General features: G+C 71.4%; 56 protein-coding genes and 1 tRNA gene (1 of these 57 only partly in view). 41 read left to right on the top strand and 16 right to left on the bottom strand.

From position 1 onward, the window contains the following. The 15 genes from mfd to Q0D57_RS04420 form a co-directional block, all read left to right on the top strand. On the top strand, window positions 1-875 hold the final stretch of the coding sequence (mfd, locus tag Q0D57_RS04490; protein ID WP_291038818.1) for a transcription-repair coupling factor. The gene continues 2,752 nt to the left of window position 1, outside the view; the window shows 875 of its 3,627 coding nt (coding positions 2,753-3,627); the start codon falls outside the window, past its left edge; its stop codon occupies window positions 873-875. Between the two features lie 109 nt (window positions 876-984). Further along, entirely contained in the window at window positions 985-2,799 is a 1,815-nt protein-coding gene (locus Q0D57_RS04485) for a cell wall-binding repeat-containing protein (RefSeq protein ID WP_291038815.1), read from the top strand. Window positions 2,800-2,832: 33 nt separating this feature from the next. Continuing rightward, the gene (locus Q0D57_RS04480; protein WP_291038812.1) at window positions 2,833-3,498 is read left to right on the top strand and encodes a MazG family protein; all 666 of its coding nucleotides are present in this window, start codon (window positions 2,833-2,835) and stop codon (window positions 3,496-3,498) included. Between the two features lie 117 nt (window positions 3,499-3,615). Further along, on the top strand, window positions 3,616-4,887 hold the full coding sequence (gene hisS / locus Q0D57_RS04475) for a histidine--tRNA ligase (protein WP_291038808.1): 1,272 nt from the start codon (window positions 3,616-3,618) through the stop codon (window positions 4,885-4,887). A 35-nt stretch (window positions 4,888-4,922) separates the two neighbouring features. After that, window positions 4,923-5,420, top strand: coding sequence for a MarR family transcriptional regulator (locus Q0D57_RS04470; RefSeq protein ID WP_291038805.1), 498 nt, complete (start codon window positions 4,923-4,925; stop codon window positions 5,418-5,420). Further along, on the top strand, window positions 5,420-6,643 hold the full coding sequence (locus Q0D57_RS04465) for an MFS transporter (RefSeq protein ID WP_291038802.1): 1,224 nt from the start codon (window positions 5,420-5,422) through the stop codon (window positions 6,641-6,643). Before Q0D57_RS04470 ends, Q0D57_RS04465 begins: the two co-directional genes overlap by 1 nt. Window positions 6,644-6,733: 90 nt before the next feature. Beyond that, window positions 6,734-8,449 carry an MFS transporter gene (locus Q0D57_RS04460; RefSeq protein WP_291038799.1) on the top strand — a complete coding sequence of 572 codons (1,716 nt, stop codon included), beginning with the start codon at window positions 6,734-6,736 and terminating at the stop codon, window positions 8,447-8,449. A 10-nt stretch (window positions 8,450-8,459) separates the two neighbouring features. Further along, entirely contained in the window at window positions 8,460-8,909 is a 450-nt protein-coding gene (locus Q0D57_RS04455; RefSeq protein WP_291038796.1) for a MarR family winged helix-turn-helix transcriptional regulator, read from the top strand. After that, on the top strand, window positions 8,906-9,505 hold the full coding sequence (locus Q0D57_RS04450) for a TetR/AcrR family transcriptional regulator (protein WP_291038793.1): 600 nt from the start codon (window positions 8,906-8,908) through the stop codon (window positions 9,503-9,505). The genes Q0D57_RS04455 and Q0D57_RS04450 overlap by 4 nt, the downstream gene beginning before the upstream one ends. A gap of 95 nt (window positions 9,506-9,600) precedes the next feature. Then, window positions 9,601-10,881, top strand: a complete 1,281-nt coding sequence (eno, locus tag Q0D57_RS04445; protein ID WP_259530568.1) for a phosphopyruvate hydratase — start codon at window positions 9,601-9,603, stop codon at window positions 10,879-10,881. Between the two features lie 23 nt (window positions 10,882-10,904). Further along, the gene (locus Q0D57_RS04440; protein ID WP_291038775.1) at window positions 10,905-11,465 is read left to right on the top strand and encodes a septum formation initiator family protein; all 561 of its coding nucleotides are present in this window, start codon (window positions 10,905-10,907) and stop codon (window positions 11,463-11,465) included. Further along, a complete protein-coding gene (locus Q0D57_RS04435) occupies window positions 11,462-11,977 on the top strand; it encodes a DUF501 domain-containing protein (protein ID WP_291038771.1) in 516 nt (171 codons plus the stop codon). The genes Q0D57_RS04440 and Q0D57_RS04435 overlap by 4 nt, the downstream gene beginning before the upstream one ends. Then, window positions 11,977-13,269: a S8 family serine peptidase gene (locus tag Q0D57_RS04430; protein ID WP_291038768.1), complete on the top strand. Its 1,293-nt coding sequence runs from the start codon at window positions 11,977-11,979 to the stop codon at window positions 13,267-13,269. The genes Q0D57_RS04435 and Q0D57_RS04430 overlap by 1 nt, the downstream gene beginning before the upstream one ends. Window positions 13,270-13,310: 41 nt before the next feature. Then, window positions 13,311-14,942, top strand: coding sequence for an FAD-dependent oxidoreductase (locus Q0D57_RS04425; protein ID WP_291038765.1), 1,632 nt, complete (start codon window positions 13,311-13,313; stop codon window positions 14,940-14,942). Window positions 14,943-15,031: 89 nt separating this feature from the next. Next, a tRNA-Leu gene (locus Q0D57_RS04420) sits at window positions 15,032-15,105 on the top strand. A gap of 127 nt (window positions 15,106-15,232) precedes the next feature. On the opposite strand, the gene Q0D57_RS04415 is transcribed toward Q0D57_RS04420, so the two are convergent. Continuing rightward, a complete protein-coding gene (locus Q0D57_RS04415) occupies window positions 15,233-15,517 on the bottom strand; it encodes a hypothetical protein (RefSeq protein ID WP_291038762.1) in 285 nt (94 codons plus the stop codon). 350 nt (window positions 15,518-15,867) lie between these two features. Then, window positions 15,868-16,137: a hypothetical protein gene (locus Q0D57_RS04410; protein ID WP_291038759.1), complete on the bottom strand. Its 270-nt coding sequence runs from the start codon at window positions 16,135-16,137 to the stop codon at window positions 15,868-15,870. A 189-nt stretch (window positions 16,138-16,326) separates the two neighbouring features. Here Q0D57_RS04410 and Q0D57_RS04405 point away from each other — a divergent pair, with 189 nt between their 5' ends. After that, entirely contained in the window at window positions 16,327-16,701 is a 375-nt protein-coding gene (locus Q0D57_RS04405) for a hypothetical protein (protein ID WP_291038755.1), read from the top strand. A 68-nt stretch (window positions 16,702-16,769) separates the two neighbouring features. Continuing rightward, window positions 16,770-17,780 (top strand): glucose-6-phosphate dehydrogenase (coenzyme-F420), encoded by a 1,011-nt coding sequence (gene fgd / locus Q0D57_RS04400; RefSeq protein WP_291038752.1) that lies wholly within the window; start codon window positions 16,770-16,772, stop codon window positions 17,778-17,780. 201 nt (window positions 17,781-17,981) lie between these two features. Here fgd and Q0D57_RS04395 read toward each other — a convergent pair whose 3' ends face one another. Continuing rightward, entirely contained in the window at window positions 17,982-18,608 is a 627-nt protein-coding gene (locus Q0D57_RS04395) for a flavin reductase family protein (protein WP_291038749.1), read from the bottom strand. A 131-nt stretch (window positions 18,609-18,739) separates the two neighbouring features. Continuing rightward, the gene (locus tag Q0D57_RS04390) at window positions 18,740-21,262 is read right to left on the bottom strand and encodes an Ig-like domain-containing protein (protein ID WP_291038747.1); all 2,523 of its coding nucleotides are present in this window, start codon (window positions 21,260-21,262) and stop codon (window positions 18,740-18,742) included. A gap of 257 nt (window positions 21,263-21,519) precedes the next feature. Here Q0D57_RS04390 and Q0D57_RS04385 point away from each other — a divergent pair, with 257 nt between their 5' ends. Genes Q0D57_RS04385 through Q0D57_RS04355 form a run of 7 tightly spaced genes read left to right on the top strand, consistent with a single transcriptional unit; the run spans window position 21,520 to window position 29,225 of the window. Further along, window positions 21,520-22,296, top strand: coding sequence for a TetR family transcriptional regulator C-terminal domain-containing protein (locus Q0D57_RS04385; RefSeq protein WP_291038745.1), 777 nt, complete (start codon window positions 21,520-21,522; stop codon window positions 22,294-22,296). Continuing rightward, window positions 22,293-23,633 (top strand): MFS transporter, encoded by a 1,341-nt coding sequence (locus Q0D57_RS04380; RefSeq protein WP_291038743.1) that lies wholly within the window; start codon window positions 22,293-22,295, stop codon window positions 23,631-23,633. Before Q0D57_RS04385 ends, Q0D57_RS04380 begins: the two co-directional genes overlap by 4 nt. Next, window positions 23,630-24,970 carry an alanine racemase gene (locus Q0D57_RS04375; RefSeq protein WP_291038742.1) on the top strand — a complete coding sequence of 447 codons (1,341 nt, stop codon included), beginning with the start codon at window positions 23,630-23,632 and terminating at the stop codon, window positions 24,968-24,970. Before Q0D57_RS04380 ends, Q0D57_RS04375 begins: the two co-directional genes overlap by 4 nt. Next, entirely contained in the window at window positions 24,967-26,280 is a 1,314-nt protein-coding gene (locus Q0D57_RS04370) for a D-arabinono-1,4-lactone oxidase (protein WP_291038740.1), read from the top strand. Before Q0D57_RS04375 ends, Q0D57_RS04370 begins: the two co-directional genes overlap by 4 nt. A 2-nt stretch (window positions 26,281-26,282) precedes the next feature. Continuing rightward, window positions 26,283-27,719, top strand: a complete 1,437-nt coding sequence (locus Q0D57_RS04365) for a GH1 family beta-glucosidase (protein ID WP_291038739.1) — start codon at window positions 26,283-26,285, stop codon at window positions 27,717-27,719. Between the two features lie 57 nt (window positions 27,720-27,776). Then, entirely contained in the window at window positions 27,777-28,343 is a 567-nt protein-coding gene (locus tag Q0D57_RS04360) for a LemA family protein (protein ID WP_291038738.1), read from the top strand. A 9-nt stretch (window positions 28,344-28,352) separates the two neighbouring features. Next, on the top strand, window positions 28,353-29,225 hold the full coding sequence (locus tag Q0D57_RS04355) for a M48 family metallopeptidase (RefSeq protein WP_291038737.1): 873 nt from the start codon (window positions 28,353-28,355) through the stop codon (window positions 29,223-29,225). Here the strand turns inward: Q0D57_RS04355 and Q0D57_RS04350 are convergent. Then, complete coding sequence (locus tag Q0D57_RS04350; protein ID WP_291038726.1) at window positions 29,222-30,424, bottom strand: crosslink repair DNA glycosylase YcaQ family protein; 1,203 nt, start codon at window positions 30,422-30,424, stop codon at window positions 29,222-29,224. The two genes, Q0D57_RS04355 and Q0D57_RS04350, sit on opposite strands and share 4 nt — an antisense overlap. Window positions 30,425-30,601: 177 nt before the next feature. On the opposite strand from Q0D57_RS04350, the gene Q0D57_RS04345 reads away from it, so the two are divergent. From Q0D57_RS04345 to Q0D57_RS04305, 9 genes are all read left to right on the top strand, one after another. After that, complete coding sequence (locus tag Q0D57_RS04345; RefSeq protein ID WP_291038723.1) at window positions 30,602-31,744, top strand: ABC transporter substrate-binding protein; 1,143 nt, start codon at window positions 30,602-30,604, stop codon at window positions 31,742-31,744. A 77-nt stretch (window positions 31,745-31,821) separates the two neighbouring features. Continuing rightward, entirely contained in the window at window positions 31,822-32,664 is an 843-nt protein-coding gene (locus Q0D57_RS04340; RefSeq protein WP_291038881.1) for an ABC transporter permease, read from the top strand. Next, window positions 32,661-33,485: an ABC transporter permease subunit gene (locus Q0D57_RS04335; protein ID WP_291038720.1), complete on the top strand. Its 825-nt coding sequence runs from the start codon at window positions 32,661-32,663 to the stop codon at window positions 33,483-33,485. The genes Q0D57_RS04340 and Q0D57_RS04335 overlap by 4 nt, the downstream gene beginning before the upstream one ends. Then, a complete protein-coding gene (locus Q0D57_RS04330) occupies window positions 33,482-34,564 on the top strand; it encodes an ABC transporter ATP-binding protein (RefSeq protein ID WP_291038716.1) in 1,083 nt (360 codons plus the stop codon). Before Q0D57_RS04335 ends, Q0D57_RS04330 begins: the two co-directional genes overlap by 4 nt. Before the next feature lie 44 nt (window positions 34,565-34,608). Continuing rightward, window positions 34,609-35,817: an AI-2E family transporter gene (locus Q0D57_RS04325; RefSeq protein WP_291038713.1), complete on the top strand. Its 1,209-nt coding sequence runs from the start codon at window positions 34,609-34,611 to the stop codon at window positions 35,815-35,817. Further along, on the top strand, window positions 35,810-37,111 hold the full coding sequence (gene ilvA / locus Q0D57_RS04320) for a threonine ammonia-lyase (protein ID WP_291038710.1): 1,302 nt from the start codon (window positions 35,810-35,812) through the stop codon (window positions 37,109-37,111). The genes Q0D57_RS04325 and ilvA overlap by 8 nt, the downstream gene beginning before the upstream one ends. Beyond that, entirely contained in the window at window positions 37,108-38,202 is a 1,095-nt protein-coding gene (locus Q0D57_RS04315; RefSeq protein ID WP_291038707.1) for an NAD-dependent epimerase/dehydratase family protein, read from the top strand. Before ilvA ends, Q0D57_RS04315 begins: the two co-directional genes overlap by 4 nt. Then, window positions 38,199-38,924 carry a glycosyltransferase family 2 protein gene (locus Q0D57_RS04310; protein ID WP_291038703.1) on the top strand — a complete coding sequence of 242 codons (726 nt, stop codon included), beginning with the start codon at window positions 38,199-38,201 and terminating at the stop codon, window positions 38,922-38,924. The genes Q0D57_RS04315 and Q0D57_RS04310 overlap by 4 nt, the downstream gene beginning before the upstream one ends. Before the next feature lie 38 nt (window positions 38,925-38,962). After that, entirely contained in the window at window positions 38,963-39,610 is a 648-nt protein-coding gene (locus Q0D57_RS04305; RefSeq protein WP_291038700.1) for a DUF2064 domain-containing protein, read from the top strand. A 94-nt stretch (window positions 39,611-39,704) separates the two neighbouring features. On the opposite strand, the gene Q0D57_RS04300 is transcribed toward Q0D57_RS04305, so the two are convergent. Then, window positions 39,705-40,145, bottom strand: a complete 441-nt coding sequence (locus Q0D57_RS04300) for a hypothetical protein (RefSeq protein WP_291038696.1) — start codon at window positions 40,143-40,145, stop codon at window positions 39,705-39,707. After that, window positions 40,142-41,353, bottom strand: coding sequence for a molybdopterin-dependent oxidoreductase (locus Q0D57_RS04295; RefSeq protein WP_291038692.1), 1,212 nt, complete (start codon window positions 41,351-41,353; stop codon window positions 40,142-40,144). Before Q0D57_RS04295 ends, Q0D57_RS04300 begins: the two co-directional genes overlap by 4 nt. A 205-nt stretch (window positions 41,354-41,558) precedes the next feature. Here Q0D57_RS04295 and Q0D57_RS04290 point away from each other — a divergent pair, with 205 nt between their 5' ends. Both Q0D57_RS04290 and Q0D57_RS04285 read left to right on the top strand, forming a co-directional pair. After that, entirely contained in the window at window positions 41,559-42,980 is a 1,422-nt protein-coding gene (locus Q0D57_RS04290; protein ID WP_291038689.1) for a glycosyltransferase family 87 protein, read from the top strand. After that, window positions 42,964-44,445, top strand: a complete 1,482-nt coding sequence (locus Q0D57_RS04285; protein ID WP_291038686.1) for a hypothetical protein — start codon at window positions 42,964-42,966, stop codon at window positions 44,443-44,445. The genes Q0D57_RS04290 and Q0D57_RS04285 overlap by 17 nt, the downstream gene beginning before the upstream one ends. 7 nt (window positions 44,446-44,452) lie before the next feature. On the opposite strand, the gene greA is transcribed toward Q0D57_RS04285, so the two are convergent. Both greA and Q0D57_RS04275 read right to left on the bottom strand, forming a co-directional pair. Beyond that, window positions 44,453-44,941 carry a transcription elongation factor GreA gene (greA, locus tag Q0D57_RS04280; protein WP_291038683.1) on the bottom strand — a complete coding sequence of 163 codons (489 nt, stop codon included), beginning with the start codon at window positions 44,939-44,941 and terminating at the stop codon, window positions 44,453-44,455. Window positions 44,942-44,950: 9 nt separating this feature from the next. Beyond that, window positions 44,951-45,352, bottom strand: coding sequence for a DUF4307 domain-containing protein (locus tag Q0D57_RS04275; RefSeq protein ID WP_291038679.1), 402 nt, complete (start codon window positions 45,350-45,352; stop codon window positions 44,951-44,953). A 75-nt stretch (window positions 45,353-45,427) separates the two neighbouring features. On the opposite strand from Q0D57_RS04275, the gene mca reads away from it, so the two are divergent. Both mca and Q0D57_RS04265 read left to right on the top strand, forming a co-directional pair. Then, complete coding sequence (mca, locus tag Q0D57_RS04270; RefSeq protein WP_366518581.1) at window positions 45,428-46,315, top strand: mycothiol conjugate amidase Mca; 888 nt, start codon at window positions 45,428-45,430, stop codon at window positions 46,313-46,315. Then, window positions 46,312-46,632 (top strand): hypothetical protein, encoded by a 321-nt coding sequence (locus Q0D57_RS04265; protein WP_291038676.1) that lies wholly within the window; start codon window positions 46,312-46,314, stop codon window positions 46,630-46,632. The genes mca and Q0D57_RS04265 overlap by 4 nt, the downstream gene beginning before the upstream one ends. On the opposite strand, the gene Q0D57_RS04260 is transcribed toward Q0D57_RS04265, so the two are convergent. After that, complete coding sequence (locus tag Q0D57_RS04260) at window positions 46,558-47,307, bottom strand: hemolysin III family protein (RefSeq protein WP_291038674.1); 750 nt, start codon at window positions 47,305-47,307, stop codon at window positions 46,558-46,560. The genes Q0D57_RS04265 and Q0D57_RS04260 overlap by 75 nt on opposite strands. A gap of 32 nt (window positions 47,308-47,339) precedes the next feature. Between Q0D57_RS04260 and Q0D57_RS04255 the strand changes: the two genes are divergently transcribed. From Q0D57_RS04255 to Q0D57_RS04245, 3 genes are all read left to right on the top strand, one after another. Beyond that, window positions 47,340-48,125: an isoprenyl transferase gene (locus Q0D57_RS04255; RefSeq protein ID WP_291038671.1), complete on the top strand. Its 786-nt coding sequence runs from the start codon at window positions 47,340-47,342 to the stop codon at window positions 48,123-48,125. Between the two features lie 355 nt (window positions 48,126-48,480). Beyond that, on the top strand, window positions 48,481-49,851 hold the full coding sequence (locus tag Q0D57_RS04250) for a PhoH family protein (RefSeq protein ID WP_291038668.1): 1,371 nt from the start codon (window positions 48,481-48,483) through the stop codon (window positions 49,849-49,851). Window positions 49,852-49,942: 91 nt separating this feature from the next. Beyond that, window positions 49,943-50,485 carry a prepilin peptidase gene (locus tag Q0D57_RS04245; protein ID WP_291038665.1) on the top strand — a complete coding sequence of 181 codons (543 nt, stop codon included), beginning with the start codon at window positions 49,943-49,945 and terminating at the stop codon, window positions 50,483-50,485. Between the two features lie 91 nt (window positions 50,486-50,576). Here the strand turns inward: Q0D57_RS04245 and Q0D57_RS04240 are convergent, their stop codons facing one another. From Q0D57_RS04240 to xseA, 5 genes are all read right to left on the bottom strand, one after another. Then, entirely contained in the window at window positions 50,577-51,992 is a 1,416-nt protein-coding gene (locus Q0D57_RS04240; protein ID WP_291038662.1) for a class II fumarate hydratase, read from the bottom strand. A gap of 85 nt (window positions 51,993-52,077) precedes the next feature. Continuing rightward, complete coding sequence (locus Q0D57_RS04235) at window positions 52,078-52,740, bottom strand: carbonic anhydrase (protein ID WP_291038659.1); 663 nt, start codon at window positions 52,738-52,740, stop codon at window positions 52,078-52,080. Continuing rightward, a complete protein-coding gene (locus Q0D57_RS04230; protein ID WP_291038656.1) occupies window positions 52,737-53,408 on the bottom strand; it encodes a DUF4245 domain-containing protein in 672 nt (223 codons plus the stop codon). Before Q0D57_RS04230 ends, Q0D57_RS04235 begins: the two co-directional genes overlap by 4 nt. Window positions 53,409-53,412: 4 nt before the next feature. Beyond that, entirely contained in the window at window positions 53,413-53,652 is a 240-nt protein-coding gene (locus Q0D57_RS04225; RefSeq protein ID WP_291038653.1) for an exodeoxyribonuclease VII small subunit, read from the bottom strand. A 9-nt stretch (window positions 53,653-53,661) separates the two neighbouring features. Further along, window positions 53,662-54,999, bottom strand: coding sequence for an exodeoxyribonuclease VII large subunit (gene xseA / locus Q0D57_RS04220; RefSeq protein WP_291038650.1), 1,338 nt, complete (start codon window positions 54,997-54,999; stop codon window positions 53,662-53,664). Between the two features lie 87 nt (window positions 55,000-55,086). Here xseA and Q0D57_RS04215 point away from each other — a divergent pair, with 87 nt between their 5' ends. Beyond that, window positions 55,087-56,121, top strand: a complete 1,035-nt coding sequence (locus Q0D57_RS04215) for a 4-hydroxy-3-methylbut-2-enyl diphosphate reductase (protein WP_291038876.1) — start codon at window positions 55,087-55,089, stop codon at window positions 56,119-56,121. A 59-nt stretch (window positions 56,122-56,180) separates the two neighbouring features. On the opposite strand, the gene Q0D57_RS04210 is transcribed toward Q0D57_RS04215, so the two are convergent. Continuing rightward, a partial coding sequence (locus Q0D57_RS04210) for a DUF6264 family protein (protein ID WP_291038646.1) occupies window positions 56,181-56,610 on the bottom strand: 430 nt, incomplete at its 5' end.

Genomic DNA, 56,610 nt, shown 5'->3' with positions numbered 1-56,610 from the left:
TGCTCGTCTCGACGACGATCATCGAGACGGGCATCGACATCGCCAATGCGAACACCTTGATCGTGGATCGGGCCGACAAGTACGGCCTCTCGCAGCTGCACCAGCTGCGCGGCCGGGTGGGTCGTGGGCGCGAGCGGGCCTACGCCTACCTGCTCTTCGACGAGCACAAGCCGCTGTCGGAGACGGCGAACGACCGGCTCTCGACGCTCGCGGCCAACAACGAGCTCGGCTCGGGCATCCAGGTGGCGCTGAAGGACCTCGAGATCCGGGGTGCGGGAAACCTGCTCGGCGGCGAGCAGGCCGGGCACATCGCGGGGGTGGGCTTCGACCTCTACCTCCGGATGATCGGCGAGGCCGTGTCGACGTTCCGCGGCGACGTGGCGGAGGGCCAGACCGAGCTGCGGCTCGAGCTGCCGGTCGACGCGCACATCCCTGAGGACTACGTCGACAGCGAGCGCCTGCGCCTCGAGGCCTACCAGAAGCTCTCGGCCGCAGCCGCGCCGAACGCCTCGGACGACTCGATCGACCGCGTGATCGAAGAGCTCACCGACCGCTACGGCGAGCCGCCGGCCGAGGTCTCGAACCTCATCGCGGTGTCGCGCCTTCGCCGCCGCGCCCAGAAGTCGTCGCTCGGCGAGGTCGTCACGATGGGCTCGAACCTGCGCGTGGCCCCGGTCGACCTGCCCGACTCCATCCAGGTGCGCCTGAAGCGCCTGTACCCCACGGCCAAGTACTTCCAGGCCGCCTCCGCCCTCTCGGTCCCCATGCCCGTGGTCGACGGCGTCCCCCTGGCCGACGCCGACCTCATCGCGTGGGTGGCGTCCTTCCTCGACGCCATCGTCCCCCTCCCGACCCCCGCCCCGGCGACCACCTAGCGCGGTCAGGCGCCGCCCGCTCAGGCGCTACGCTGATGCACACGTGTCGATGGGCGGCACAGGGGCGAACTGGGGGAGACGGATGCGACGACGCATGCGCTGGAGCACGATGGCGGCAGCGACAGTGGCGGCGGTGCTCCTTGGGAGCCTGACCGCCGTGCCGGCGATGGCCGACGTCGATCCTGTGGTCGAGCCCTCCACCTCGATGGCTGATCCGGCCGCCCGCGTCACCCAGAACCCCACGCCGATGCTCGATTCCATCAGCGGATCGTGGGGCTCCTTCATGGAGCCGGGCGTCGGCGGGTTCGTGGTGGCTGACGACGTCGTCGAGCTTCGGGTGGCGCTCCCCGCCGAGCTCTCGAGCCGGTTCGGTGAGCCGTGGGAGTTCGCTGTGCGCACGCGGGACAACGGACAGACGTTGTCGTCGGGTCAGGTGGATGCGAGCACCGGACGCTTCAGCGCCTCCGTGCCGCAGTCGCTGCGCGGGTTCTCCGAGGTCGAGCTCGTCGTGACCGACTACTACCAGAGCGGCACCTCCGTGCCGGTGCCCGTGACGTTCAGCGCGATCCTGCGTGTCCGTGCCGATCAGAACGCCACGTCTGCGAACATCGCGCTCACGAAGGCCACCGCGAGCAGCTACGGCCGTTCGACCATGTACGGCTCGTCGCCGCAGGATGCGCGCGTCGCCCCGGGCAGCACGGTGACCATCACGTCGAAGCCGGGCACCTGGACCCGTGGTCCCGACGGCGACTGGGCGAATCCCGCCCCGATCCGCGCGATGCTGTTCGCCCCGGGTGGAGCGGCGTCGTTCGGCTTCCTCCCCGGCACCGCTTCGGCCGACGGCTCCACGGTCACCGTCCGCATCCCACGCGCATCCCTCACGCCGTACTTCCCGAACGGCGAGACGAGCCGCCCGCTGACGATGCAGGTCGATCTCTCGCCGGCAGGATCCGGCCTCCCGAACGGCACCTTCTCGGTGCAGGCCTATCTGGAGCTCGTGCCGTCGATCCAGCCCGCCGTCGACCGCGTCGAGGGCCCCGATCGTTACTCCGTTGCCGCTGCCGTCGCCTACCGCGCCTTCCCCGACGGAGCGGACACCGCGTTCGTCGTGACCGGAGCGAACTACCCTGACGCCCTCTCGGCGGGGCCGGCAGCCGTGCACCGTGACGCACCCCTTCTCCTGACGAAGCGGGACTCTCTTCCCCCGGCGGCGGCCGAGGTGCTGGCGCACCTGGCCGCCCGGGACGTGTACGTGGTGGGCGGGCCGGACTCGGTCTCGGCCGAGGTCGTCGCTCAGATCGAATCGACCGGTGCGACGGTGCATCGCATCGGAGGGGCTGACCGCTACGCCGCCTCCCGCGCTCTCGCAGCCGATGCGTTCACGGGAGCCGGTGCAGGATCCGGACTCGTGTACATCGCGACCGGGGCTAACTTCCCCGACGCCCTCGCGGCCGGAGGTGCTGCGGGCAACGCGGGTGCGCCCGTGCTGCTCGTGCGCGGCGCTGCTCCGACGCTCGACGCGGAGACCGAGGCCCAGCTGCGGGATCTCGGCGTCACCCGGATCAAGATCGCAGGCGGACCGGCATCGGTCTCGACGGGAATCGAGAAGGCGCTTGCGGCGATCGCCCCGACCACCCGCCTGGCGGGGCCCGACCGCATCAGCGCGGCCGCGGCCATCAACCTCGACGCCTACGGCACGAGCGAACGCGCCTTCGTGGTGACGGGCTACAAGTTCCCCGACGCCCTGGCCGGGTCGGCGTGGGCGGGCAAGCTCGGCGCGCCACTCTACGTGTCGCGCGCCGAGTGCCTCCCTCCCGTGGTCAGTGCGGCGTTCTTCCAGCAGAAGGTGAAGCAGGTCACCCTGATCGGTGGTCCGGCCTCGCTCGCGCCTGCCGTGCCCGATCTCGATCTCTGCACGGGCTGAGCAGGCCGCCCCGGCGAGAAATACACTGCTGGCATGGTTGAGATCCCGGATGCTGCGACCGAGCTCGAGCGACTGGTGGCGGTGACCGCGCTGCTGCGGGCGCCGGGTGGTTGCCCGTGGGATGCGGAGCAGACGCACGCGAGCCTCGTGCAGTACCTCACCGAGGAGACGCACGAGCTGATCGAGGCGATCGAGTCGGGCTCGCGTGAGGAGATGATCGAGGAGCTCGGCGACGTGCTCTACCAGGTCGTCTTCCACGCCGACATCGCCGCGCACACCCCCGGCGAGGACTTCACGATCGAGGACGTCGCGGCGCACATGACCGCGAAGATGGTGGGCCGGCATCCGCATGTGTTCGCCGACCTCGACCTGGCCACCGCGGGCGACGTCGAGAACGCCTGGGACTCCTTCAAGGCGGCCGAGAAGCCCTCCCGCACGAGCGTGCTCGACGGCATCCCCCTAGGCATGCCCTCCCTGGCCCTGGCCGACAAACTCCTCGGCAAAGCCAAGAAACTAGGCGTCGAGGTCGCCCAAGCGGCAGAGCCAACACTCACCGACGAGGCGGCCCTCGGATCCCACCTGCTCGCCATCGTCGCGGCAGCGAAGGCCGAGGGCCTAGACGCCGAACGAGCCCTCCGCACCACCCTCCGCACCCTCCGCACAGACATCCAGACGGCCGAACAGACCCCCGCACAATGAGCGCAACCCAGCAGGCCTTACTCGACGACCCAGAGTGAGCGCGCGGCCGCGTGAGCGACCGCACGCGAACATGTCGCCCGCGCCGGGCAGGGACCGGCGCGGCTATAACCTAGATCCATGCAGGTCTCCCCCCCGCGCGGCATGCGCGACTTCCTTCCCGGCGACAAGGGCAAGCGCGAGCGCGTGCTCGGGCTCATCCGGAGCGCGTACGCGGCGCACGGGTTCGACGAGATCGAGACGCCCGTGGTGGAGGACTTCGGCCGGCTGCACGCCGGCCTCGGCGGCGACAACGAGAAGCTCGCCTTCAACGTCATGAAGCGCGGCCTCGATGCGGCGGCCCTGCAGGCCGCCGCCGACGCCGACGACCCCGACGCCCTCGCCGACCTCGGCCTGCGCTTCGACCTCACGGTGCCGCTCGCCCGCTTCTACGCCACCCACCGCGCCGCCCTCCCGCAGGTGTTCCGCGCCGTGCAGATCGCCCCCGTCTGGCGCGCCGAGCGACCGCAGAAGGGCCGCTACCGCCAGTTCGTGCAGTGCGACATCGACATCATCGGCGAGGCCGGCATCCTGGCCGAGATCGAACTCCTCACCGCCACCCTCGCCACGCTCGACGCCCTCGGCCTCGAGCGCTGCCGCATCCGGATCAACGACCGCCGCGTGCTGTTCGGCCTGCTCGAGAGCTTCGGCTTCGACGACGCCGAGCACGACTCGGTGCTCGTCACCATCGACAAGCTCGACAAGGTGGGCCCGTCCGGGGTCATCGACGAGCTCACGGCGAAGGGCGCCACGGAGGGCGCCGTCGCGGCGCTCTCCGAGTGGCTGCACGCGCCGGAGAGGGCCCTTCCGAGCGGCCGGGCCGAGGAGGCCCGCTCCGACATCGCGCGCATCGAAGACGCCCTGCGCGCCTCGGGCGTTGAGGGCGAGCTCGTCTTCGACCCGTTCCTCGTGCGCGGCATGGGCTACTACACCGGCACGATCTTCGAGATCGAGCACCCCGACTTCAGCTTCTCGCTCGGCGGGGGAGGGCGCTACGACGGCATGATCGGCCGCTTCCTCGGCGAGGACGTGCCGGCCTGCGGCTTCTCGATCGGCTTCGAGCGCATCATCGACCTCATCGCCGACCCGGCCGCCGACGCCGCCACGAGCCTCGTGCTCGTGCACGACAAGGCCGACGACCCCGAGCGCCTGCTGCGCTTCAAGCGCGACCTCATCGCCCGCGGCCACCGCGTGCGCCTCGAGCGCCGCACCAAGAACCTCGCCCCTCTGCTCCAGCGGGCTCAGGATGCCGGGTTCCGCGCGTTCGCCCTGCTCAACCGCGGCGCCCAGGGCGTCGACGACCTCGAGATCAGGCCGTTCGAGCAGGGGGACGGTCAATCCGCTCGAGAGTGACCACTACATAGTTTATGCATGTAAACTAGATCCTCGTGAACACACAGATCAGCAGCTCTCCCGAACTCCCCGCTCTGCTCTCCGACCTCATGTCGGTCACGCACCGCCTCACCCGGATCGCCGCCGAGGCGACCCACGACCCCACCCGCCAGAGCGTCTCGCCGGCGACCTGGCGCACGCTCAGCGTGCTCAGCACCTTCGGCCCGATGCGCCTCGGCGAACTCGCCAAGCAGGCGCGCGTGAGCCAGCCCGCCATGTCGAAGATCGTCGCCAACCTCAACGAGGTCGAGTGGATCCGCCGGATCGCCGACGTCGACGACGCCCGTGCCTGGCAGATCGCCCTCGCCCCCAAGGGCATCCGGGCCCTCGCCGACTGGCGTGAGAGGCTCGGCGGCGCCCTCGCCCCGCTCTTCGACGACCTCGCCCCCGCCGACCTCGACGTCATCACCCGCGCGCTCGACCTCCTGCACGAGTGCACCGAGCAGAGCGCCACGGCAGGGTCCGTGCGCGGCGGATCGCTGATGGCCGCGTGATGAGCGGAAAGACCGGCAGCAACAGCATCCTCCACCGGCCCAAGGCCGTCTGGGCAGTCGCCTTCGCCTGCGTCATCGCCTTCATGGGCATCGGTCTCGTCGACCCCATCCTCCCGGCCATCGCCGACAGCCTCGAGGCCACCCAGACCCAGACGAGCCTGCTCTTCACGAGCTACCTCCTCATCACGGGCGCGGCGATGCTCTTCACGAGCTGGCTCTCGACCCGCATCGGCGCCCGCACGACCCTCCTCATCGGCCTCGCGCTCATCGTGGCCTTCGCCCTCGCGGCGGGCCTCTCGGGCACGGTCGAGGAGGTCATCGGGTTCCGCGCCGGCTGGGGCCTCGGCAACGCGCTCTTCATCTCCACGGCGCTCGCCACCATCGTGGGCGCGGCCAGCGGGGGAGCGAGCTCGGCGATCATCCTCTACGAGGCCGCCCTCGGTCTCGGCATCGCGATCGGACCGCTGCTCGGCGGGCTCCTCGGCTCCATCAGCTGGCGCGGGCCGTTCTTCGGCACCTCCGTGCTCATGGCCGTGGGCTTCATCGCCATCGCCACCCTCATGAATAAGCCCACCGAGAAGCCCGTGCCGAGCCCGGTCTCGGCCCCCTTCAAGGCGCTCACCCGGCCGGCGCTTGCCATCCTCGCCGTCGCCGCCCTGTTCTACAACATCGGCTTCTTCATCCTCCTGGCCTACACGCCCTTCCCGCTCGGGCTCGACGAGATGGGGCTCGGTCTCACCTTCTTCGGCTGGGGGCTCGCCGTCGCGGTCACCTCGGTCTGGGCAGCGCCGCTGCTCACCCGGCGGCTCCCGCGCACGCGCGTGCTCTGGACGGTGCTCCTCCTGCTCGGCGCCGACCTCGTGGCCGCCGGCCTCCTCGTGCAGAGCACGGGTGGGCTCATCACCTGCGTCATCGTCGGCGGTGCGCTGCTCGGCGTGATGAACACCGTGCTCACCGAGTCGGTCATGGCGGCGACGGATCTGCCGAGGCCCGTGGCATCCTCCGCCTACTCGGCCGTGCGGTTCCTCGGTGGGGCCGCCGCCCCGCCGCTCGCCTCGGTCATCGCGGGCGCCTTCACCGCGGCGACCCCCTTCTACGTGGCAGCCGGATCCGTCGTGATCGCCTCGCTCATCATCGTCGTCGGCCACCGCGCCATCGCGCACGTCGACCACGAGGAGGAGAGCGAGCTGGTCGAGGCGGAGGCCATCTCCATCGGCGAGTAGAAAAGTTGCAGTCTCTGCAGTAATTAGTTGATCGACGTCAACCAAAGGGGTATAGTTGACGTCGATCAACTTTCTACTGTTTGGAGAACGGTGTCCCTGAAAACCTCTGAAGCGCCGGCGCAGACCGCCGACGCCGCGTCGCGCCGCCGGGTGCTGGTGCCGCTGTCGGGCCTCCTGCTCGGCATGTTCGTGGCGATGCTCGCGAGCACCGTCGTGTCGAGCTCGCTGCCGAAGATCATCGGCGACCTGGGCGGCACCCAGGCCGGCTTCACCTGGGTGGTCACCTCGACCCTCCTGGCCACGACCGTGTCGACGCCCATCTGGGGCAAGCTCGCCGACCTCACCAACCGCAAGCTGCTCATCCAGCTCTCGCTGCTCATCTTCATCGTCGGCTCCGGCCTCGCCGGGCTCGCGCAGAACACCGAGATGCTCATCTTCTTCCGCGTGCTGCAGGGTCTCGGCGCCGGTGGCCTCACCGCCCTCGTGCAGGTCGTGATGGCCGACATCATCCCGCCACGCGAGCGCGGCCGCTACATGGGCCTGCTCGGTGCCGTCATGGCCGTGGCCACGGTCGGCGGCCCCCTGCTCGGCGGCGTCATCACCGACTCGATCGGCTGGCGATGGAACTTCTACATCGCCGTGCCGTTCGCCATCGCGGCCATCGTCGTGCTGCAGCGCACCCTCCACATCCCCACGCACAAGCGCAAGGTGCGCATCGACTACCTCGGCGCCGCCCTCATCGCGGCCGGCGTCTCGCTGCTGCTGATCTGGGTGACCCTCGCCGGCAGCGACTTCGAGTGGCTCTCCGCCACGAGCATCCTCATGGTCGTCGGTGCCGTCGTGCTGCTCGGTCTCGCGGTGCTCACCGAGCTCAAGGTCAAGGAGCCCATCATCCCGATGGGGCTGTTCAAGAACCGCACCTTCTGGCTCGCCGTCGTAGCGAGCATCTCGGTGGGCGTGGCGATGTTCGGCACGAGCGTGTTCCTCAGCCAGTACATGCAGCTCGCCCGCGGCAAGACCCCCACCGAGTCCGGCATCTACACGATCCCGATGATCGCCGGCGTGCTGGTCTCCTCGATCGTCATCGGTCAGGTCATCAGCCGCACCGGCAAGTGGAAGCGCTACATGGTGACCGGATCGGTGCTGCTCACCATCGGCCTCGCCCTCATGGGCACCATCCGCTACGACACGAGCTTCGCACTCGTCTTCGTCTACATGTTCGTGATGGGCGCGGGCGTCGGCATGGTCATGCAGAACCTCGTGCTGATCGTGCAGAACGCCGTCGACCCGCGGCAGATCGGCACCGCGAGCGCCTCGGTGGCGTTCTTCCGGAGCCTCGGTGGAACCATCGGCGTGAGCGTCATGGGCGCCGTGCTCGGCAGCCGCATCACCTCCCTCGTGGCCGACGGCCTCGCGAAGCTCGGCATCGACCCCTCGCAGACCGGGGGGCTCTCGAGCGGTGCGATCCCGGATCTCAGCACGCTGCCGGAGCCCGTCCGCATCCTCGTGGAGTCGGCCTACGGCGAGGCGGTGGCCGACGTGTTCCTCATCGCCGTGCCGCTCGCCGTGATCTCGATCATCGCGATCGCGCTGCTGCCGAACCGCGCCCTCGGCACGAAGACCTCGGCCGAGCAGATCGCCGAGCAGGAGAAGGCGGCGTCGATCATGGTGGCCGTCTCGGGGGCCGAGGTCGCCGCCGACACCGAGGGCATCCCGCTGGAGGACGCCGAGTCGGAGGCCGGGGCCGCGAACGAGGAGGCCGGGCCCGCGAACGAGGAGGCCGAGACCGCTGACCGCTCCCGCTAGCCTTGTGGGTGTGAGCTCCGAGGACCGAACCGAGGCCATTCTCGCCGTGGAGGGCGAGATGGCCCGGATCGTGCGTGCGACGCGGGCGTTCCTGCTCGAGAACGCCGCCCGCTTCTCCCCGGAGCTCCCGCCCTCCGGCTTCTGGGTGCTGCGCCACATCGTGAAGAACGCGCCCGTGGCGCCGGGTGCGATCGTGGCGCACATCGGCATGGACAAGAGCGTCGTGAGCCGCCACCTCAGACTGCTGAAAGACCTCGGTTTCGTCACGAGCGTGCCGGATCCGGCCGACGGCCGCGCGAGCCTCTACGAGCCCACGGCCGCCACCCTCCAGCGCATGGCCGACATCCGGCACGAGGTGCAGTCCGCCTACGCCGGCGTGCTCGACGACTGGAGCGACGACGACGTGCGCCGGTTCGTGCAGCTGCTCGGTGCCTTCAACGACAGTCTCGAGTCGCGATGAGCTCGCTCCGCGAACGCAAGAAGACCGAGACCCGCGCCGCCATCCACGAGGCGGCCCTGCGACTCGTGGCGGCCCACGGCGCCGCCCACGCCTCGGTGGGCGCCATCTGCTCCGAGGCCGGCGTCTCGACCCGCACGTTCTTCAACTACTTCCCCTCGAAGGTCGCGGCCATCGTGGGCCTGTCGACCTTCGAGATCACGGATGCGCAGCGCGAGTCGTTCCTGGCGGGAACGGGGGAGCGGGGTCTCGTCCGCGACCTCTGCACCCTCGTGGGCGACATCATGGACTCGACGTCCCGTGCGGGGAGAGGCCGGGCGGGAGCCGACCGGCAGGCCATCCGGGAGCTCCTCGCCGACCAGCCCGAGCTGGCGCCGGACGTCATCAAGCTGGCCGCCCTGCTGCGCCGTGACATCGTGGCCCTCGCCGAGCAGCGCACCTCGCCCGAGCGCGCGCAGCTCGCGGTCACCCTCGTCATGAGCGCCGTCGACTGCGCCCTGCACCGGCCGCTCGAGGCACCCGAGCAGGCAGAATTCACCGGATGGCTGTTCGACGCCGTCATGACCATGCAGGCCATCGCGCGCGAATCGTTAGACTAGCCACCGGTGGCTGCACGCTCTGGTGCACGCCGCTGCCCGACCGCGACGCACGCCGTCCGCCGGGTTCTGCCGTACGTATGAGGAGAAAATCACCCGTGGCACTTATCGAAGCCGTTGGCGCTCGCGAAATCCTGGACTCACGAGGAAACCCGACCGTCGAGGTCGAGGTCCTTCTCGATGACGGCGTGGTCTCCCGCGCCGCTGTTCCCTCCGGCGCCTCCACCGGCGCCTTCGAGGCCTACGAGCTCCGCGACGGCGACAAGGGCCGCTACCTCGGCAAGGGCGTGGAGAAGGCCGTCGACGCCGTCATCGACGAGATCGGCCCGGCACTCGAGGGCTTCGACGCCACCGACCAGCGCCTCGTCGACGCCGCGATGATCGCGCTCGACGGCACCGACAACAAGAAGCGCCTCGGCGCCAACGCCATCCTCGGCGTCTCGCTCGCCGTGGCCCGCGCGGCCGCCGACTCCTCCGACCTGCCGCTGTTCCGCTACGTCGGCGGCCCCAACGCGCACACCCTCCCCGTGCCGCTCATGAACATCGTCAACGGTGGCGCGCACGCCGACACCGGCGTCGACATCCAGGAGTTCATGGCCGTGCCGCTCGGCGCCGAGACCTTCTCCGAGGCGCTCCGCTGGGGCGTCGAGACCTACCACTCGCTGAAGTCGCTGCTGAAGTCGAAGGGCCTCTCCACCGGCCTCGGCGACGAGGGCGGCTTCGCCCCCGAGCTCCCGAACAACCGCGAGGCTCTCGACTTCATCCTCGAGGCCATCACCCAGGCCGGCTTCACGCCCGGCAAGGACATCGCGCTCGCGCTCGACGTCGCCGCGTCCGAGTTCTACGACAACGGCTCGTACACCTTCGAGGGCACCCAGCGCTCCGCCGAGGAGATGTCGGCCTACTTCGCCGACCTCGTGGCGAACTACCCGCTCGTCTCGATCGAGGACCCGCTGAACGAGGACGACTGGGCCGGCTGGGCGCACCTCACCTCCGAGATTGGCTCCAAGGTGCAGCTCGTCGGCGACGACCTGTTCGTCACCAACCCCACGCGCCTCGCCGAGGGCATCGCCAAGGGCACGGGCAACTCGATCCTCGTCAAGGTCAACCAGATCGGCACGCTCACCGAGACGCTCGACGCGGTCTCGCTGGCGCAGCGCTCGGGCATGACCGCGATCCTCTCGCACCGCTCGGGCGAGACCGAGGACACCACGATCGCCGACCTCGCCGTGGCCGTCGACGCCGGCCAGATCAAGACCGGTGCGCCTGCCCGCAGCGAGCGCGTGGCGAAGTACAATCAGCTGCTGAGGATCGAAGAAGAGCTCGCCGAGGCCGCGGTGTACGCCGGCCGCGGCGCGTTCCCCCGCTTCTCCGCCTAGGAGATCCGATCGAAGGCAGTTTCATGCGGCAGCGACCACCGGCAGCGGGCTCCCCTCGGGCAGCCCGGGTGCCGGTGGCGCTGCCGCAGTCCGTCTCGGGCTCAGGCGGTGCCGGATCAGGCGGTGCTGGCTCAGGCGGCGCGGCGGGTGCGGGCTGGCTCCGCAGCATCCGTTTCTCCGGCTTCACGGTGCTGATGTTCGTGGTCATCGTGATGTTCGTCGTCATCATCGCTCCCGGCCTCCGCGTCTACGTGGAGCAGCGGCAGGAGCTCGCGGCCCTGCAGGCGGCGGTGGATGCGCGGGTCGAGGAGAACGACGACCTCACGAGCGAGATCGCCCGCTGGAGCGACCCGGCCTACATCAAGGCCGAGGCGCGCGACCGGCTCTACTACGTCATGCCCGGCGAGACGAGCTTCCTCGTGATCGACGACCAGCAGCAGCCGGAGCAGACCACGAGCGGCGTCAGCGACACCATCAGCACCACCGAGGTCGACTGGCTCTCATCGCTCTTCGCCTCCGGCATGACCGCGGGGCTCTCGGATGCCACGCCCGCCGAACTCGACGCGAACGGACTCACCCCATGACCACCCCGCCCTTCGAGCCGGCGACGGAGCACGACATCGCCGTGGCCTCCGCCCAGCTCGGGCGACCGGTGCGGAACGTGCTCGGCATCGCCGCGCGCTGCGTGTGCGGCAACCCCACCGTCGTGGCAACGGCGCCGAGGCTCGCCGACGGCACCCCGTTCCCCACCCTCTACTACCTGTCGCATCCGGCTGCCACGGCGGCCATGAGCGACCTCGAGGCCGACCACATCATGGTCGAGCTCCAGGATGCGCTGGGCGACGAGGAGCTGTCGGCCGCCTACCACGCGGCCCACGCCGCCTACCTCGCCGACCGCGCGGAGTTCGGCGAGGTGCCCGAGATCGCCGGCATCTCGGCCGGCGGCATGCCCGTGCGGGTCAAGTGCCTGCACGCCCTCGCCGCGCACGCGCTCGCGGCCGGCCCCGGGGTGAACCCGATCGGCGACCTCGCGCTCGAGCGCGGCGACTGGTCGCCGACCGTGTGCGAGTGCGTCGACTACGCGATCGAGCCCTGATGGGCATCCGCCGGCTCGGCCGTGTGAGGGTCACCGCGTTCGCCGCGGCGGCTGCCTCCACGATGGTGCTCGTGGGCGTCGTCGCGCCCGTGGGCGGTCTCGACGCGGCGCGCGCCGACTCGATCCGCGACCTGGAGTACTGGCTCGCCGACTACGGCTTCCGTCAGGCCTGGGACACCACCGAGGGCGAGGGCGCCACGGTCGCGGTGATCGACACCGGCATCGACGGCAGCGTGCGCGAACTCCAGGGCGCCGTGGTCGACGGCGCCGACTTCTCGGGTGCGGGCTCGCCCGACGGGCAGACGCCGGTGGGGGAGAGCCCCGAGCACGGCACCATGGTGGCCTCGCTCATCGCGGGCCGTGGCACGTCCTTCGGCAGCGGAGTGATCGGCGTCGCACCGGAGGCGTCGCTGCTGTCGATCTCGGTCGACCTCGGTGAGGGCTCCGTGGGCTCGGACGAGCAGATCGCCGAAGCCGTGCGCTGGGCCGTCGACCACGGCGCCGACGTCATCAACATGTCGCTCACCCGCAACAGCCTCGACTGGCCCGAGAGCTGGGACGACGCGTTCTCCTACGCCTTCGACAACGACGTCGTGGTCGTCGCGGCCGCCGGCAATCGGGGGAGCGGCACCACCGAGGTCGGTGCTCCCGCCACCATCCCGGGCGTCGTGACCGTGGCGGGTGTCGACGAGGCGGGGAACGCGAGCCTCGACTCCTCCTCGCAGGGCATCACGATCGCCGTGGCGGCCCCGAGCGAGCAGCTCGTGGGAGTCGTGCCCGGCGGGGGTCACGTGCTCTGGGGCGGCACCTCGGGGGCGGCGCCGATCGTGAGCGGGCTCGCGGCGCTCGTGCGCTCGGCCTACCCGGAGCTCGACGCGGCCAATGTCATCAACCGCATCATCGCGACCGCGACGCCGAAGGGCGATCCGGTGCCGGGGCCTATCTACGGGTACGGACTCATCGATGCGGCGTCGGCGATGACGACCGCGGTCGAGCCCGTGGCCGCGAATCCCATCGGCGACCTCGCGGCGTGGATCGCGACCTACCGGCCCTCCTCGAGCACGACGTCGCTCGAGACCCTCGTCATCCCGGCGCCGTCGGCCGACCCGAGTTCGGGATCGCCCGGCACGGGCGGCCCAGGGGCGGCGGGCCCCACGGGCTCGTCCGGCGCCGGGGTGTACAATTTGATCCACTGGGCGGTGCCGCTGGGGCTCCTGCTCGGGTTCCTCATCTTGATGGCGACGTTCGCTCTGGGGGCCGTCTCGCATTTCAGGGGGCTGCTCCGCAAGTAGTAGCCTGTACGCAGGCCCTGTACTGAGGAGATCGTTTCATCGTGCCCAAAATTCTGATCGTCGGCGGCGGCTACGCCGGTTTCTACACCGCGTGGAAGCTCGAGAAATGGCTCCGTTCCGGCGAGGCCGAGGTCACGGTCGTCGACCCGCTGCCGTACATGACGTACCAGCCCTTCCTCCCCGAGGTGGCCGCCGGGTCGATCGAGCCGCGTCACGCCGTGGTCGGTCTCCGCCGTCACCTCAAGAAGACGCGCGTCGTCGCCGCGAAGGTCACCGCTGTCGACCACGCCGCGAAGACCGCCACGATCACCCCCGAGCTCGGTGAGCCGTGGGAGGAGTCGTACGACCAGATCGTCGTCACGGCCGGTGCCGTGTCGCGCACGTTCCCGATCCCGGGTGTCGCCGACAACGCGATCGGGCTGAAGACGATCGAGGAGGCGACCGCCATCCGCGACCGCATCCTCACGAACTTCGACAAGGCCGCCACGATGCCTCCCGGGCCGGAGCGCACGCGCCTGCTCACGGTCGTCGTGGTCGGTGGCGGCTTCGCCGGCATCGAGGTCTTCGCCGAGCTCCGCTCGTTCGTCTCGGCGCTCATCAAGAGCTACCCCGAGATCGCGTTCGAAGACACCCACTTCCACCTGATCGAGGCCATGGGCCGGATCATGCCGGAGGTGAGCCTGCCCACCTCGCTCTGGGTCATCAACAACCTCGCGGAGCGCGGGGCCCAGGTGCACCTCGACACGCAGCTCAAGTCGGCCGTCGACGGCGTGGTGGAGCTCTCCACCGGCGAGTCGTTCGAGAGCGACGTCATCATCTGGACCGCCGGTGTCATGGCGACCCCCGACATCAAGCACTACGGCCTCCCGATCGAGGAGCGCGGGCGCCTGCGCGTGCGCGCCGACCTGCGGGTCGAGGGCGACGACGGGATCGTCGAGGGCGCCTGGGGCGCCGGCGACGTGGCGGCCGTGCCCGACCTCACCGGTGGCGGAGTGGGCGGCTTCTGCGTGCCCAACGCCCAGCACGCGGTGCGCCAGGGCAAGCTGCTCTCGAAGAACATCGTGGCGTCGCTCCGCGGCGAGGGCGTCAAGGACTACGTCCACAAGAACATGGGAGCGGTCGCGGGCCTCGGTCTCGGCATCGGCGTGTTCCAGTCGGGCAAGATCGCGCTCAAGGGTCTCCTGGCCTGGTTCGCGCACCGCGGCTACCACGGTCTCGCGATGCCGTCGTGGGAGCGCAAGATCCGCGTCATCTGGGGCTGGATCCACAACTTCTTCCTCGGCCGCGACAACGTGTCGCTCGAGGCCCGCGTGAAGCCGCGTGCGGCGTTCGAGGAGTTCGCGGCGCGACCGAAGGTCTCCACGGCCACCGCGTCGACGCCTGCGGTGAAGGCGGCCGGCACTCCGGTCCCTGCTGGAGCCGCGGCGCCCACGACCGCGAAGTCGAGCGCGGCGCCCGGCAACCCCGAGCTCCCCGGCTCGCACTCGTCGGAGCCCGCCGCCACGGCTGCGGTCAACGGTGTGGCCGCCACCGACTCGGCACCCGAGTCGCCGGACAACGCTCCTGCCCCGTCGCCCGCCGCATCGGGCGGGTCCGCTGCCCCGGCCAAGGCGAAGGCCGCTTCGAAGCCGCGCGCCAAGGCCGCCGCGAAGTCGTCGCCCGCCGGCGAGTAGCCGCTCCACCACCTGCGCCGCGCATCCGCCCCCCCCCGGGGCCCGAATGCGCGGCGCAGTCGTGTGCGCCCGGGTACCATGAAGCACCCGCCCCCATAGCCCAACCGGCAGAGGCAGACGACTTAAAATCGTTTCAGTGAGGGTTCGAATCCCTCTGGGGGTACCGCGTGCCCAGCGAGGCAGCCGGAGGCCCTACCCCCAGACGCCGAAGCGGGACGCGAGGGCCAGGCCCGCCACCAGGACGAACAGAAGAGCCGCGATCCATCCGAGGGCGGCCTTCGACCCGTTCTTCATCGCGTGTACTTCCGCGTGCGGCGCAGCAGGTTCGCTCCCAGGAGGGCGAACCAGACGCCGATGACGATCCCCAGGATGCCCAGGATCCCGGCGGGGATCGGGAGCCGCCAGCTCAGTTCCCAGAAGGGCTGCGTGGCGAGCATCCACACGCTGACCCCAATCGAGACCACGGCCAGCAGGAACAGGCCGCCCGCGGCCTCACGGATCGCGCCCTTCTTCACGGGCGCGACGACGTCGAGCCAGTCCTTCGCGCCGCGCTCCGGCACGTTCTGATCCCCCATGAGCACGAACCTACGCCGGACGGACGTACACTGGCACCCTCGCGTCCCGGACCTCGGGTCGACCCTCAGACGGGGCAGTGGCGCGCGTCGATTCCCCCACATCGATGAGCGTCACTGCCCTCTCGGTTCCACCTCGTCGACCCGGCCGCTGGACGACGAGTGGATGGGGGCCCTTACCCCACGCGGAACCCCCATCCGCTCGCAAAAGTACTCCCCGGTGAGCCGAGCGGCACGTCTCGAACGGAACGACCAATCCGATCGGATGCCGGCTCCGAACACCCAGCATCCTCGTCGGGTCGCTGCGTGGGGGTAGCGGCCCGACGGGGGGTATTCCCATTGCTGCCCCGGGCTCACCGCCGCTGCACGTCGAGCACGGCGGGCACGGTGGAGGTGATGGCGAGGCGGTGGCAGGCCGTGGCCGCGTCGTCGAGCTCCTGGTAGTAGCCGTCGCCGATGAGGCGGCGCGGCTCCTGGTAGGTGACCGCGCGCCAGCGCGACACCGGTTCGCCCTCGAGCCGCAGGTCGACCCAGCGGATGATGGCGAACGGCTCCTTCGTGCCGGGCCGGGGGTAGTAGAACTCGATCGGCAGGATGCTCTGCACAGGGCGCCAGTCGGGCAACGGGTGTTCCTCTCGGGTGGTGGACTTCCTCCTCGCGCCGGCCCGCGCAAGCCGACCCTAACGGCACCCCCGGACACTCGAACGGGGAGCGGGCAGGCCCTCCGTAGGGTCTCGGTAGTGCAGCGGCGCCGGTATCGTCGTAGGTTGAGGGGGTCGGGATGACGACCGACGACCCGAGAGGCCTCGATGATGAGCAATGCGACGGTGCGCGCCACCGGGACCGGCGGCGCGCACACCACCGTGGGCCTGTTCGACGCCGACGCCGGGGTTCTGGCCGAGCGAGCCGAGGTGCTCTCGCGCGTGCCCGGGGTCGACCTGCGGATCGCGGCCGGCTCGCTCGGGCAGATGCTCACCGACCCGGCGTTCCCGCCGGACGTCGTGATCGTGCAGCAGCGCGAGGGGGAGCGCGTCTCCATCAACTACAAGATCCGGGTCTGCAGGCTCGCCGACGCCCGGGTGATCGTCGTGTCGAACGGGTCGGCGGAGCACCTGGCTCACGATGTCGGCCTGCTGATGACGCCCGTGAAGAGCTTCGATGAGGCGGTCGCGCTCATCCGGAGCTGACCGGGCCGTCGTCACTAGAATGGACGTCCGGGCCGATCGTCGGCGCGGAGCGAAGGGCGACCACAGGCATGAGCACTCCCATCCGGTTCGGGTACAAGGCGTCGGCTGAGCAGTTCGGGCCCGGGGAGCTCCTGGAGTACGGCGTGCTCGCCGAGCAGGCCGGCTTCGACTCGATCTTCGTCTCCGACCACCTGCAGCCCTGGAACCACGAAGGCGGCCACGCGCCCGCCGCGATGCCGTGGCTCGGTGCGCTCGGCGCCCGCACCTCGACGATCATCATGGGCACGAGCGTGCTCACCCCCACGTTCCGCTACCACCCCGGCGTCATCGCTCAGGCCTTCGGCACGCTCGGGTCGCTCTTCCCGGGGCGCGTCATCCTGGGTGTCGGCACCGGCGAGGCCCTCAACGAGGTCGCCCTCGGCATCCCGTGGCCCGAGGTGAAGGAGCGGTTCGCCCGCCTCAAGGAGGCCATTCAGCTGATCGAGCGGCTCTGGAGCGAGGAGCGCGTGACCTTCGACGGCCAGTTCTACCGCACCGAGAACGCCACCATCTACGACCGCCCCGAGACCCCCGTGCCGATCTACATCGGCGCCTCGGGGCCCGCCGCCACGCGACTGGCGGGCCGGATCGCGGACGGCTTCATCACCACCTCCGGCAAGAAGCGCGAGCTCTACACCGAGACGCTGCTGCCGGCCCTCGATGAGGGCATCGAGAAGGGCGGCCGCGCCGAGGGCGAGGTCGACACCCTCATGGAGATGAAGGTCTCGTTCGACCACGATCGCGAGCGCGCCCTCCAGGACACCCGCTACTGGGCTCCGCTCGCCCTCACGCCCGAGGAGAAGATGGGCGTCGAGGATCCGATGGAGATGCAGCGCCTCGCCGACGCGCTGCCGATCGAGCGGGCGGCCTCCCGGTGGATCGTGTCGACGGATCCGGATGAGCACGTCGAGCGCATCAACGAGTACATCGCGCTGGGCTTCCGGCACCTCGTGTTCCACGGGCCGGGTGCCGACCAGGCGCGCTTCATCGAGCTCTACGGCGAGGAAATCCTGCCGCGCCTTCGCGCCCAGCACGGCTGAGCGCCGCGTTCTGCGGACAACGCCACACGTCGCGCCCACCGAGCCCCATTCGGGGCCGATCGGCGCGACGTGTGGCGTTGTCCGCACGATCGGCGTTCAGAACCGCAGAGGTCGCGGCATCCAGGCCCTGTGAGAGGGCGGATGCCGCGACCTGTGCGGTTCTGAACCGGGAGGCGGCCGGCGTGGCCGCGTAAGCGGTCGTCAGTCGATCTTGGAGTGGTCGCCGAGGCGGTGCCAGGTGCGGTTGTGGTAGACGAGCGGCTCGGCTTCGCGGGCATCGGCCGACGGGTCGCCCGCGGGCGGCGCGTGGGTCTCGAGCGCCTGCACGGCGACGACCGTCGAACCCCCGGCGTCCATCGTGTTCACCACGCGGCCGCGGATCCACGCGTGCGCGGCCGGGAAGTGCGGCTCACCCGTGGGGAGGCGCTCCCAGATGGAGGTGTCGGCGAAGCGGTCGATGCCGCTCGTGGCCCCGAGCTTGGCGATGTCGATCTGTGCGGCTCCGAGCAGGTGCACCACCACGGTCTCGGCGCGGCGGATGGTGGGGGTGGAGGACGAGAGCTCGGAGACCGAGAAGACCAGGAGCGGAGGGGCGACGCTCACGGAGAAGACGCTCGTGGCCGTGAGGGCCACGGGGCCGTCGCCGGCATCGGCGGTGATGACGGCGACTCCGGCGGGGTGGTTGCGGAACGCCGCCTTGAACTCGTCGGGGGTCACCGACTCGGTGAAGTGGTGCTCGGTGAGTTGGTGCTCGGTGGGAGCGGTGCCGGCGTCGTCGGTCTCGCGGCTGCGATCGCGGTCGTCGGGTGAGGTCTGCGCGTTCGTCATACGGCGATCCTAAGACGATCGGTCGCGGAGGGGAGCGGTGAGCGGATGCCGGGTGTCAGATTTCGTCATACAGGCCGGTGGGCCGCGGCCGCAGCCGTATCCGCCGCATCCGCGGTCGCAGTCGAGTCCGCTCAGTCGTCGTCGGTCGCCGACGCGACGAAGCGCTGCCAGACCCACACCGAGACGCAGAGCGCTGAGAAGCCGAGGGCCACGAGTGCGAGCGGCAGGACGCCTCCTTTACCCGCGGAGGCCGCGAGCGAGGGCACGAAGAGCATCGTGAGCGAGGTGAACGAGACGAGGGCGAGCAGGAGCCAGAGGGCGGGCGACCAGTCGAGGATGCGGCGCCCGCTCGTGCGCCCCACCGGCACGAGCAGCAGCGACGCCGAGCCGAAGGCGGCGAGCACGATCGTGTGCAGCAGCTCGGAGGCGGCGACGACCCAGAAGCCCGGGGCGCCGTCGGCGGCGAGGCTCGCGGTGACGAGGCCGGCGGCGGCCCACGCGGCTCCGCCTACGAGGAGCAGCACGACGAGCTGCACGGTCGCCAGCCGCCCCCGCGTCGCGCGCTCGCTGCGGGCGGAACGGTGGGCGGAGCTGTGGGCGGAGGTGCGGGCGGGGCTGGAGGTGGCGGGCGCGGCAAGGGTCAGGGCGGCGACGAGCCCGAACACGAGGGCGGGCTCGATCCCCGCCACGCGCGACACGAGCGCGAATGCGACCGAGACGAGCAGCAGGGCCGGCCGCAGCCGGGGCGTCGAGCGGATGCCGAACGCGGCGCGCGCGATCACGGCAGGCAGCACGGTGGCGGCCGCGTTCACCACGACCACCGCCGCGACGACGGCGAGGTAGAGCCGCAGGTAGGCGGGCTCCCCGGCGACGGGGCCGGACAGCGTCACGATCGCCGCCGAGGCGAGCAGGGCGGCCGCGCGTGAGACCCAGCGGTGGACGCGCACCTCCGGTGCGCGCTCGAACTCGTCGCGCGAGCGGTTGCGGCCCGTCAGCCACCCGAGCGCTGACGCGGCCGACGATGCGGACGACGATGCGGACGACGATGCGGCGGTGGGCGGGACGGCGGCGCCTCTCGGGGCCGTGGCCGAGGCGCCGGGGGAGACGACGGAGGTGAGGGCGTGCCGTGGGCCGCTTCCGGTGGCACCGACCGAGCCCCGCGCATCCGTCGCACCTAGCGAGCCGGAACCGGCGGTGACCTCCGCCACGCGGGGGCCGCGGACGGCCTTCTCGAGCAGGCGGGCGGGGAGCACCAGCAGCAGCAGTGCGGCCCCGGCCATGGCCAGCGCCACCCACCAGAGCGGTGCCGCGGCGGAGCCGAACGCGGGCTGCAGGGAGGCCGAGAAGAGCGTGCCGTCGGCCCAGCCGTCAGGTATCGGAGCCACCGCGCCGGGGCCCGCGGAGCCGCCACCCGGGCGTCCGCCCGATCCGGTGCCGGATTCCGGCGGCGAGCCGGACTCGGCACCCGGGGCGTCGGGAGAGCTCTCGGCACCGGGCGCGGGGGCGGCGGAGCCCGGGGAGGTCGCGGAGGGGCCGGGAACGGGAGTCGCTCCGGGGGTGGCGGCCGGGTTCGGCGCCGAGGCCGAGAACGTCATCACGAGGGCGCCCGACTGCACGCTCACGTTGCCCGCCGCATCCTGCTGCAGCACGGCGAGGTTGTAGGTGCCCGCGGGCACGGTGCTCGCCTGGCACGACCAGGCGCCGCCGGAGACGACCGTCTCGCACAGCACGTGAGCGCCCGCGAAGACCGAGACCGTGGCCCCGTCTTCGCCGAGACCGCTGAAGACCGCGCCCGTCGCGGGCAGCGTGCCGGGGTCGGCGGGCGACTGCAGCACGGGTGCGGAGGGCACGGTCCCATCGACCTGCACCGCGACGGCCGCGCTCGCGGCGGAGGCGCCGCCGCTCCAGCTCGTGGACTGGGTGGCCGAGACGAGGTGCTCGCCGTCGGTGATGCCGCCGCCGAGGGGGCAGGTCCAGGCGCCCGAGGGGTCGGCGGTGGCCGTGCACTCGAAGGGACCGGTGACGGCGGTCACGCTCGCGCCGGGGTAGGCCGAGCCGAGCACGACGCCGTTCGTGAGCGATCCGCGCGGGCCTCCGGAGACGACGGGCGCCGTGAGCACCCGCACGGTGACCGAGGCCTCGGTGGGGGCGGTTCCCGCGGTGAGGGCGACCGCGCGCACCGTGGTGGAGGGGGAGCTCGCGAGGCCCGAGATGTCGCAGGCGAAGGCCCCGGATGCGTCGGCGGTGACGATGCAGACGGGCTCGGCCGCCCCGCCGAGCTTGATCTGCACAGTGGATCCGGGCTCCGCCGTGCCCGCGACGGTCGTGGCGCCGTCGAGGAGGTCGCCGTCGGCGGGGGAGGTAATGGCCGCGGGCGCCAGGTCGGGTGCGGGGGTGCTGGTGGGCGGCGACGTGGGAGGGGCGGTGATGTCCGGGCTGCTCGTGGGCCCCTCCTCGGCGTCGCTCGGCGCGGGGGCGGGAGCGGGCGCGGGGGCCGGCGCCTCCAGCCCCGGAGCGGCGGCGTTGACCGACGAGGCCGGTGAGGCGGCTGTGGCCGCCGACGGCACCGACCACAGGGGGCCGAGCAGGATGACGCCGACGAGGGCCAGGACCAGCGGCGCGACGGAACGCGAGACCCTGGAGCGCAAGACCATCAGGGCGATGCGGGGGTGGGCTCCCACCTGAGCGCGGGATCGACCGGACACGACGTCACGCGTGCGCGACGCCGCCTCTCCCCGCCTGCTCTGCGATCCCGACACCTCACACCATTGAGCCAGAGCGGGCGGTGCGAACCAAGACCCGTCGGCCTTTCTGAGGGAATTCGGAGGCGGGGCATGGACTCGCGACCCGCCCTGCCGCATACTGACGCAACTGGGTCAACTGACCCACATCTGCCGACACGAGGGGGACGATGTCGCGCCTGCCCGTCGCCGAGCGCCGCGAGCGCCTGCTCGCCGCCGCCTTCGCCGTGATCGCCCGCGGCGGTGTCGCGGCCGCCACCACCCGCGCCATCGTCGACGAGGCCGACATGAAGCTCGCCAGCTTCCACTACGCGTTCGCTTCGCGCGAGGAGCTGCTCGGCGAGCTCGTGGAGCAGGTGGTGGGTGCGGAGGCGACGGCCCTCGAGCTCGATCCTGGGGCCGGGAGCACCCTCGAGGAGATCCTCGCCGCGGGGCTCCGCCGCTACTTCGACGGCGTGCGCGCCGACCCGGCCCGGGAGCGCGCTATGTTCGAGCTCACCCAGTACGCCATGCGCACCGAGGGCATGCAGCCGCTCGCCGCCCGCCAGTACGCCCGTTATCGCCGCCTCGCCGCGGAGGCCCTCGCCGAAGCGGCGGCCCGAAGCGGATGCGCGTGGCCGGCCGGCACCGACCAGACCGCCGCCCACCTGGTCGCCCTCACCGACGGCATCACCCTCGCCTGGCTCGCCGACACCGCCGCCGCGCCCACCTCCACCGCCACCGCCGAAGACGCCACCGTCGCCCCCACGACCGAAGCCGCTACCGCCGACGCCACCACCACCACCGCAGGCGTCCGCACTGCCACTCCGATCATGGCCACCGTCGCCACCACGGATCCCACCGGCAGCCCGGCCGCCGCCGCCACCGCCGCCGCCGACGAGCGCGCCGACGCCGCGCTCGCGTTCGCGGCCCGTGCCCTCGCGGCCGAGGCGGTGACCGTAGCATGACCCACCCCACCGGCCCCGGCCCCGCCGACCCCGCCGCATCCGGGAACCCCGCCGCATCCGGAAACACCACCGCATCCGCGAACCCCGCCGCATCCGCGAACCCCACCGCCGAACCCGTCCGCCGGGTCGGCGGCGCCTGGATCGCCCTCTTCGGCACCGCGTGGCTCGGCGTCTGGATGGCGCAGCTCACCCCCGTGCAGCTCCTCCTGCCGCTCCAGGTCGAGGCGCAGCTCACCACCGCGCACTGGACGGACTCCGTGGTGGCCTTCGGCGTGATCTCGGCCATCGCGGGCGCCTTCGCCCTGCTCACCTTCCCCCTCACGGGTGCGCTCTCCGACCGCACGACCTCCCGCTTCGGCCGCCGCCGCCCCTGGATCGCCGGCGGCACCCTGCTCTTCGCCGCCTCGCTCGTGCTCCTCGGCCTGCAGCACGACCTCGTGCTCGTGGGCGTCTTCTGGAGCCTCGCCATCATCGGCTTCTGCGTGCTCTCCGCCGCCCTCACAGCCCTCATCTCCGACCAGGTCCCCGTGGGCCAGCGCGGTTTCGCGTCGAGCTTCATCTCGGCACCCCAGGCCGTCGGTCTCATCCTCGGCGTGCTGCTCGCCACCGCCCTCTTCACCGGCCAGTTCCTCGGCTACACCGCGATGGCCGTCCTCCTCGTCGTGCTCGTCGCGCCCTTCTGCCTGTGGGTTCCCGACACGGCGGCCGGCCGGGGAGGCCTCCCGCCCCTCACCCTCCGCTCCCTCGTGGAGGGCTTCTGGGTGAGTCCCCGCGCGCACCCCGACTTCGGCTGGACCCTCCTCAGCCGCGTGCTCGTCAACATCGGCAACGCCCTCGGCACCACGCTCCTGCTCTACTTCCTGATGTTCGGCCTCAACGACCCGAACGCCGAGGACGACCTGCTCGTGCTCATCGTCATCTACACGGTCTTCGTGGTGCTCGCCTCGATGATCGCGGGCGCACTCTCCGACCGCCTGGCCCGCCGCCGTGTGTTCGTGCTCGCCGCCGCCGTGCTGCAGGCCCTCGCCGCCCTGCTGCTCGCCTTCGTGCCCGACCTCACCGTCACGATGGTCGCGGCGGCCCTCCTCGGCCTCGGCTACGGCTCGTTCCTCTCGGTCGACCAGGCCCTCGCCACCCAAGTGCTCCCCGATCCCGCCTCCCGCGGAAAGGACCTCGGCATCATGAACATCGCCACCGCCGTTCCCCAGGCCGTCGCCCCGCTCGTCGGCGCCGCCGTCGTGACCTGGGTGGGCGGCTTCACCGGCCTCTTCCTCGTCTCGGCGATCTTCGGCTTCGCGGGCGCCCTCGCGGTGTCGCGGGTGCGGAGCGTGCGATGACGGCGACGACGGCGCTCGATCTCACCCGCCACCTCGCGCATCCGGATGCCTGGCGCGACGAGCAGCGCTACTGGCGCGGTCTCACCGCCGCCACCGCCGACCTCGAGCCCCCCGTGGCCGTGATCGGCCTCGAGGCCCTCGTGCACAACGCGCGGTCGATGCTTCAGCGCGCCGGAGGCAAGCCGATCCGGGTGGCGAGCAAGTCGGTGCGGGTGCGCGCCGTTCAGGATGCGGTGCTCGCGCTGCCGGGATACGCCGGCATCCTCGCCTACACGCTCCCCGAGGCGCTGTGGCTGGCCGAGCGCGCGAGGCGGGCCGCCGACGACCCGGCCGGCCGTGCGCCCGCGACCGCGCATCCGCTCGACATCGTGGTGGGCTACCCCACGGTCGACCGCGCTGCCCTCAGGGCTCTCGCCGCCGACGAGGAGTTCGCGTCGACGATCACGCTCATGGTCGACTCGGTCGCGCACCTCGATCTCATCGACGCGGCCCTTGCCGGTTCCGTGGCCGCCGGCGGTGCCCCTGCCGCTGCCCGCCCCGCCCTCCGGGTGGCGATCGAGCTCGACTCGGCCTACACCGCTCCGGCCCTTGGGCGGCTCGGCGTCTGGCGGTCTCCCGTCGCCACCGTCGACGACGCGACCGCCCTCGCCCGCGAGATCATGCGGCGCCCCGGCTTCGACCTCGTGGGGCTGATGGCCTACGAGTCGCAGATCGCGGGCGTCGGCAACCGCCCCGGCGGCAATCCGATCGCCCGCCGCGCGATGGCGCGCGCGATCGACCTGATGCAGAAGGGCTCGATCGCCGAGCTCGCCGGCCGCCGGGGCGAGGTCGTGGCGGCGGTGCGGTCGCTCGCGCCGCTGGAGTTCGTGAACGGGGGCGGCACGGGCTCGCTCGAGTCGACGAGCGCCGACGCCTCGGTCACCGAGATCGCCGCGGGCTCCGGCCTCCTGGGCGGTCACCTCTTCGACACCTACTCCCGGTTCCGCCCCGCCCCGGCGGCCGCGTTCGCGCTGCCGGTCGTGCGGAAGCCGCGGCCCGACATGGCCACGCTCCTCGGCGGGGGCTGGATCGCCTCCGGCCCGCCGGCACCCGACCGCCTGCCCGAGATCGTCTGGCCGAAGGGCACGACGATGCAGGCCCGCGAGATGGCGGGCGAGGTGCAGACGCCGCTCTCCGGGCGCGGTGCGGCGGGCCTCCGAGCGGGCGACCGGGTGTGGCTGCGGCACACGAAGTCGGGCGAGCTCTCGGAGCACGTGAACGAGTTCGCGGTTGTCGAGGACGGCGCCGTGGTCGACGTCGTGCCGACCTACCGCGGCGAGGGGCAGGCCTTCCTGTGACAGCCGCCAACGGGGTGTGGCGCAACTGGGCACGCACCGAGAAGGTCAAGCCCGTGCGGGTGGAGCGCCCGGCGAGCATCGGCGCCGTGCAGCGCGCCGTCACCGCCGCCGCGCGCTCAGGGCTCCGGGTGAAGGCCGTCGGCGCCGGCCACAGCTTCACGGGCATCGCGGTGGCCACGGGGGTGCTGCTCGAGCTCGACGACCTCAGCGGGATCGTCGCGGTCGACCGTGAGCGCGGGCGGGTGACCCTGCTCGGCGGCACCCGACTGCACCAGCTGCCGCAGCTGCTGCGGCCCTACGAGCTCGCCCTCGCGAACATGGGCGACATCGACCGGCAGTCCATCGCGGGCGCGATCTCCACCGGCACCCACGGCACGGGGGAGCGGTTCGGCGGCATCGCCACCCAGGTGGTGGGCGTCACCCTCGTGACCGCCGAGGGGGAGCTCCGCCGCATCGACGAGCAGAACGAGCCCGAGCTCCTCCCGGCCGTCGCCCTCTCGCTCGGCGCCCTCGGGGTGATCGTGGAGGTCACCCTGCAGTGCGTGCCCGCCTTCGCGCTCGCCGCGGTCGAGGAGCAGGAGGCGCTCGACGACGTGCTCGCGCACCTGGCCGAGCGGCACGCCGCCGCCGACCACTTCGAGTTCTACTGGTTCCCCGGCACCCGGAGCGCCGCCACCAAGACGAACACGCGCCTGCCGGCCGACGCACCGCTGGCGCCGCTCGGGCGCGGCCGGGCGTTCCTCGACGACACGCTCATGGCCAACGGCCTCTACCGGCTGACCTGCGCCGCCGGGAGCGCCGTGCCGGCCGTCGTGCCCCGCGTCAACGCCCTCGCCGAGCGGCTCTGGTCGAACCGGCGCTTCACCGACCACTCGCACCGCGTGTTCACGGCCTCCCGCACGGTGCGCTTCCGCGAGCAGGAGTACGCGCTGCCGGCGGCCGCCGTGCCCGAGGCGCTCCGCGCGGTCGACGCCCTCATCACCGAGCGCGGCTGGCGCATCTCGTTCCCCGTGGAGGTGCGGTCGGCTGCGGCCGACGACCTCTGGCTCTCGACCGCCTCGGGCCGCGAGACCGGCTACCTCGCCGTGCACCGGTACCATCGCGAAGACCACACCGAGTACTTCGAAGCCGTCGAGGAGATCATGGACAGGCACCACGGCCGGCCCCACTGGGGCAAGCTGCACAGCAAGTCGGCCGCGCAGCTGGCGGAGCTGTACCCGCGGCACGCCGAGTTCGTCGCCCTCCGCGACGCCGCGGATCCGGAGCGGCTGTTCACGAACGCCTACCTCGACCGCGTGCTGGGGGAGTGAGCGTGCGATCACCCGAGGAGCGCCGCGAGTTCGCGCGCGATCTCGCCGGCCGGCTGCCCGAGGGCTTCGTGCTCGGCACCGCCACGAGCGCCTTCCAGATCGAGGGTGCCACCCACGAGGGCGGCCGGGGCGAGTCGGTGTGGGATGCGTTCACCGCCCAGCGCGGCCGCATCCTCGACGGCTCGACGGCCGACCGGGCGGCCGACCACCTGCACCGCTATCCGGAGGACGTGGAGCTGCTGCGCGACCTCGGCGCCGACGCCTACCGCTTCTCGTTCTCGTGGCCGCGGCTGCAGCCCGAGGGCAAGGGCGCCCTCCGGCAGGAGGGGCTCGACTTCTACCGCCGCCTGCTCGACGCGCTCGACGGTGCCGGGGTGCAGACGTTCGCCACCCTGTTCCACTGGGACACCCCGACGGCCCTGCCCGGCGGCTGGTTCAACCGCGACACAGCCCTCCGCTTCGGCGACCTCGCCTTCGCGCTGGGGGAGGAGTTCGGCGACCGCATCGGACATTGGGCCACGATCAATGAGCCCGCCACCGTCACCCTCCAGGGCTACGCGCTCGGCGTGCACGCGCCGGGGGCCACGCGCCTGTTCAACGCGCTGCCCGCCGCCCATCAGCTGCTGCTCGGTCACGGCGTGGCCGTGCAGGCCCTCCGGGCGGCGGATGTGCGGGGCGGGGTCGGCATCGTCAACGTGCACTCCCCGGTGGTGCCGGCCACAGCCGACGAGCCCGACGTGGTGTTCGCGGGACTGTTCGACCTGCTGCACAACCGGATCTTCGCCGATCCGGTGCTGCTCGGCCACTACCCGGAGCCGCCCGAGGGCTTCGCCGCGCTGTTCGACGCGCTCACCGAGGCCGACCCGGCCGACCTCGCGATCATCGCGCAGCCGCTCGACTTCTACGGCCTCAACTACTACATGCCCACCCGGATCGCCGCGGGCTCGGGCGGATCGGCGACGCCCGACGGCGAGTCGTCGGCCATGGCGAAGCTGCCGTTCCATCTCGCGCCCTGGCCCGATTTCGACCGCACGGGCTTCGGCTGGCCCATCGCGCCGGAGTTCCTCGGCACGGCGCTCGAAGAGCTCGCCGAGCGCTACGGATCGCTGCTGCCGCCCGTCTACATCACCGAGAACGGCGCGAGCTTCCCCGACCTGGTCGAGCTCGCCGAGGACGACGGCACCCCCTTCGTGGCCGACGGGCGCCGGATCGACTACCTGGCCGAGCACCTCGACGCCGCGGTCCGGGCCGTGAGCGGCGGGGGCGCGGCCTCCGGGATCGACCTGAGGGGCTACTTCGCCTGGTCGCTGCTCGACAACTTCGAGTGGGCCGCCGGCTACACGCAGCGGTTCGGGCTCGTGCACGTCGACTTCGACGACTTCACCCGCACGCCGAAGGACTCGTACCGCTGGTTCCGGCTGCTTGCCGAGTCGCGGTAGCTGGGAGAGCACCCGCGGCCCCTGAACGACAACCGTCGGCTCGCTATACTCGGGGCCATGGAATGGCTGATCCCGGTAATCATCGTCGTCGTGATCGCAGCGATCATCGGCATCTACCTCTGGGCGACCTACAACTCGCTCGTCTCCCTGAAGGTGCGCGTCGACGAGGCGTGGAGCGACATCACGGTGCAGCTGAAGCGCCGCGCCGATCTGCTGCCCAACCTGATCGAGTCGGTCAAGGGCTACGCGGCGCACGAGAAGGCCGTCTTCGAGAACGTCACGAAGGCCCGTGCCGAGACCCTCGGCGCGCAGGGCCCGGCGGAGGCGTCGGTGGCCGAGAACCACATGCAGCAGGCGCTCAAGAGCATCTTCGCCGTGGCGGAGGCCTACCCCCAGCTCCAGGCCAGCCAGAACTTCCTGCAGCTGCAGGCCGAGATCGTCGACACCGAGGACAAGGTGCAGGCGTCGCGCCGCTTCTACAATGGGGGCGTGCGGGAGCTCAACACCAAGGTCCAGCAGTTCCCCAACAACGTCTTCGCGCGCCGCCTCGGCTTCTCCGAGCGCGAGTTCTTCGAGGTCTCCGACGTCGCGGCCATCGCCGAGCCGCCTCGCGTGCAGTTCTAGAACCGGTCCATGTATCGCGCCATAGCCAAGAACAAGCGCAACACGGTCTTCATCATCGCGCTGTTCCTGCTGTTCATCGGCGGTCTCGGCTGGCTCGCAAGCTACGTCTACGGCAACCTCACGATCGTGATCGTGACGGTCGTGGTGGCCGCCGTGTACGCGCTCATCCAGTACTTCGCCGCGAGCGGCCAGGCGCTCACCATGAGCGGCGCCCGGCAGATCGAGAAGCGCGACAACCCGCGGCTGTACCGCGTGGTCGAGAACCTCACCATCGCCACGGGGATGCCGATGCCGAAGGTCTACATCATCGACGACCCGGCGCCGAACGCGTTCGCGACCGGTCGCGATCCGGAGCACGCCGTCGTGGCCGCCACCACCGGCCTCCTCGCCATCATGGACGACTCGGAGCTCGAGGGCGTCATGGCGCACGAGCTCGGCCACGTCAAGAACTACGACATCCGCGTCTCGATGATCGTGTTCGGGCTCGTGGTGGCCGTGGGGTTCGTGGCCGACATGCTGCTGCGGCTCACCCTCTTCGGCCGGGGCAACAACAACTCCAACCCGATCATGATGATCTTCGGGCTCGTGGCGCTGCTGATCGCACCCCTCATCGCCACCGCGGTGCAGCTCGCCGTCTCCCGCCAGCGCGAGTACCTCGCGGATGCCACGGGCGCCATGACCACCCGGCACCCGGATGCGCTCGCGAGCGCCCTCGAGAAGCTCGCCGCCTACGGCCGCCCCATGCTCCGCCAGTCGTCGTCGATGTCGCACATGTGGATCTCCGACCCCATGAAGCCCGGCTTCATGGACAAGCTCTTCGTCACCCACCCGCCGCTGCCGGAGCGGATCGAGCGGTTGCGCACGATGGGTGGGGGATTTTAGGCGCGGGCTAGTTCTGCTGCCAGGGCGGGGGCGAGGGTGCCTTTGCCGGTGACGTGGATGGGGGCGGGGAGCTTCTGCCAGGCGGCGGCTCGGCGGAGGAGGGACGCTATGCGGGGGACGTCGTCGGGGAGGAGGCCGGGCTCGGCCCAGGCGGACTGCACGCGGAGGACGCCGGACTGGCGGTCGCTCTTGAGGTCGATGCGGGCCGGGAGGCGGTCGTCGATGAGCACCGGGAGCGTGTAGTAGCCGTAGACGCGCTTGGGCTCGGGCGTGTAGATCTCGATGCGGTAGTGGAAGTCGAAGAGCCGCTCGGTGCGCGAGCGCTCCCACACCACGGGGTCGAACGGCGAGAGCAGCGCCTCGGCCTCGATCCGGCGCGGCCGGCGGGCATCCCGGTGCAGCCAGGCGGGCTTCGACCAGCCCTCCACCTCCACCGGCACGAGCTCGCCCTCCTCCACCAGCGAGAGCACCGCGGGCAGGGCGTCGACCGTCTTCAGCCGGAAGTAGTCGGCGAAGTCCTTCAGCGTTCCGATGCCGTGCGCCCTCGCCGACATCGACATCAGCTGCCGCACCGCCTCCTCCCGGGGCACCTCCACACCGAGCACCGAGGCGGGCAGCACATGCTCGGGCAGCGCGTAGACCCGCTCGAACCGCACCCGGCCGGCCGAGACCACGTCGCCCACCCGGAACATCGTCTCGAGCCCTCGTTTGACCTCCGACCAGCCCCACCACGGCCCCTGGCGGCGGTTGGAGTCGTGCTCGATCTCGCTCGCGCGCATCGGCCCCTTCGCGGCCAGCTCGGCGCGCAGCCACTCGATCATCGAGGCGTTGGCCTGCTCGGTCGTGCTCCACTCGTCGGTGCGGGCGGCGAACCGGTCGCGGTAGTCGTTCTTCCGCCACGCCATCAGCGGCAGCGTCTCGACCGGCAGGAACGACGCCTCGTGCGCCCAGTACTCCGTCACCCCCTTGCCGTAGGTCACGGCGTCGAGCACCGACTTGTCGTAGTGCCCGAGCCGCGCGAACACCGGCTGGTAGTGGCTGCGCTCGTAGACGTTCACCGAGTCGATCTGCAGCAGCGCGAGCCGGCGCAGCAAGAGATTGAACTGGCGGGTGCCGGGGCCCGCGCTCGGGCGCGCCCCGAACCCCTGGGCCGCCAGGGCGATCCGCCGCGCCAGTGCCGCTGAAATCGTGTCGACCATGGCTCCAGACCCTACCCGGCGCCCCCGACATCCTCGACACCGCTCGTTCACGCCCGGTTCACGGCGGCGACGGCGAAGCGTCCCCCGCGCTCCTTAGCCTGCAGAGGTCGGCACCCCGGCATCGCAACAGCCCGCTCACAGCGCGGGCGGCCGGTGGCCGACACCCTGGAGGATCACTTGTTCACCAAGCGCACCGCGATCACGGGACTCGCCGTCGTCGCAGCCGTCGCCCTGGGCCTCACCGGCTGCTCCGCCGAGGCGTCCGCCGACTCCGACGCCGGCGCGGAAGCGGTCGACGCCGCCACCGCCACGAGCCTCGCCGACTTCGGCTCGCTCGAAGCCCTCGAGGAGGCCGCCAAGGCCGAAGGCTCGCTCAACGTCATCGCGCTGCCGCGCGACTGGGCCAACTACGGCGCCGTGCTCGACGCGTTCGCCGCCAAGTACCCCGAGATCACCATCAACGAGGCCAGCCCCGACGCCTCGAGCGCCGAGGAGATCCAGGCCGCCGAGAACCTCGCCGGCCAGGACACCGCCCCCGACGTCTTCGACCTGGGCGCGGCCGTGGCTCTCGCCAACACCGACCAGTTCGCGCCCTACCAGGTCGAGACCTGGGCCGACATCCCGGATGCGCTCAAGGAGCAGTCGGGCCTCTGGGTGGGCGACTACGGCGGGTACATGGCCGTCGGCTACGACCCCGACGCCGTTCCCGCCCCCGAGAGCCTCGAGGACCTCCTCGGCGCCGACTACAAGGGCAAGGTCGCGATCAACGGCGACCCGACCCAGGCCGGCGCCGCGTTCGCGGCGGTGGGCCTCGCCGCCGTGCAGAACGGTGGATCGGTCGACGACTTCCAGGCCGGCATCGACTTCTTCTCCGAGCTGAACAAGGCCGGCAACTTCGTGAAGATCGACCCGACGCCCGCGACCATCGCGAGCGGTGAGACCCCCGTGGTCTTCGACTGGGACTACCTCAACGTGGGCTACGGCGCCGAGCTCGAGGGCCAGCGCAACTGGGAGGTCGCCATCCTCCCCGGCACCGGCTACGCGGGCTACTACAACCAGGCCGTGAACATCGACGCACCGAACCCGGCCGCCGCGCGCCTGTGGCAGGAGTTCCTCTACAGCGACGAGGCGCAGAACCTGTGGCTCGAGGGCGGCGCCCGCCCCGTGCGCGCCGACGCCATGGCCGAGGCCGGCACCATCGACGAGGAGCTCTTCGCGGCACTGCCCGAGACCCCCGACGAGACCGTCGTGCCCGACGCCGCTCAGGCCGAGGCGGCCTCGACGCTGCTCGGCGAGAAGTGGGCGGCCGCCGTCCAGTGAGCGAACGCATCCTGAGCCCCGCGGCGGGCATCGCTCCGCCGCGGGGCCCGGGGGCGCCCCGCCGAGGTCGCTCCCCGATCTCGGGCAGCGTCCTCGGCCTCGTGCCGTTCACGGCCTACATCCTGCTCTTCCTCGCGCTGCCGACCCTCCTCGCGCTCGGCACGGGCCTCGTCGACGGCGACGGCGCCTTCACCTGGACCAACCTCGCCGCCCTCGGCGATCCGGTGGTGCTGAACACGTTCGGCAACTCGCTCTGGCTCTCGGCGCTCACCGCCGTGGTCGGGGCGGTCGTGGGCGCGCTGTTCTGCTACGCCCTGATCGGTGCGAAGCCGACGGGCGTCCTCCGCACGGTGGTCGACGCCGCGAGCGGCGTGCTCGCCCAGTTCGGCGGCGTGATGCTCGCGTTCGCGTTCGTCGCGACCATCGGCATCCAGGGCATGGTCACCCTCTGGCTCCGCGACACCTTCGGCACCGACATCTTCGCCGACGGCGTCTGGCTCTACGACACCCCGGGGCTCATCCTGCCCTACCTCTACTTCCAGGTGCCGCTCATGATCATCACCTTCCTGCCGGCCCTCGAGGGCCTGAAGCCGCAGTGGGCCGAGGCCACCGCGATGCTCGGCGGCAGCCGGTTCGGCTACTGGCGCCACATCGGCGCGCCCGTGCTGCTGCCCTCGTTCGTCGGCTGCCTGCTGCTGCTGTTCGCCAACGCGTTCTCCTCGTTCGCCACCGCCGCGGCGCTCACCAGCCAGGGCTCGCAGATCGTGCCGCTGCAGATCCGCGCGGCCCTCACGAGCGAGACCGTGCTCGGCCGGGAGAACCTCGCCGGCGCCCTCGCCCTCGGCATGATCGTGGTGATGGTGGTCGTGATGGCGCTCTACTCGCTGCTCATGCGCCGCGCCGCGAGGTGGCAGCGATGAGCGGGCTGCCCCAGGTGCATCCTGGCCCCACGCGGCTGACCCGGTGGATCATCGTGGTCGTCATCGGCGGCCTCTTCCTCGTGCCCATCGCGGCCATGATCGAGTTCACCCTGCGGCGCGGCCTCGAGGGCGGCTACGACCTCGCGCGCTGGGCCGAGCTGTTCGGCGGCGACGGCCTCACGGGCGAGTACAAGCCCGTGCTGACCGGCCTCACCAACTCGCTCCTGCTCGCGGTCGTCACGGTGCTCATCATGCTCGTGCTGCTCGTTCCCACCATGGTGCTCGTGCGCATCCGGTTCCCCGCCCTCGAGCGCGTGCTCGAGTTCGTGTGCCTCCTGCCCATCACGATCCCCGCCATCGTGCTCGTCGTGGGGCTCGCGCCGGTCTACTCGGTCGTGGCAAGGATCTTAGGCTCCGGCGTCTGGCCGCTCGCGTTCGCCTACGGCATCCTCGTGCTGCCCTACGCCTACCGCGCCATCCAGGCCAACCTCCGGGCGGTCGACGTCGTGACCCTCAGCGAAGCGGCCCGCTCGCTCGGCGCGGGCTGGCTCACCATTCTCCTCCGCGTGGTGGTCCCGAACATCCGGCGGGGCCTCCTCGCCGCCTCGTTCATCTCGGTGGCCGTGGTGCTCGGCGAGTACACGATCGCGGCGCTCCTGAACCGGGTGAACCTGCAGACCGCGCTCGTGATCGTGTCGAAGGCCGATCCGTTCGTGGCCATCATCTTCGCCCTGCTCGCCCTGGCCTTCGCCTTCGCGCTGCTCATCGGCATCGGATTCATCGGCGCGGGACCGCGCACTCAGAGGAAAGTTCGTTCATGACCACGACGTCGCCCACACCCACGACCACGACCCCTGCCCAGATGGGCGCCCGGGTCGAGCTCCGCGCCATCGAGAAGGAGTTCGCGGGCGGCCACCGCGGCCTCGACGGCATCGACCTCGTGATCGAACCAGGGGAGTTCGTGGCCCTGCTCGGCCCGAGCGGCTGCGGCAAGACCACGGCCCTGCGGGTGCTCGCGGGCCTCGAGTCGGCCACCGGAGGATCCGTGCTCGTCGACGGCGAGGACGTCTCCGGGGTCCCCGCGCGCCACCGCGACATCGGCATGGTGTTCCAGTCGTACTCGCTGTTCCCTCACCTCACCTCGCTCGCCAACGTCGAGTTCGGTCTGCGGATGCGCAAGGTGCCCGCGGCCGAGCGGCGCCGACGGGCGGGCGACGCCCTCGAGATGGTGGGCCTCGGCGGGTTCGGCGGCCGCTACGCGCACGAGCTCTCGGGCGGGCAGCAGCAGCGCGTCGCTCTCGCCCGTGCGCTCGTGACCGAGCCCAGGGTGCTGCTGCTCGACGAGCCGCTCTCGGCGCTCGACGCCCGGGTGCGCGTTCAGCTGCGTGAGGAGATCCGGCGCATCCAGCGCGAGTTCGGCATCACGACGCTCTTCGTGACGCACGACCAGGAGGAGGCCCTCGCGGTGGCCGACCGGGTGGCCGTGATGCGGGCGGGGCGGATCGAGCAGATCGGCACGCCCGAGAACCTCTACGAGCGTGCCGCGACGGCCTTCGTGGCCGAGTTCGTGGGGCAGACCAACCGGCTGCCGGGCCGGGTGTCGGGCGGTGTCGTGGAGCTCGAGGGCGGGGTGCGGCTCCCGCTCATCGACCAGGCGGCGGCCGAGGGCGACGTGGTGGCGTTCGTGCGCCCAGAGGATCTGCGATTCGGCGCGGCGGGGCTGGCGGCGGAGGTCGTCTCGACGAGCTTCCTCGGCTCGTTCCGGCGCACCTCGGTGGCGCTCGACGACGGCACGGTGCTGGCCGTGCAGCACGCCGCGGGATTCGTGCCGGAGGTCGACGAGAGGCTCTTCCTCGAGTTCGCCGGGGCGCCCGTGGCGGTCGCGCAGCGGGAGCTGTGACTCGCATGCGAGCGGGCGCATACGAGCGCTCCTAGACTTGGCCCATGTCTCCGTTCGGGCGATCGCGCCGGGGTGCGCCGAAGTCGCCTTCCGACGTGCCCGTGAAGCCCGCCGTCCGGCCGGCCACCGCTCCCGGCCCTGACCGCTACGACCCGCTCGAGTCGGTGCCGCCCGGCATGCAGCTCGCCGGGGCGTGGTCGTGGCGCATCCTCGTGGTGCTCGGCGTGCTCGCGGCCATCGGGTTCCTCATCATCCAGCTGCGGCTGCTCATCATCCCGCTCATGGTGGCGGTCGTGCTGTCGGCGCTGCTCGTGCCGTTCAAGAACTTCCTCGTGCGGCACCGCTGGCCCAAGGGTCTCGCGGTGGCGGCCGCCGAGCTCGGCACCCTCGTGGTGGTGGCCGGGCTCATCTTCCTCGTCGTGACGCAGGTCACCTCCGGGTTCGACGACCTGCGCTCGCAGACCCTCAACTCCTACAACGACCTCAAGGCGTTCCTCGCGCAGTCTCCGCTGCAGGTCTCCGAAGACGACTTCAACGACTACGTGGCGCAGATCTGGGGTGCGATCCAGCAGGACGGCCAGGCCCTCATCACGGGTGCCGCGGCGGTGGGCTCGAGCATCGGGCACGTGCTCGCAGGAGTGCTGCTGACCCTCTTCTCCACCCTGTTTATCCTGATCGACGGCGAGCGGATCTGGCGCTGGATCGTGCACGTGTTCCCCCGCAAGGCCCGTGCGGCCACCGACGGGGCCGGCCGGGCCGGCTGGGCGACGCTGCAGAACTTCGTGAAGGTGCAGATCCTCGTGGCCTCGATCGACGCCGTGGGCATCGGGGTCGGTGCGGCCATCCTGCAGGTGCCGCTCGCCATCCCGGTCGCCGTGCTGGTGTTCCTCGGCTCGTTCATCCCCATCATCGGAGCCGTGCTCACGGGAACCGTGGCCGTGTTCATCGCCCTCGTCTACAACGGCTGGGTGATCGCCCTCATCATGCTCGGCGTCGTGCTGCTCGTGCAGCAGATCGAGGGGCACGTGCTGCAGCCGCTCATCATGGGCACGGCCGTGAAGGTGCATCCGCTCGCCGTGGTGCTCGCGGTCGCGGGGGGCTCCATGGTGGCGGGCATCGCCGGCGCGTTCTTCGCCGTGCCGCTCGTGGCCACCCTCAACGTCATGGTCAACTACGTCGCCGGGGGCGCGTGGCGGGCGACCGCCGACGAGCGCGCCCTCATCCCACCGAAGGATCCCCTCACCGATGTCTGAGCCCACCAGTCTCACCTACCCGCCCACGGAGCCGGCCGAGGCCTCGTCCGCGCCGTCGTCCCGTGAGGGCTCCGCCTGGCCCTCGCTCGCCGAGATCGAGGCCGCGCGCATCCGTGTGTCGAAGGCCGCGCAGGTCACGCCCATGGAGAGCTCGCGCTTCCTCAGCGACATCATCGGATCCCCGGTCTTCATGAAGTGCGAGAACCTGCAGCGCACCGGCTCCTACAAGATCCGCGGAGCCTACAACCGCATCTCGAGCCTCAGCGACGAGGAGAAGGCGCGCGGCGTCGTGGCCGCGTCGGCCGGCAACCACGCCCAGGGCGTGGCGTTCGCGGCGCGGGAGCTCGGCATCAAGGCCACCATCTTCATGCCCATCGGCGTGCCGCTGCCGAAGCTCCAGGCCACCCGCCACTACGGCGCCGACGTCATCCTGCGCGGCCACTCGGTGGAGGAGGCGCTCCGTGCCGCCGCCGAGTTCTCGCAGTCGACCGGTGCCGTCGTCATCCCGCCGTTCGACCACATCGACGTCGTCATGGGGCAGGCCACGCTCGGGCTCGAGATCCTCGACCAGGTCCCGGATGCCGACACGGTCGTGGTGCCGATCGGCGGCGGCGGGCTCATCTCGGGCATCGCGAGCGCGGTCAAGCAGCGCGCGGCGGCCGAGGGCCGCTCGATCCGGGTGATCGGGGTGCAGGCGGCCAACGCCGCCGCCTACCCGCCCTCGCTCGAGGCGGGAGAGCCCGTGGAGATCGTGACCACGCCCACGATCGCCGACGGCATCCAGGTCTCGCGGCCGGGCGTGCTCAACTTCGAGATCATCCACGAGCTCGTCGACGAGGTCGTCACCGTCACCGAGGCCGACACCGCCAGGGCTCTGCTGCTGCTGCTCGAGCGCGCCAAGCAGGTCGTCGAGCCGGCGGGCGCCGTGGGCGTGGCCGCCATGCTCTCGGGGCAGGTGAAGAACGCGGGCACGACGGTGGTGGTGCTCTCGGGCGGCAACATCGATCCGCTGCTCATGCAGCGCGTCATCAGCCACGGCCTCGCGGCCTCGGAGCGCTACCTCAAGCTGCGGATCATGCTTCCGGATCGCCCGGGTCAGCTCGCGCGCACCGCCGAGATCGTGGCCGAGGCCAACGCCAACGTGGTGGAGGTGCAGCACACCCGCCACGGCAAGGGCCTGCAGATCAGCCAGGTCGAGCTCGAGCTGCACATCGAGACGCGTGGGCCCGACCACCGCGAGCTCGTGGTCGCCAAGCTGCGCGACGCCGGCTACGACCTGCGCATCGAGCAGTGACGGGCCGTCTCCTCGTCACGGGCGGCGCCGGGTTCATCGGCGGCGCCGTGGTCGACGCCGCGCTCGCGGGCGGCTGGCGGGTGCGGGTGATCGACTCGCTGCGGGAGGACGTGCACGGCGCGGCCTCCGGTGGCGGTGGCGGGGCATCCGAGATCGCATCCGCTCTGCCGGAAGGCGTGGAGTTCGTGCGGGCCGACGTGCGCGACGCCGAGGCCGTGCGATCGGCCCTCGAGGGCGTCGACGCCGTCTGCCACCAGGCCGGCAAGGTCGGGCTCGGCGTCGACTTCTACGACGCCGCCGACTACGTGGCCTCGAACGACCTCGGCACCGCGGTGCTGCTCACCGAGATGACCCGCGCGGGCATCGGCTCCTACGTGTTCGCGTCGTCGATGGTGGTCTACGGCGAGGGCGCCTACCGCTCCAGCCGCGGCCGGGTGCGCCCGCTGCCGCGCGCCGCCGCCGATCTCGATGCGGGGCGCTTCGAGCCGCGCGATCCGGAGACGGGCGAGGCGCTCGAGCCCGAGCTCATCGGCGAGGCCGAGCCGCTCGATCCCCGCAACGTCTATGCCAGCACCAAGCTCGCGCAGGAGCACCTCGCCGCCTCCTGGGCGCGCTCCACGGGGGGCCGGGCGATCGGGCTCCGCTACCACAACGTCTACGGGCCGGGCATGCCGCAGAACACGCCCTACGCCGGGGTCGCGTCGCTGTTCCGCTCGGCGCTCGCGCGCGGCGAGGCACCTCGGGTGTTCGAAGACGGCGGTCAGCGCCGCGACTTCGTGCACGTGCGCGACGTGGCGGGGGCGAACCTCGCGGCCGTGCACGGCGTGGGGAAGCAGGCCGAGGGCACGTTCCGGGCCTTCAACGTGGGCAGCGGCACCGTGCACACGATCGGTGACATGGCGGCCGCGCTCGCACGTGCCGCGGGCGGCGCGGAGCCCGTGGTGACGGGGGAGTACCGGCTCGGCGACGTGCGGCACATCACCGCGTCGTCGGCCCTCATCCGCGCCGAGCTCGGCTGGAGCGCCGCGGTGCCCTTCGATGAGGGGATGCGCGAGTTCGCCGCCGCACCGCTCCGCTCGGCCGTGCGGTGAGCGATCCCGCTTCGTCCGGCGCCGCGGCGTCGGTGCTCGTCGACGTCGTGCTCCCGTGCCTCAACGAGGAGCGGGCGCTGCCGTGGGTGCTCTCGCGCCTGCCCGAGGGCTACCGCGCCATCGTGGTCGACAACGGCTCGACCGACGACTCGGCCGCTGTCGCCCGCCGCCTCGGCGCCACGGTCGTCACCGAGAGCCGCCGCGGGTTCGGCGCCGCCGCCCACGCCGGCCTGGTCGCCGCCACGGCTCCCGTCGTCGCGTTCTGCGACGCCGACGCCTCGATGGATCCGGCGCAGCTCCCGGCCATGGTCGCACTCCTCGACGAGGGTCGTGCCGAGCTCGTCCTCGGCCGCCGCCGGCCCACCCGCCGCGGCGCCTGGCCGCTGCACGCGCGGTTCGCGAACCGGGCGCTCGCCTTCCTCATCCGCCGGCGTGCCCGCATCCGGGTGCACGATCTCGGCCCCCTGCGGGTGGCGCGTCGCGAGCCGCTCGTGGCCCTCGGGCTCGAGGATCGCCGGAGCGGCTACCCCCTCGAGATGCTGCTGCGGGCGCACGCGGCGGGCTGGCGCATCGTCGAGGTCGACGCGCCCTACTCGCCCCGGGTCGGCCGCTCGAAGGTCACGGGCACCCTCAAGGGCACGATCGTGGCCATCAAGGACATGTCGGCGCTCCTGCGTGAGGTGCGCGGGCAATCCGCGGCGGTTTCGCCTCCGAACACGTAGGGTGAGGCGCATTCGCGTCTTGCGTTGAGGAGGTTCGGATGCTCACCATCGTCGTCATCGCGAAGGAGTGCGTGCCCGGTCGGGTCAAGACCCGCCTGCACCCTCCGCTCACGCTCGAGCAGGCCGCCGAGGTGGCTGCCGCGAGTCTCGCCGACACCCTCGAGCTCGTCTCGTCCCTTCCGGCCGACCGCCGCGTGATCGCCTTCGCGGGCACCCTGCTGCCGCCCGAGGCCCAGGGCTTCGAGGTGATGCCCCAGATCGAGGGTGACCTCGACGTGCGGCTCGGCGCGGTCTTCGATGCGATCGAGGGCCCCATGATCCTGATCGGCATGGACACCCCGCAGCTCACCCGCCAGCACTTCGACTACGTGCTCGGCGACTGGTCGGCCGAGGCCGCCACGGGCCCGGATGCCTGGTTCGGCCCCGCGAGCGACGGCGGCTGGTGGGGCCTCGCCCTCCGCGAGCCCACCGGTGATGTGCTGCGTGGAGTCCTCATGTCGCGCGACGACACGGGAGCCCGGCAGCTCGCGAGCCTCGACGCCGCGGGCCTCCGCGTCGGCTTCCTCCCCGAGGTCAACGACGTCGACACCTACGAGGACGCCCTCGAGGTCGCCGCCCTCGCGCCTCACACCCGCTTCGCCGAGGCTCTCACCGCCATCCCGGTCACCCCCGCCCTCACCTCCTGAGCAGTACTGCCGGAGAAACGCGAATCTCGTGTCGACCATCGCCCAGAGCGGGGAGGTCGGCACGAGATTCGCGTTTCTCCACGTGCCCAGTGACTCAGGTGGCGCGCTGCGCCGCGCGGCGGGGCACCGCCCGCACGTACACGGCGCACGCCACCGCCGTGAGCAGCGCCGTGACGCTCCAGAACAGCGCCAGGTTGAGCCCGTAGTCGAGCGGCAGCACGGTGTCGTTCTTCGGCCCGAGCACCTTCGCGTACATCTCGGGCAGCACGAGGAGGCTCATGATCGCCCCGACCACGACGCCGACCTGCACGATCACCACGACCGCGGGCCGCACCCGCCGCCCCGCGCGCCGCATGAGCACGTCGACGCCGAGGAGGGCCGGAGCGAGCACGGCGTCGTGCAGCACGATGGCGCCGAGGATCCAGATGCCGACCCCCACGATCTGGGCGGGCCGCACCTCGGCGACCATCACGACGGCGCCGAGGGCGAGCCCCAGGAGGCCGACGGCGAGCAGGATGATCCGGGCGATCTTCACGATGCCACCTCCAGTGACCGCAGCCACTTCGTCTGCAGCACCCCTGGTCGCCCGGGCGCGATGACGCGCGCCGGGTAGCCGTGCTGGATGTCCAGGGTCCCGCCGTTGAGCTCGAGGGCCACGAGGGTGAGGTCGTCGCCCACGTACTCCGCGCCCATCTCTGTCGTGCGGTAGCCACCGCGCTCCTCGAGGCTGTTCACGATGAGCCGCTTGTCGCTCGGTGCACCGGCCGCCTCGAGCAGGTCGCGCATCCGCACGCCCTTCCAGGTGGCCATCTGGCTCCAGCCCTCCACGCACGCGATCGGCAGATCGACCTGGGTCTGGGGGAGGGCGAGCAGCTGGGCGCGGGTGAAGGTGGCCACGGTTCCGGCGGCCATGACCGTGAGCACCCAGTCGGCGGCCATCGCCGACTCGGTCACCTTCGCCGCCTCGGCGGTGCGGTTGATGGGCAGGCCCTGCGGCCCGATGTCCTTCTGCCGCGGCCCGAAGAGGTTGAGCGGCTTGAGCGCCGCGAACGACTGGCCGGCGGTGAGGGCCACGACCGCCACGGTCGAGAGGCCCACGGCCGCGAAGAAGCCGCGACGGCTGAGGCCGGCCTCCGGCGCGGGGGTGCGGTCGATCCAGTGCATCACGCGCCCGGTCACGCCGGTGGTCGGCACCTCCGACTCGGCGGGCGGCTCGTCGTCGGCCTCGGGCACGGCCTTCGACCAGTTGCGCGCGATGATCGGCAGCTTCACGGCGATGTGGATGGCGAGCGATCCGATGATCACGAACGAGAGCGCCCAGTGCACCTGCTTGAAGTTGAAGGGGAACGGGTACCACTGGTAGGTGTTCAGCAGCCCGATCACGATCTGCACGAGGGAAGCGCCCACGAACAGTGCGATCGAGGCCCGCTCGAGCAGGTGCACCGGGCCCTTGAGCGCCGGCGTCTGGAACAGCTGCGGGTACACGACGTAGAGCTTGCCGAGCAGCAGCGGGAAGCAGGCGATGCCCGCGGTGATGTGGATGCCCTGGGTGACCTGGTAGAGCTGCGGCCAGGTCGCGAAGCGCATCCAGGGCAGCGGATCCTGCAGGAAGTGGCTGTAGACCCCGGTCGCGAAGCACACCAGGAACGCCAACCCCAGCAGTCGCCCGATGACCACCGCGGAGCGCGCGTTCCGCACCGGCGACGTCAACGAGCGGCGCATCCCGTTCAGCAGTCGTCGCATGTGCTCAGCCAACCCTCTCGCGCCGCATTCCGGCACAGGGTGTTCGGCGCGGCGGCGCAAATGGGTGGGGGAGAGCCCGCATGGGTACCAAACGGATGCGTCACCCACGGCGAACAATGAGGGCGCGGGAGCGGCCGGTCTCCCGGCAGGCCATCCTAGAGTGGGCGAGCAGCGCCCTCGATCGACGAACAGAGAGCTCCACCCCATGGTCAGAACGATCCTCACCGCGTGCGCGGTCGTCGCTCTGGCCGCCGTGGTGGGCTGGCAGTCGGCCACCCTCGAGCTCTTCTCGCGCACGCAGACGCCCGCCCTCGTCGCCTCGACCGCGGTGGCCTGGGCCCTCTTCGCCCTCGCCTTCGTGCTGCTGCGCCGCGTGCGCCCCTCGCACGTGCTGCCGCTCGTCATCTCGGGAGCCCTCCTCGTGGGCGGTGCCGCCCTGCTCGGCCCGCCCAACACGAGCACCGACTCCGCCCGCTACGCCTGGGACGGCATCGTCGCCGGGGAAGGCCTCTCGCCCTACGACCACGTGCCCGTGGCCGACGAGCTCGCCGACCTGCGGGTCGACTGGCTGATCACCGAGCCCGACGCCCTCTCGGCGAAGGGCAAGGCCGTGTGCGACGAGCTGCGGGTCTACGGCACCACCTCGGTGCCGTCAGGCGATCCGCTCTGCACCTCGATCAACCGCCCGCACGTGCCCACGATCTACCCGCCTCTCGCCGAGCTCTACTTCGCCGCCGTGCGGCTGCCCGTGGCCGACACCGTGGAGTACCTCCCGTTCCAGGTCGCCGGGTTGCTGGTGTCGCTCGGGGTGAGCGCCATGCTGATCGTGGCGCTCAGGAGACGCGGCGGCGACCCCGCGTGGGCGGCGCTCTGGGCGTGGTCGCCGTTCGTGGCCACCGAGGCCGTCACCAACTCCCACGTCGACGCCCTCGGGGTGCTGCTCGCCCTCGGCGCGAGCCTCCTGGTCGCCTCGGGGCGACGGGTATGGGGCGGCATCGCCCTCGGCGCGGCCATCGCCACGAAGCTCATCCCGATGATCGTGGCACCGCCGCTTCTGAAGCGACGGCCGTTCACCGTCATCCTCGTCTCGATCGCCACCTTCGCCCTGCTCTACGTGCCCTACGTGGTGCTCTCGGGGCCCGAGGTCATCGGCTACCTGCCCGGCTACCTCAGCGAGGAGGGCTACGACGACGGATCGCGCTTCGCCCTGCTCTCGCTCGTGCTGCCCGGCAACGCCGCGCTCGTGGCCGCACTCGTGATCGTGGCGGTGGTGGCGGGGCTCTGCTGGTGGAAGGCCGATCCGACGGCGCCGTGGTTGGCGCAACTCGTGCTGATCGGCACGGTGCTCGTGGTGCTGAGCCCCCGCTACTCCTGGTACGCCCTGCTGCTCGTGCCGTTCGTGGTGCTGACCCGGCGGTGGGAGTGGCTCGCCATCGCGCTCGCGCTCACCGCGCGGCTGCTCGTGCCCTCCCTCACGGTGTCGCGGGTGGCGCTCGCGCTCGCCGTGGTGGTCGTGGCGGTGGGGTGGTGGATCAGGCGGCGCCAGGGACGGGCCGTGCACCAGCCCGACCGTGCGCCAAGCGCCGACGCCGGGCTGCGGGAAGGCAGACGTGCCGAGAGCCCTTAGCCTCCGCTGGTCGGCCACGCTCGTCGGGCTGCTCGGGTTCGCGGCGGCCTTCATCGGGTCGTGGACGCCGTCGATCTGGTACGACGAGGCCGCCACCATCGCCTCCGCCACCCGCAGCTGGGGGTCGCTCGGGCGCATGCTCGAGAGCGTCGACGCCGTGCACGCCGTCTACTACGCCCTCATGCACGTGTGGTTCGACCTCGTGGGCTACGACCCGATCACCCTCCGCCTCCCGAGCGCCGTGTTCGCCGGGGTCGCCGCCGCGCTCACCGTCGTGCTCGCCACGAAGCTCCTCTCGAGCCGTGGTCTGGGCCTCCTGGCGGGGGTCGTGCTCATCGTGCTGCCCCGCTTCACCTGGGCCGGCGGCGAGGGCCGCTCCTACGCTCTCGGCATGCTGCTCGCGGTGGGCCTCACGCTCGCGCTCGTGAGCGCCCTCCGAGCGGATGCCCGCTGGTGGCGCTGGGTGGTCTACGGCGCGCTGGCCGTGCTCTCGATCGCCGTCTTCCTCTACCTCGCACTGGTCGTGGCGGCCCACGCGCTCACCGTGCTCCTCCGCTGGGCGCTGGGGTCCCGGGCCGGCACCCCGCGGGGCGGCACAGCCGTCATCCGCTTCGCCGTGACGGCCGCGGCGGCGGTGCTCGTGAGCCTGCCGCTCGTGCTCGCGGTGGTGGGGCAGTCGGGGCAGGTCAGCTGGCTGGCGCCGATCGACACCGACACCTGGCGGGGCGTCTTCCTCACCCAGTTCTTCCCGAAGAACCCGGCGATCGCGGTGGCGGCCTGGAGCCTCGTCGTGCTCGGGCTGGTGGCTCTCGTCGCGCGGCGGGGGCTCCGGGCAGCGGCCCTCGTGGTGCTGCCCTGGCTCGTCGTGCCCACGCTCGCCCTCGTCGTCGCCTCCGTGCTGGTGACCCCGCTCTACACGCCCCGCTACCTCACCTTCTCCCTTCCGGCGGCCGCGATCGCCATGGCCGCCGCACCGGCCCTCCTCCCGGGAGCCGCCGGCCGCCTGCGCGTCGCGGCCGGGGTCGCGGTGGTCGCCCTGCTGGCCGTGCTCGCCCTGCCGAGCTACCTCGCCCAGCGGATGCCCGAGGCCAAGCAGGATGCGAGCTGGTCGCAGGGCGCCGGCACGGTCTCGCGCCTCGACCGGGACGAGCCCACGGCCGTGGTCTTCGGCAGCATCGCCTACCATCCGGGCGCGACGGCACGCGTGGTCGAGTACGCCTACCCCGAGGCCTTCTCAGGCCTCGACGACGTCGCGCTCACGGTGCCGCTCGAGGAGTCGCCGGACCTGTGGGAGAAGGCGGATCCGGTCGACGCCGAGATGCTCGACGGCTACGACCGCGTGGTCCTCGTCACGAGCGGGCGCGAGCGCGTCGAGAACGAGGAGGCGATCGTGGCCGCGGGCTTCCGCGAGACGGAGCGCGACCGCTCGACCAACCTCGTCGTCGTGGTCTACGAGCGGCAGTAGGGGAGCGTCAGCCCTCGAACGTCTCCACGTTCGTGATCTCCACCGTGATGTCGCGCCCGTTGGGTGCCGTGTAGGTGGTCCTCTCGCCGATCTTCAGCCCGAGCACGGCGGTGCCGAGCGGGCTCTGCTCGCTGTAGACGTCGAGGTCGGCGTTGCCGGCGATCTCGCGGCTGCCGAGGAGGAAGCGCTCCTCGCCACCGGCCACGACGGCCGTCACGACCACGCCGGGCTCGACCACGCCGTGGCTCACGGGGGTCTCACCCACCTGGGCGGTGCGCAGCAGCTGCGTGAGCTGGCGGATGCGGGCCTCGATCTTGCCCTGCTCGTCCTTCGCGGCGTGGTAACCGCCGTTCTCCTTGAGGTCACCCTCTTCGCGCGCCTGCTCGATGCGCTTGGCGATCTCGATGCGTGCGGGGCCGCTGAGCTGCTCGAGCTCGTTCGTCAGGCGGTCGTGCGCCTCCTGAGTGAGCCAGGTGACCTGGGTGTCTTCAGCCATTGCGAAAGCCTAAGGGAGCCAGCAGTTGGAAATCAAACCCGTCGTGGCCAGCTCGCTCGTGCGCACGACCTCGGTGAACGAGCGGTTCGCGAGGTCGGACGGCGGCACCTCGATGACCTTCCAGCCCACCACGGCGAACTTGTCGCTGAGCGCCTGCACGGCGCAGAGCGCGCCCTCGCCGCGGGGGAGCGTGACATCGAAGCGCACCTCGACGTGACTGTCGTCGATCACCGTGTGGGCGATGTCCTGCGTGGCCACGGTCGCGTTCGTGCCGTCCAGACCCGCCCACAGGACCCAGGCGATGACCACGACGGCCACGGCGGATCCGGCGACCCAGGCCACCAGGCGGGTCCGCCGCCGGCGCGACGGCGTGCGGCCGTAGCGCTCCTCGAGCAGGTGGTCGGTGCTCACGCGGTGTTCTCCCGGTTCGGGACGGTTAGTCTTGGGGGTGGTCCTGTACCCAGGCTAATCGCATTCCATGAGGAGTTGAGACCGCTGACGCTGCGCCTCCTGTCCGTTCACGCCCATCCCGACGACGAGTCGAGCAAGGGCGCGGCCACCTACGCCTACTACCTCGACCGCGGCGTCGAGGTGATGGTGGTCAGCTGCACGGGGGGCGAACGCGGCTCCGTGCTGAACGAGTCGCTCGAGCCCCGCATCTGGGCCGAGCGCGACATGGGGGGCCTCCGCCGGGTCGAGATGGCCGCCGCCCAGGCCGCGGTGGGTTTCCAGCACCGCTGGCTCGGCTACCACGACTCAGGCTGGATCGAGCCGGAGTCCGGCGACCCGCTGCCTGTGAACTCGTTCGGGGCCATCCCGGTCGAGATCTCGGCGCAGCCGCTCGTCAAGCTCATCCGCGAGTTCCGGCCGCAGGTGCTCATCACCTACGACGAGAAGGGCGGCTACCCGCATCCGGACCACATCCGCACCCACGAGGTGTCGATGCGCGCCTGGGAGCTCGCTGCCGACGCTTCGGCGCATCCGGAGCTCGGCGAGGCCTGGTCGATCTCCAAGCTCTACTACGACCGCACCATGAACCCCGCGCGCTTCGAGGCGGTCTTCGACTACCTCACCAAGGAGCTCCCCGAGCACGCGCTGCTGAAGACGCTCACCGAGATGCGCGGCTGGGTCGACGGCCGGCCGCATCTCGCCACCGTGAGCATCCCGGCCGGCGCCTTCTTCGACGTGCGGGACAGAGCCCTCCGGGCGCACGCGAGCCAGGTCGCCCCCGACCACCCCTTCTTCTTCTGGCCGAACGACATCCTGCAGACCGCCTGGCCCTACGAGGACTACCAGCTCGTGCAGTCGCGGGTGGAGGTCACCTCGACCGGCCCTGAGACCGACCTGTTCGACGGTGTGGAGGACCAGGCGTGAGCGCCCTCCTCGACCACATCGTCGCGGCGGCCGTGGCGACCGAGGAGAACACGCCGGATCCGGATCAGGTGACGCCGGGCGTCGTCGGTTTCATCGCGACCTTCTTCGTGGCGGCCGTGACGGTGCTGCTCGTGATCGACATGGTGCGGCGGGTGCGGCGGGTGACCTACCGGGCGCAGGTGCGCGAGCAGCTCGAGGCCGAGGCGCGCGACGCGGCCGCAGCTGAGGCAGGTGCGGCCGGCTCAGCCGTTGAAGGGCGGGTCGATCGCCAGCAGCAGGATCGCGGTCCAGTGGCAGAGGAACGCGACGACCGTTAGCGTGTGGAACACCTCGTGGAAGCCGAACCTCCCGGGGAAGAAGTTGGGCTTCTTGAGCGCGTAGGCCACGGCCCCGAGCGTGTAGGCGAGGCCTCCCGCGGCGACCAGGATCATGGATGCCGGGTTCACGGCGAAGATGTCGCCGAGGTAGGCCACGGCCGCCCAGCCGAGCGCCAGGTACAGGATGACGTAGAGCCAGCGCGGCGCGCCGATCCAGAACACCCGGAAGCCGATGCCGAGCAGCGCTCCCGCCCAGACCACCACGAGCAGCAGGGTGCCCTTCTCGGGCGGCAGCGCGAGCACGGCGATCGGTGTGTAGGTGCCGGCGATCAGCAGGAATATGTTGGCGTGGTCGATGCGCTTGAAGATGAGCTTCGTCTTCGGCGTCCAATTGATGCGGTGGTAGAGCGCCGAGTTGCCGAAGAGCAGCATCGAGGTGAGCATGAAGACCGCGCTCGCCCACTTCGCGGGCGCGCCCTCCGCCAGGCAGATCAGCACGATGCCGGCGACGATGGTGAAGGGGAACGTGCCGGCGTGGATCCAGCCCCGCCAGGTGGGCTTCACCTCGACCGGCGGGTGGTCGATCGCGTCGTCGAGCAGGGGCACGTTGGGAAGGTCGGGCCCGCCGTCCTCCGTGGTGTCGGCGCGGGACGAATCGGGTGCGGGCATGTGCATCAGACTACGCCAGCAGCGAGTAACGTGACTGTGTGCCGAAACGCCAGCAGCAGGTCGGAGAAGGTCTTCTCTATCGCCTCTACCAGAGGCGCATCCGACGTCACCTAGACGGATCGGTGCTGCCCAAGCACGTCGCCATGATCCTCGACGGCAACCGTCGCTGGGCCAAGCAGCGCTCGCTCGGCACCGCCGCGCACGGGCACCGGGCGGGGGCCGCGAAGATCCGCGAGTTCCTCGAGTGGTGCGACGACCTCGGCATCGAGGTGGTGACCCTCTACCTGCTCTCGACCGACAACCTCACCAACCGCTCCGGTGACGAGCTCACCGAGCTGATCGAGATCATCGCCGACCTCGCCGACGACATCTCGCGCTTCCGCGACTGGCGGGTCAAGCACGTCGGCACCCACGCGGGGCTCCCCGAGCCCCTCATCGCGGCGCTCGACGGCGCCGAAGCGCGCACGGCGTCGCACACCGGACTGCACGTCAACCTCGCGGTGGGCTACGGCGGGCGCTCGGAGATCGCGGATGCGGTGCGCAGCATCATCCAGAAGCACCGCGACCTCGGTCACGGGCTCGACGAGCTCGAGGCCGACATCGACCAGGAGCTCATCGCCGAGCACCTCTACACGGGCGGCCAGCCGGATCCGGATCTCGTCATCCGCACCTCCGGCGAGCAGCGCCTCAGCGACTTCATGCTCTGGCAGTCGGCCCACAGCGAGTTCTACTTCATGGAGGCCCTGGGCCCCGACGTCCGCGAGGTGGACTTCCTCCGCGCCCTGAGGGACTACTCCCGCCGCCAGCGGCGGTTTGGGAGCTGACTCCGGCACGAGACTGAAACGCAACGGGCCGTACTCGACGACCCAGAGCGGGACAGTCGCCGGGCTGCGCCGCGCAGCGACGCGGCACGACGCCTGCCCCGCATGTCGCCCGCGCCGCAGAGGCGGCGGCGCGGAGAAGACGCAGCGCGAATTACACCCGTGTAACACGACGTTAATCTGATGCGTTGCGTGTCGTAACCCACGACCGTCGCAACCGGCGTAGCTTCGGTCACATCAGGCATGGCGCCTGATCGAGACGGCCACATAAGTACGTTTCGACACAACAACCGTGGCCCGATCGCCTACTGAATCCGAGCGCCGAGCGTTCGGGGTTGGAGTGGATGTGGCCGAGCCCATGACTCAGAAGACCAGCGGGACCAGCACCGGAGGAGAAGCACAAAGCAGCACCGACACCACTCGCACGACATCGACCGCCGAGGTGACCTACGTTCTGGACACCTCGGTTCTTCTGTCTGATCCGAAGGCGATCTTCCGCTTCGCCGAGCACGCGGTGGTCCTCCCGGTGATCGTCATCACCGAGCTGGAGTCCAAGCGCAACGACCCCGAGATCGGGTACTTCGCCCGGCAGGCGCTGCGCAACCTCGACGAGCTGCGCGTGCAGCACGAGCGCCTCGACTTCCCGATCGCGGTCGGCACCGAGGGCGGATCGCTGCGGGTGGAGCTCAACCACTCCAACACCTCGGTGCTGCCCTCGGGCCTGCAGCTCGGCGACAACGACACCCGCATCCTCGCGGTGGCGCAGAACCTCTCGAACGACGGGCTCAACGTCACGGTCGTGTCGAAGGATCTGCCGCTCCGCGTCAAGGCCGCCTCGATCGGCCTCGCCGCCGAGGAGTACCGCGCCGAGCTCGCGGTCGACTCCGGCTGGACCGGGATCGACTCAATCACGCTCGGCTCGGACGACATGGCGCGGCTCTACGACCAGGAGACGCTCACCACGCCCCTCGTCCGAGACATGCCGCTGAACACGGGCCTCGTCATCCACTCGGACCGCGGATCGGCGCTCGGCCGGGTGGTCTCGCGCGACACGTTCCAGGTCGTGCGCGGCGACCGCGACGTCTTCGGCCTGCACGGCCGGTCGGCGGAGCAGCGCGTGGCGATCGACATGCTGCTCGACCCGGAGGTCGGGATCGTGTCGCTGGGGGGTCGAGCCGGTACGGGGAAGTCCGCTCTGGCCCTGTGCGCCGGTCTCGAGGCGGTGCTGGAGAAGCAGCAGCACAAGAAGATCATGGTGTTCCGGCCGCTCTACGCGGTGGGCGGGCAGGAGCTCGGCTTCCTGCCGGGCGACGCCGCCGAGAAGATGAACCCGTGGGCGCAGGCCGTGTTCGACACGCTCGGCTCGCTCGTGTCGCAGAACGTGCTCGACGAGGTGATCGATCGCGGCATCCTCGAGGTGCTGCCGCTCACCCACATCCGGGGCCGTTCGCTGCACGACGCGTTCGTGATCGTCGACGAGGCGCAGTCGCTCGAGCGCAACGTGCTGCTCACGGTGCTCTCCCGCATCGGGCAGAACTCGCGCGTGGTGCTCACGCACGACGTGGCGCAGCGGGACAACCTGCGGGTGGGGCGGCACGACGGTGTCGCGTCGGTGATCGAGACGCTCAAGGGGCACTCGCTCTTCGGACACATCACCCTCACCCGCTCGGAGCGCTCCGCGATCGCCGCGCTCGTCACCGAGATGCTGGAGTCGAACGAGCTCGCCTAGCGGCTCCTGCACCGGAACGGCTCGGGCCGCGACCGTCCACCGAGGTGGGGGTCGCGGCCCTTCGCCGTCCACCGCCGCGTAGCGTGCCGGCATGGTGTCTCCACCGCCCGCCACTGCCCTGCTGATCTATCTCGCAGCCGTGAGCCTGCCGCTGGCCCTGGCGGACCTGAGTGCGAGAGTGCTCCCCAACCGCCTGACGATCCCGGGACTGGTGCTCCTGCTGGCAACTGTCGCGGCGGTGCCGGGTAGGTCCGCGGCATCGTCTCTGGCGGCTGCGGGTGTCGCCGCCACGGTCTTCGGTGCCGTGTGGGCGGCGGGGGCGGTGGGCATGGGAGACGTCAAGCTCGCGACGCTCCTGGCGGGCACGGCGGCGCTCACGGATGCGCGGGCCCTCCCGACGGCAGCCCTCGCCTTCGCCCTCCTCGGCGGCACCCAGGCAGCGCTGGCGCTGGCGCACCGCCACCTCCGCCACAGCTCCGGCCGCGGCCCCGGCATCGGCATCGCTAGCGGCAGCGGCCCCGGTCAGCCCGCACGGTCACCCCCACTCCACGGGACGTTCGCACCCCACCAGCCGGGCATCCCCCTGGGCCCGCCCCTCCTGGCCGCCTTCTGGGTGGGAGTGCTCCTGCGCTGAGCGCCGGAGGAGGAAGCGGGTGGCGGAAACACGAAACGGAGGAACCCGTGCGGCCTGGGGCCGCGGGTTCCTCCGTTCCGGGGGAGTGGGGCTACTTCGCGGCGGGCGGTGCCGTCATCGAGAGCACGTCGAGCGCCGAGTCGAGCTGCTCGAGGGTGACCTCGCCGCGCTCCACGAAGCCGAGGTCGATCACGGCCTCGCGCACGGTGAGGCCCTTGGCCACGGAGTGCTTGGCGATCTTCGCGGCCGACTCGTAGCCGATCACGCGGTTCAGCGGCGTCACGATCGACGGCGACGACTCGGCCAGGGCACGGGCCCGCTCGAGGTTGGCCTCGAGGCCCACGACCGTCTTGTCGGCCAGCAGCACCGAGGAGTTCGCGAGCAGACGGATCGACTCGAGCAGCGCGGTGCCCATCACGGGGATGGCCACGTTGAGCTCGAACGCACCGGAGGCACCCGACCAGGCGATCGACGCGTCGTTGCCGATCACGCGCGAGCAGACCATGAGCACGGCCTCGGGGATGACGGGGTTGACCTTGCCGGGCATGATCGACGAGCCGGGCTGCAGGTCGGGGATGTGCAGCTCGCCGATGCCGGTGTTCGGGCCCGAGCCCATCCAGCGCAGGTCGTTGCAGATCTTGGTGAGCGACACGGCGAGCACGCGCAGGGCTCCGGATGCCTCCACGAGCGAATCGCGGGCACCCTGGGCCTCGAAGTGGTCGCGCGCCTCGGTGATCGGCAGGCCGGTCTCGTCGGCGAGCAGCGAGATCACGAGCTGCGGGAACCCGGCGGGCGTGTTGATGCCCGTGCCCACGGCGGTGCCGCCGAGCGGAACCTCGGCCACGCGGGGGAGCGCCGACTTCACGCGCTCGATGCCGAGGCGGATCTGCGCGGCGTAGCCGCCGAACTCCTGGCCGAGGGTCACGGGCGTCGCGTCCATGAGGTGGGTGCGGCCGGCCTTGACGGCGGTGGCCCAGAGCGCTGCCTTCTCCTCGAGCGCCTTCTGCAGGTGCTCGAGCGAGGGGATCAGGTCGTGGATGAGGGCGCCGGTGACCGCGACGTGCACCGAGGTGGGGAACACGTCGTTGGAGGACTGCGAGGCGTTCACGTGGTCGTTGGGGTGCACGTTCGAGCCGAGGGACTCGGTGGCGAGCGAGGCGAGCACCTCGTTCATGTTCATGTTCGACGAGGTGCCGGATCCGGTCTGGTAGACGTCGATCGGGAAGTCGCCCTCGAACTCACCGGCGACCACGCGGTCGGCCGCCGCGGCGATGGCCTGGGCGATCGAGTCGTCGAGCACGCCCAGCCTGCTGTTGGCGAGCGCCGCCGCCTTCTTGATGCGGGCGAGGGCGGCGACCTGGGCGGTCTCGAGCCCGGCACCCGAGATGGGGAAGTTCTCGACCGCGCGCTGGGTCTGCGCGCCGTAGCGGGCGGAGACGGGGACCCGCACCTCGCCCATCGTGTCGTGCTCGATGCGGTACTCGGTCTGGTCGGCGGTGTCCACCACTGTGTGGTCGTCCTTTCGTCATGCCGGCGACGCAGCGCAGCGGCGTTGTGTTCCTGGGGTTGCGTACAGCTGGGGGGTTCGCGGGTCAGAGATCGCCGATCGCGATGTCGGCGACGGCCCGGCCTTCGGCGAGGCGGTAGTTCGCGCCCACCACTGCCAATCTACCCTCCGCGACCGCCTGGGTGATGATCTCCGACGACTCCAGCAGCTGGCCGACGGTGGAGCGGAGGTGGGCCTTGCCGACCGCACCCGCATCCGGAGCCGAGAGCAGCGATCCGTCGTCGGCCCGCTCGGTGGGCACCTTGTCGAGGGCCGGCACGATCTGCTCCACGAGGCCCCGGATGTGACCGGGCAGGGGAGCGGCGTCGGGCAGCTGCGAGTCGATGGCCGCGCGCACGGCGCCGCACTCGTCGTGCCCGAGCACGACGATGAGGGCGACGCCGAGCACCTCGACCGCGTACTCGAGGCTGCCGATGACCGAGCTGGAGATGACCTGACCCGCGTTCCGCACCACGAACAGGTCGCCGAGGCCGAGGTCGAAGATGATCTCGGCGGCCAGTCGCGAGTCGGCGCAGCCGAACAGCGCCGCGCGAGGGGTCTGCACGTGCGAGGTCTTGGCGCGGGTCTCCACGTCCTGACGCGGATGCTTGGGGGTGCCGGCGATGAACCGCTCGTTGCCGCGCTGCATCGTGGCCCAGACCCTGGAGGGTGTCGTGGCCTCGGTGCCGCTGTCGTCGTCGTCGGTCATTCCGCTCCCTCACTCTGCTCGAGCACGGTGCCGGCGATCGATCTCGCCACCACCTCGATCTCCTCCGGCTCCGCGGTGCCGAACACCACGAAGGTCGAGTCCCCAGACTCCGCGGTGAGCGCGTACTCGACGTTGCCCACTTCGTCCTGCCCCGATGCACCGGATCGGTTGTCGTACACCGTCCACTCCACGCCGTCGAGGTCGACGACGACGCCGCTCGCGAGCCCGCCGGCCACCTGGTCGGCGAGCCACGAGGGGTTCGCCTCCACGGCCTGGGTGAGACCCACGTACTCCTGCTCGGGCGAGATCAGTCCGATGTACCACGAGATCACGCCGTCGCTCGGGGCGGTGCGGATCTCGGCCGCGTTCGAGGTCCACCCCTCGGGGAGGTCGGGCACCGCGAGGGGCACGGGCATCGACGACTGGGCGCTCTCGGCCACGGTCGCGTAGTCGACGGGATCGAGCAGCGATCCCTCCGAGCGCGGCACGAGCAGCACGATGGCCGCCACGAGCGCCACCGAGGCCAGGAGGGCGTAGAGCAGGTTGAAGAGCGTCTTGCGGTCGCGGTAGAGCCGCGACGCCTCGGCCTTCCGGGCGGCGGTCTCATCGGGCGTCTCGGGCCGGCCGAGCTCGGCGACGATCGTCTGCTCGCTCTTGGCGCGCGCCATGCCGCTACTCCGCCGCCGTCGCGCGAGCGGCGTCGAGCCGTTCGCGGGCGCCGATGAGCCACTGCTCGCACCGGGAGGCGAGGGCCTCACCGCGCTCCCACAGCGCGAGCGACTTCTCGAGCGTGGCCGAGCCCTGCTCGAGCTCGCCCACCACACGGATGAGCTCGTCGCGAGCCTCCTCGTAGCTCAGCGACTCGGCGTCGGCACCGGGCGCGGGGGCGGCGGATGCGGGTGTGGCGGGCATGCTTCGATCCTAACGATCTCGGGGTGCGGATTCGGCGGCGGGGGAGTCCGCGGCGCGGTCGGCGGCGGGCGCCGTGGCGGGCCCCGTGGCGGGTGCACCGCCGCGGGAGGTGCGGCCGAGCGACTCGGCGTCGAACGCGCCCTTCGCGACCGTCACGGTGAGCCCGCTCCCGGCCGGCGCCTCGGAGTCGGCGCGCACGATGTGCCCGGCGTGCGGACCGCTCGTGGCCTGCACGATCGCGTAGCCCCGATCGAGCGTGCGCTGCGGCGACAGCGCGCGCAGGTGCCCGGCGAGCTCGCGCACCGTGTTCTGCTCGCGCTCGATCACCCGCCGCACGAGCTCCTCGCCGCGCGCCACGAAGCGCGTCAGGTCCTCCGAGCGCCGGTCGATCATCCATCCCGGCTCCGCGAGAACCGGCCGGCTGCGGATCTGCGCGATCCGGTCGACCTCCACCGACACGAGGTTCGCCACCCGGCCCCGGATGCGCAGCCGGGCCTGGTCGACCCGGTGCAGCTCCTCCGTGACATCCGGCACCACGCGCTTGGCGGCATCCGTCGGCGTGGAAGCCCTGAGGTCGGCCACGAGGTCGAGCAGGGGGGAGTCGGCCTCGTGCCCGATGGCGCTCACCACAGGGGTGCGGGCGGCGGCGACGGCTCGGACGACCGCCTCGTCGCTGAAGCCGAGCAGGTTCTGGAAGTCGCCGCCGCCGCGCGCGACGATGATGACGTCGATCGAGGGATCGGCGTCGAGCGCCTCGAGCGCCGCCACGACCTCGCGGGCCGTGCGGTCGCCCTGCACCGCCGCGTGCACCACGCGGAACCGCACGGAGGGCCACCGCAGCTGCGCGTTCCGCAGCACGTCCTTCTCCGCGTCGCTGTCCTTGCCCGTGATCAGGCCGATGCCACCGGGCAGGAACGGGAGGGGCTTCTTGCGCGCCCGGTCGAACAGCCCCTCGGCGGCGAGCTGCGTCTTCAGCCGCTCGAGCCGTTCGAGCAGGTCGCCGAGGCCGACATGGCGCATCTCGAACACCTGCATGGTGAGCGTGCCGCCGCGCACCCAGTAGTTCGGCTTGACGAGCGCGATCACGCGGTCGCCCTGCTTGAGGTCGGCCGGCAGCTTCGCCTTGACCGACGACCAGATGGTGAAGCTCACCGTCGCGTCGCCCGCGAGGTCTTTGAGCTTGCCGTAGACGTTGCCGCCCGAGACACCCCACTGGGTGATCTCGCCCTCGACCCAGGCCGTGCCGAGCCGCTCGATGTAGCCGCGGATCTTCTGCGCGAGCTCGCCGACCGGCCACGGATTCTCCAGCGTGGGCGGGCCCGAGACGAACGCGGGGGCGTCGGTCACGCCATCACTCTCCTTCACGGCGGCATTCACCCAGTCGCGCCGACGTAGACTCGAGGGGTGAGCAATGCGACGACCATCAGTCTGCCGATGCCGAGGATTCCCGGCGTTCGCAACAGGCTAAAGGATAACCCGGTGACCGGGCACAAGCGTGTGCTCCTGGCAGCCCCTCGCGGCTACTGTGCAGGAGTCGACAGAGCGGTCGTCGCCGTCGAGAAGGCTCTCGAGAACTACGGCGCCCCCGTCTACGTGCGCAAGCAGATCGTGCACAACGTGCACGTGGTCTCCACGCTCGAGAAGCGCGGCGCGATCTTCGTCGAGGAGGTCGACGAGGTGCCCGAGGGCGCCCACGTCGTCTTCTCGGCCCACGGCGTCTCGCCCGCCGTCGTGCAGGGTGCGGCCGACCGGGGCCTCCAGGCCATCGACGCGACCTGCCCCCTCGTCACGAAGGTGCACCGAGAGGCCGTGCGCTTCGCCCGCGACGACTTCGAGATCCTGCTGATCGGCCACGAGGGCCACGAGGAGGTCGAGGGCACCGCCGGGGAGGCGCCCGAGCACATCACGCTCGTCGGCAGCCCGGATGCGGTGGACGACATCGAGGTGAAGGACCCCGACAAGGTGGTCTGGCTCTCGCAGACGACCCTCTCGGTCGACGAGACCATGGAGACGGTGCGCCGCCTCCGCGTGAAGTTCCCGAACCTGCAGGATCCGCCCTCGGACGACATCTGCTACGCCACCCAGAACCGCCAGGTCGCCATCAAGAAGGTGGCGCAGGGCGCCGACCTCGTGATCGTGGTGGGCTCGGCGAACTCATCGAACTCGGTGCGCCTCGTGGAGGTCGCGCTCGAGTACGGCGCGAAGGCGGCCTACCGCGTCGACTACGCGCACGAGGTCAAGCAGGAGTGGCTCGACGGCGTCGAGACCGTGGGCGTGACCTCCGGCGCCTCGGTGCCCGAGGTGCTCGTGCAGGAGCTGCTCGACGACCTAGCGGGCGCCGGCTACGGCGACATCGAGACCGTGCAGACGGCGGAGGAGGACCTCGTGTTCTCGCTGCCCAAGGAGCTCCGCCGCGACACCTCCGGCAAGAAGGACCCGCGAGCCACCGGCGGTCGCCACCGCGCGTAGGGGCTGCGGCGGTCCGACCGCTGCGGTCAGCCGCGGCGCGGCGCCACTGGCGTCCCGGTCTACGGGCTGACGCGCGTGAGCGTGTCGAGGATGACCGGGTCGGCCATGATCGCGATGGTCACGACCGTGAAGCTGATCAGCCCCGCCACCACGGCCCCGATGATCGGGATGAAGAACGCCAGCTTGTTCTGCCGCACGCGCCGGATCGAGTAGACGGCCGTGAGCGCGAAGACGAGGAACGTCAGCGCCGCGCCCGCCACACCCGCGGTGTTCGCGGTCGCCGTGCCCGTGTAGGCGCTGTCGATTCCCCAGATCTCCATGACCTGGTTCATGACATCCGGAAGCGACACGAGCGACGAGATGGTGTTCGCGGTCCAGATCAGTCCGATGACCAGCAGCGCGATGGTGGCGATGCGGTCGGCCCGGTTGATGGGGCGACCGTCGGGGCCGAAGGTCGCCGCCGCGGGGGCCGGAGCCCGGCCCGCGACG

Source organism: Herbiconiux sp., assembly GCF_023264895.1.
In the GTDB taxonomy this organism is placed as follows: Bacteria; Actinomycetota; Actinomycetes; order Actinomycetales; family Microbacteriaceae; genus Herbiconiux.
The sequence above is the reverse complement of the archived record's forward strand: the minus strand, read 5'-3'. Positions and strand labels throughout refer to the sequence as shown.

Bases quoted from the DNA above. Each gene is read 5' to 3' on its own strand.
- Q0D57_RS04485 (WP_291038815.1), top strand. From the start codon at position 985: ATGGCGGCAGCGACAGTGGCGGCGGTGCTCCTTGGGAGCCTGACCGCC.
- Q0D57_RS04480 (WP_291038812.1), top strand. From the start codon at position 2,833: ATGGTTGAGATCCCGGATGCTGCGACCGAGCTCGAGCGACTGGTGGCG.
- hisS (WP_291038808.1), top strand. From the start codon at position 3,616: ATGCAGGTCTCCCCCCCGCGCGGCATGCGCGACTTCCTTCCCGGCGAC.
- Q0D57_RS04465 (WP_291038802.1), top strand. From the start codon at position 5,420: ATGAGCGGAAAGACCGGCAGCAACAGCATCCTCCACCGGCCCAAGGCC.
- Q0D57_RS04450 (WP_291038793.1), top strand. From the start codon at position 8,906: ATGAGCTCGCTCCGCGAACGCAAGAAGACCGAGACCCGCGCCGCCATC.
- Q0D57_RS04440 (WP_291038775.1), top strand. From the start codon at position 10,905: ATGCGGCAGCGACCACCGGCAGCGGGCTCCCCTCGGGCAGCCCGGGTG.
- Q0D57_RS04435 (WP_291038771.1), top strand. From the start codon at position 11,462: ATGACCACCCCGCCCTTCGAGCCGGCGACGGAGCACGACATCGCCGTG.
- Q0D57_RS04430 (WP_291038768.1), top strand. From the start codon at position 11,977: ATGGGCATCCGCCGGCTCGGCCGTGTGAGGGTCACCGCGTTCGCCGCG.
- Q0D57_RS04415 (WP_291038762.1), bottom strand. From the start codon at position 15,517: ATGGGGGATCAGAACGTGCCGGAGCGCGGCGCGAAGGACTGGCTCGAC.
- Q0D57_RS04405 (WP_291038755.1), top strand. From the start codon at position 16,327: ATGAGCAATGCGACGGTGCGCGCCACCGGGACCGGCGGCGCGCACACC.
- fgd (WP_291038752.1), top strand. From the start codon at position 16,770: ATGAGCACTCCCATCCGGTTCGGGTACAAGGCGTCGGCTGAGCAGTTC.
- Q0D57_RS04395 (WP_291038749.1), bottom strand. From the start codon at position 18,608: ATGACGAACGCGCAGACCTCACCCGACGACCGCGATCGCAGCCGCGAG.
- Q0D57_RS04390 (WP_291038747.1), bottom strand. From the start codon at position 21,262: ATGGTCTTGCGCTCCAGGGTCTCGCGTTCCGTCGCGCCGCTGGTCCTG.
- Q0D57_RS04385 (WP_291038745.1), top strand. From the start codon at position 21,520: ATGTCGCGCCTGCCCGTCGCCGAGCGCCGCGAGCGCCTGCTCGCCGCC.
- Q0D57_RS04380 (WP_291038743.1), top strand. From the start codon at position 22,293: ATGACCCACCCCACCGGCCCCGGCCCCGCCGACCCCGCCGCATCCGGG.
- Q0D57_RS04375 (WP_291038742.1), top strand. From the start codon at position 23,630: ATGACGGCGACGACGGCGCTCGATCTCACCCGCCACCTCGCGCATCCG.
- Q0D57_RS04360 (WP_291038738.1), top strand. From the start codon at position 27,777: ATGGAATGGCTGATCCCGGTAATCATCGTCGTCGTGATCGCAGCGATC.
- Q0D57_RS04355 (WP_291038737.1), top strand. From the start codon at position 28,353: ATGTATCGCGCCATAGCCAAGAACAAGCGCAACACGGTCTTCATCATC.
- Q0D57_RS04350 (WP_291038726.1), bottom strand. From the start codon at position 30,424: ATGGTCGACACGATTTCAGCGGCACTGGCGCGGCGGATCGCCCTGGCG.
- Q0D57_RS04335 (WP_291038720.1), top strand. From the start codon at position 32,661: ATGAGCGGGCTGCCCCAGGTGCATCCTGGCCCCACGCGGCTGACCCGG.
- Q0D57_RS04330 (WP_291038716.1), top strand. From the start codon at position 33,482: ATGACCACGACGTCGCCCACACCCACGACCACGACCCCTGCCCAGATG.
- Q0D57_RS04325 (WP_291038713.1), top strand. From the start codon at position 34,609: ATGTCTCCGTTCGGGCGATCGCGCCGGGGTGCGCCGAAGTCGCCTTCC.
- ilvA (WP_291038710.1), top strand. From the start codon at position 35,810: ATGTCTGAGCCCACCAGTCTCACCTACCCGCCCACGGAGCCGGCCGAG.
- Q0D57_RS04305 (WP_291038700.1), top strand. From the start codon at position 38,963: ATGCTCACCATCGTCGTCATCGCGAAGGAGTGCGTGCCCGGTCGGGTC.
- Q0D57_RS04295 (WP_291038692.1), bottom strand. From the start codon at position 41,353: ATGCGACGACTGCTGAACGGGATGCGCCGCTCGTTGACGTCGCCGGTG.
- Q0D57_RS04290 (WP_291038689.1), top strand. From the start codon at position 41,559: ATGGTCAGAACGATCCTCACCGCGTGCGCGGTCGTCGCTCTGGCCGCC.
- greA (WP_291038683.1), bottom strand. From the start codon at position 44,941: ATGGCTGAAGACACCCAGGTCACCTGGCTCACTCAGGAGGCGCACGAC.
- Q0D57_RS04260 (WP_291038674.1), bottom strand. From the start codon at position 47,307: ATGCACATGCCCGCACCCGATTCGTCCCGCGCCGACACCACGGAGGAC.
- Q0D57_RS04250 (WP_291038668.1), top strand. From the start codon at position 48,481: ATGACTCAGAAGACCAGCGGGACCAGCACCGGAGGAGAAGCACAAAGC.
- Q0D57_RS04245 (WP_291038665.1), top strand. From the start codon at position 49,943: ATGGTGTCTCCACCGCCCGCCACTGCCCTGCTGATCTATCTCGCAGCC.
- Q0D57_RS04235 (WP_291038659.1), bottom strand. From the start codon at position 52,740: ATGACCGACGACGACGACAGCGGCACCGAGGCCACGACACCCTCCAGG.
- Q0D57_RS04230 (WP_291038656.1), bottom strand. From the start codon at position 53,408: ATGGCGCGCGCCAAGAGCGAGCAGACGATCGTCGCCGAGCTCGGCCGG.
- Q0D57_RS04225 (WP_291038653.1), bottom strand. From the start codon at position 53,652: ATGCCCGCCACACCCGCATCCGCCGCCCCCGCGCCCGGTGCCGACGCC.
- Q0D57_RS04215 (WP_291038876.1), top strand. From the start codon at position 55,087: ATGCCGAGGATTCCCGGCGTTCGCAACAGGCTAAAGGATAACCCGGTG.